43 protein-coding genes, 1 tRNA gene and 5 pseudogenes are annotated in these 57,671 nt (G+C 37.0%); 30 read left to right on the plus strand and 19 right to left on the minus strand.

Annotation, left to right across the window (positions count from 1 at the left end):
- Positions 1-1,020: 1,020 nt before the first annotated feature.
- From ABID39_RS05240 to ABID39_RS05250, 3 genes and pseudogenes are all read right to left on the minus strand, one after another.
- Positions 1,021-1,414: pseudogene (locus ABID39_RS05240) on the minus strand (hypothetical protein).
- Positions 1,415-1,977: 563 nt separating this feature from the next.
- The gene (locus tag ABID39_RS05245) at positions 1,978-2,841 is read right to left on the minus strand and encodes a prephenate dehydratase (RefSeq protein WP_354186738.1); all 864 of its coding nucleotides are present in this window, start codon (positions 2,839-2,841) and stop codon (positions 1,978-1,980) included.
- The gene (locus ABID39_RS05250; protein WP_354186740.1) at positions 2,838-3,569 is read right to left on the minus strand and encodes a 3-deoxy-manno-octulosonate cytidylyltransferase; all 732 of its coding nucleotides are present in this window, start codon (positions 3,567-3,569) and stop codon (positions 2,838-2,840) included. Before ABID39_RS05250 ends, ABID39_RS05245 begins: the two co-directional genes overlap by 4 nt.
- A 107-nt stretch (positions 3,570-3,676) precedes the next feature.
- Here ABID39_RS05250 and ABID39_RS05255 point away from each other — a divergent pair, with 107 nt between their 5' ends.
- A complete protein-coding gene (locus ABID39_RS05255; protein WP_354186815.1) occupies positions 3,677-4,228 on the plus strand; it encodes a c-type cytochrome in 552 nt (183 codons plus the stop codon).
- A gap of 840 nt (positions 4,229-5,068) precedes the next feature.
- Here the strand turns inward: ABID39_RS05255 and ABID39_RS05260 are convergent.
- Complete coding sequence (locus ABID39_RS05260) at positions 5,069-5,857, minus strand: molybdopterin-synthase adenylyltransferase MoeB (RefSeq protein WP_354186742.1); 789 nt, start codon at positions 5,855-5,857, stop codon at positions 5,069-5,071.
- A gap of 87 nt (positions 5,858-5,944) precedes the next feature.
- Between ABID39_RS05260 and gshB the strand changes: the two genes are divergently transcribed.
- The 18 genes and pseudogenes from gshB to ABID39_RS05350 all read left to right on the plus strand — a co-directional run bounded on the left by gshB (position 5,945) and on the right by ABID39_RS05350 (position 28,665).
- A complete protein-coding gene (gene gshB, locus ABID39_RS05265; RefSeq protein WP_354186744.1) occupies positions 5,945-6,883 on the plus strand; it encodes a glutathione synthase in 939 nt (312 codons plus the stop codon).
- A gap of 149 nt (positions 6,884-7,032) precedes the next feature.
- Positions 7,033-8,079 (plus strand): substrate-binding domain-containing protein, encoded by a 1,047-nt coding sequence (locus ABID39_RS05270; protein ID WP_354186746.1) that lies wholly within the window; start codon positions 7,033-7,035, stop codon positions 8,077-8,079.
- 81 nt (positions 8,080-8,160) lie between these two features.
- Complete coding sequence (gene pstC, locus ABID39_RS05275; protein ID WP_354186748.1) at positions 8,161-9,621, plus strand: phosphate ABC transporter permease subunit PstC; 1,461 nt, start codon at positions 8,161-8,163, stop codon at positions 9,619-9,621.
- A complete protein-coding gene (gene pstA / locus ABID39_RS05280) occupies positions 9,618-10,910 on the plus strand; it encodes a phosphate ABC transporter permease PstA (RefSeq protein WP_354186750.1) in 1,293 nt (430 codons plus the stop codon). Before pstC ends, pstA begins: the two co-directional genes overlap by 4 nt.
- 59 nt (positions 10,911-10,969) lie before the next feature.
- Positions 10,970-11,728: a phosphate ABC transporter ATP-binding protein PstB gene (gene pstB / locus ABID39_RS05285; protein WP_354186752.1), complete on the plus strand. Its 759-nt coding sequence runs from the start codon at positions 10,970-10,972 to the stop codon at positions 11,726-11,728.
- A gap of 21 nt (positions 11,729-11,749) precedes the next feature.
- Complete coding sequence (gene phoU / locus ABID39_RS05290) at positions 11,750-12,472, plus strand: phosphate signaling complex protein PhoU (protein WP_354186754.1); 723 nt, start codon at positions 11,750-11,752, stop codon at positions 12,470-12,472.
- A 577-nt stretch (positions 12,473-13,049) separates the two neighbouring features.
- Complete coding sequence (locus ABID39_RS05295; RefSeq protein ID WP_354186757.1) at positions 13,050-13,910, plus strand: cell wall hydrolase; 861 nt, start codon at positions 13,050-13,052, stop codon at positions 13,908-13,910.
- A 29-nt stretch (positions 13,911-13,939) separates the two neighbouring features.
- Positions 13,940-15,187 (plus strand): aminopeptidase, encoded by a 1,248-nt coding sequence (locus ABID39_RS05300; protein WP_354186759.1) that lies wholly within the window; start codon positions 13,940-13,942, stop codon positions 15,185-15,187.
- Positions 15,188-15,255: 68 nt separating this feature from the next.
- Positions 15,256-16,131 (plus strand): bifunctional DNA-formamidopyrimidine glycosylase/DNA-(apurinic or apyrimidinic site) lyase, encoded by an 876-nt coding sequence (gene mutM, locus ABID39_RS05305; RefSeq protein WP_354186761.1) that lies wholly within the window; start codon positions 15,256-15,258, stop codon positions 16,129-16,131.
- Positions 16,132-16,206: 75 nt separating this feature from the next.
- Positions 16,207-17,604: a M20/M25/M40 family metallo-hydrolase gene (locus ABID39_RS05310; protein WP_354186763.1), complete on the plus strand. Its 1,398-nt coding sequence runs from the start codon at positions 16,207-16,209 to the stop codon at positions 17,602-17,604.
- Positions 17,597-18,217, plus strand: coding sequence for a ribonuclease D (locus ABID39_RS05315; protein WP_354186765.1), 621 nt, complete (start codon positions 17,597-17,599; stop codon positions 18,215-18,217). Before ABID39_RS05310 ends, ABID39_RS05315 begins: the two co-directional genes overlap by 8 nt.
- Before the next feature lie 1,112 nt (positions 18,218-19,329).
- Positions 19,330-19,650 carry a hypothetical protein gene (locus ABID39_RS05320; RefSeq protein ID WP_354186767.1) on the plus strand — a complete coding sequence of 107 codons (321 nt, stop codon included), beginning with the start codon at positions 19,330-19,332 and terminating at the stop codon, positions 19,648-19,650.
- A gap of 338 nt (positions 19,651-19,988) precedes the next feature.
- A complete protein-coding gene (locus tag ABID39_RS05325; protein WP_354186769.1) occupies positions 19,989-20,822 on the plus strand; it encodes an outer membrane protein in 834 nt (277 codons plus the stop codon).
- 306 nt (positions 20,823-21,128) lie between these two features.
- Positions 21,129-21,962, plus strand: a complete 834-nt coding sequence (locus tag ABID39_RS05330) for an outer membrane protein (RefSeq protein ID WP_354186771.1) — start codon at positions 21,129-21,131, stop codon at positions 21,960-21,962.
- 176 nt (positions 21,963-22,138) lie between these two features.
- Positions 22,139-23,158 (plus strand): outer membrane beta-barrel protein, encoded by a 1,020-nt coding sequence (locus ABID39_RS05335; protein WP_354186773.1) that lies wholly within the window; start codon positions 22,139-22,141, stop codon positions 23,156-23,158.
- A 191-nt stretch (positions 23,159-23,349) separates the two neighbouring features.
- Positions 23,350-24,795, plus strand: coding sequence for an outer membrane protein (locus ABID39_RS05340; protein WP_354186775.1), 1,446 nt, complete (start codon positions 23,350-23,352; stop codon positions 24,793-24,795).
- Positions 24,796-25,046: 251 nt separating this feature from the next.
- Positions 25,047-27,962 (plus strand): isoleucine--tRNA ligase, encoded by a 2,916-nt coding sequence (gene ileS, locus ABID39_RS05345; RefSeq protein WP_354186777.1) that lies wholly within the window; start codon positions 25,047-25,049, stop codon positions 27,960-27,962.
- Between the two features lie 193 nt (positions 27,963-28,155).
- A pseudogene (locus ABID39_RS05350) lies at positions 28,156-28,665 on the plus strand (hypothetical protein).
- Between the two features lie 116 nt (positions 28,666-28,781).
- Here ABID39_RS05350 and ABID39_RS05355 read toward each other — a convergent pair.
- Entirely contained in the window at positions 28,782-29,228 is a 447-nt protein-coding gene (locus tag ABID39_RS05355; RefSeq protein WP_354186781.1) for a nucleoside deaminase, read from the minus strand.
- A 275-nt stretch (positions 29,229-29,503) separates the two neighbouring features.
- Here ABID39_RS05355 and ABID39_RS05360 point away from each other — a divergent pair, with 275 nt between their 5' ends.
- On the plus strand, positions 29,504-30,931 hold the full coding sequence (locus ABID39_RS05360) for a pseudouridine synthase (RefSeq protein WP_354186783.1): 1,428 nt from the start codon (positions 29,504-29,506) through the stop codon (positions 30,929-30,931).
- Positions 30,912-31,469: a 16S rRNA (guanine(966)-N(2))-methyltransferase RsmD gene (gene rsmD, locus ABID39_RS05365; RefSeq protein WP_354186817.1), complete on the plus strand. Its 558-nt coding sequence runs from the start codon at positions 30,912-30,914 to the stop codon at positions 31,467-31,469. The genes ABID39_RS05360 and rsmD overlap by 20 nt, the downstream gene beginning before the upstream one ends.
- 988 nt (positions 31,470-32,457) lie before the next feature.
- Here rsmD and lldD read toward each other — a convergent pair.
- Positions 32,458-33,609, minus strand: coding sequence for an FMN-dependent L-lactate dehydrogenase LldD (gene lldD, locus ABID39_RS05370; RefSeq protein WP_354186785.1), 1,152 nt, complete (start codon positions 33,607-33,609; stop codon positions 32,458-32,460).
- A 1,313-nt stretch (positions 33,610-34,922) separates the two neighbouring features.
- Positions 34,923-36,011 carry a 2'-deoxycytidine 5'-triphosphate deaminase gene (locus ABID39_RS05375; protein WP_354186819.1) on the minus strand — a complete coding sequence of 363 codons (1,089 nt, stop codon included), beginning with the start codon at positions 36,009-36,011 and terminating at the stop codon, positions 34,923-34,925.
- A 311-nt stretch (positions 36,012-36,322) separates the two neighbouring features.
- On the opposite strand from ABID39_RS05375, the gene mutL reads away from it, so the two are divergent.
- Entirely contained in the window at positions 36,323-38,161 is a 1,839-nt protein-coding gene (gene mutL / locus ABID39_RS05380; protein ID WP_354186821.1) for a DNA mismatch repair endonuclease MutL, read from the plus strand.
- 117 nt (positions 38,162-38,278) lie between these two features.
- Entirely contained in the window at positions 38,279-38,506 is a 228-nt protein-coding gene (locus tag ABID39_RS05385; RefSeq protein WP_354186787.1) for a DUF2093 domain-containing protein, read from the plus strand.
- A gap of 37 nt (positions 38,507-38,543) precedes the next feature.
- On the opposite strand, the gene lpxK is transcribed toward ABID39_RS05385, so the two are convergent.
- The 6 genes and pseudogenes from lpxK to ABID39_RS07925 form a co-directional block, all read right to left on the minus strand.
- Positions 38,544-39,563 (minus strand): tetraacyldisaccharide 4'-kinase, encoded by a 1,020-nt coding sequence (lpxK, locus tag ABID39_RS05390; protein WP_354186789.1) that lies wholly within the window; start codon positions 39,561-39,563, stop codon positions 38,544-38,546.
- Positions 39,553-40,875: a lipid IV(A) 3-deoxy-D-manno-octulosonic acid transferase gene (waaA, locus tag ABID39_RS05395; protein ID WP_354186823.1), complete on the minus strand. Its 1,323-nt coding sequence runs from the start codon at positions 40,873-40,875 to the stop codon at positions 39,553-39,555. The genes lpxK and waaA overlap by 11 nt, the downstream gene beginning before the upstream one ends.
- Before the next feature lie 954 nt (positions 40,876-41,829).
- Complete coding sequence (locus ABID39_RS05400; protein ID WP_354186791.1) at positions 41,830-42,072, minus strand: DUF4170 domain-containing protein; 243 nt, start codon at positions 42,070-42,072, stop codon at positions 41,830-41,832.
- 44 nt (positions 42,073-42,116) lie between these two features.
- Positions 42,117-42,920: a 3'(2'),5'-bisphosphate nucleotidase CysQ gene (locus ABID39_RS05405; RefSeq protein ID WP_354186793.1), complete on the minus strand. Its 804-nt coding sequence runs from the start codon at positions 42,918-42,920 to the stop codon at positions 42,117-42,119.
- Positions 42,907-44,238, minus strand: a complete 1,332-nt coding sequence (locus tag ABID39_RS05410; RefSeq protein ID WP_354186795.1) for a TldD/PmbA family protein — start codon at positions 44,236-44,238, stop codon at positions 42,907-42,909. The genes ABID39_RS05405 and ABID39_RS05410 overlap by 14 nt, the downstream gene beginning before the upstream one ends.
- Positions 44,239-45,374: 1,136 nt before the next feature.
- Positions 45,375-45,445: pseudogene (locus ABID39_RS07925) on the minus strand (DUF4102 domain-containing protein); the annotation flags it as partial.
- Between the two features lie 149 nt (positions 45,446-45,594).
- Here ABID39_RS07925 and ABID39_RS05415 point away from each other — a divergent pair.
- Positions 45,595-45,729 carry a hypothetical protein gene (locus ABID39_RS05415; RefSeq protein ID WP_354186797.1) on the plus strand — a complete coding sequence of 45 codons (135 nt, stop codon included), beginning with the start codon at positions 45,595-45,597 and terminating at the stop codon, positions 45,727-45,729.
- A gap of 745 nt (positions 45,730-46,474) precedes the next feature.
- Positions 46,475-47,444: pseudogene (locus ABID39_RS05425) on the plus strand (late control protein); the annotation flags it as partial.
- 732 nt (positions 47,445-48,176) lie between these two features.
- Here ABID39_RS05425 and ABID39_RS05430 read toward each other — a convergent pair.
- Positions 48,177-48,250 (minus strand) — tRNA-Met (locus ABID39_RS05430).
- A gap of 172 nt (positions 48,251-48,422) precedes the next feature.
- On the opposite strand from ABID39_RS05430, the gene ABID39_RS05435 reads away from it, so the two are divergent.
- Together ABID39_RS05435 and ABID39_RS05440 are read left to right on the plus strand one after the other, a co-directional pair.
- Positions 48,423-49,379, plus strand: coding sequence for a Gfo/Idh/MocA family protein (locus ABID39_RS05435; protein ID WP_354186799.1), 957 nt, complete (start codon positions 48,423-48,425; stop codon positions 49,377-49,379).
- A gap of 46 nt (positions 49,380-49,425) precedes the next feature.
- On the plus strand, positions 49,426-50,544 hold the full coding sequence (locus tag ABID39_RS05440; protein ID WP_354186801.1) for a DegT/DnrJ/EryC1/StrS family aminotransferase: 1,119 nt from the start codon (positions 49,426-49,428) through the stop codon (positions 50,542-50,544).
- 233 nt (positions 50,545-50,777) lie between these two features.
- Here the strand turns inward: ABID39_RS05440 and ABID39_RS05445 are convergent, their stop codons facing one another.
- Both ABID39_RS05445 and ABID39_RS05450 read right to left on the minus strand, forming a co-directional pair.
- Complete coding sequence (locus ABID39_RS05445) at positions 50,778-51,431, minus strand: hypothetical protein (protein ID WP_354186803.1); 654 nt, start codon at positions 51,429-51,431, stop codon at positions 50,778-50,780.
- A gap of 26 nt (positions 51,432-51,457) precedes the next feature.
- Positions 51,458-52,054, minus strand: a complete 597-nt coding sequence (locus ABID39_RS05450; protein WP_354186805.1) for a DUF1134 domain-containing protein — start codon at positions 52,052-52,054, stop codon at positions 51,458-51,460.
- A gap of 216 nt (positions 52,055-52,270) precedes the next feature.
- On the opposite strand from ABID39_RS05450, the gene chpT reads away from it, so the two are divergent.
- Positions 52,271-52,909 carry a histidine phosphotransferase ChpT gene (gene chpT / locus ABID39_RS05455; protein WP_354186807.1) on the plus strand — a complete coding sequence of 213 codons (639 nt, stop codon included), beginning with the start codon at positions 52,271-52,273 and terminating at the stop codon, positions 52,907-52,909.
- 215 nt (positions 52,910-53,124) lie between these two features.
- Here the strand turns inward: chpT and ctrA are convergent, their stop codons facing one another.
- Positions 53,125-53,826, minus strand: a complete 702-nt coding sequence (ctrA, locus tag ABID39_RS05460; RefSeq protein WP_354186809.1) for a response regulator transcription factor CtrA — start codon at positions 53,824-53,826, stop codon at positions 53,125-53,127.
- Positions 53,827-54,384: 558 nt separating this feature from the next.
- On the opposite strand from ctrA, the gene ABID39_RS05465 reads away from it, so the two are divergent.
- Positions 54,385-54,771 carry a flagellar export protein FliJ gene (locus ABID39_RS05465; protein WP_354186811.1) on the plus strand — a complete coding sequence of 129 codons (387 nt, stop codon included), beginning with the start codon at positions 54,385-54,387 and terminating at the stop codon, positions 54,769-54,771.
- A 134-nt stretch (positions 54,772-54,905) separates the two neighbouring features.
- On the opposite strand, the gene sciP is transcribed toward ABID39_RS05465, so the two are convergent.
- Complete coding sequence (gene sciP, locus ABID39_RS05470; protein ID WP_004863244.1) at positions 54,906-55,181, minus strand: CtrA inhibitor SciP; 276 nt, start codon at positions 55,179-55,181, stop codon at positions 54,906-54,908.
- Between the two features lie 376 nt (positions 55,182-55,557).
- On the opposite strand from sciP, the gene mnmA reads away from it, so the two are divergent.
- A complete protein-coding gene (mnmA, locus tag ABID39_RS05475) occupies positions 55,558-56,781 on the plus strand; it encodes a tRNA 2-thiouridine(34) synthase MnmA (protein WP_354186813.1) in 1,224 nt (407 codons plus the stop codon).
- 58 nt (positions 56,782-56,839) lie between these two features.
- On the opposite strand, the pseudogene ABID39_RS05480 reads toward mnmA, so the two are convergent.
- A pseudogene (locus tag ABID39_RS05480) lies at positions 56,840-57,445 on the minus strand (TrmH family RNA methyltransferase); the annotation flags it as partial.
- Between the last annotated feature and the right edge of the window lie 226 nt (positions 57,446-57,671).

Raw genomic sequence — 57,671 nt, forward strand, 5'->3', positions numbered from 1 at the left:
TTACGTATAAAAATGTGGATTCCTAAGTGGATTCATATAAAATTTTATCCAATAAATAATTGATATTATTATATTTTTATGCAATGCGCGGTGGAGAAGGAAGGTACGTCTAAATACATCAGTATATGGTTCCTTCAAGACATTTATCTCAACGGTGGTTTGCTTTTGCCATTCCGCATAGAGTTTTATCTACGTTCTCTCCAGTAGGCAACATAATGCCGATTTCTGAAAAACGAGGTACATTTTTCTCAGGCATATCGCCCCCAGATCAGAGTGCAAAAAGTGCATCACCTGAAGAAGCAAACGCAACATAGCGTGGCGAGATGAATACAGGCTCTTTCTTGAAGATGAATTTGTAAAAAGCGGTAGAACGCTCTACGTTTGATACGTATATCAACTGTAGGTTTGGGGTAACAGGATAAGTAGGGATATTACTCACAAATTCTCTATGATTTAGTAGCGATTTTCTGACATAATATCCTATATAGAGAATATTTTAATAAGAATTTGTGATGCTTCCGTTCGCGATATGCTTTATTTATATCTTTTAAAAAGAGGATAGAGATTTATTAATTTTTATAAGGACAGTTTTCCCTATTCATTGAGTATAAACAAAGTGTTTATTTTTTCGATATGAATTATGAGAGGTAAGAAGGTGTTAATAAGCTAAGGTTTCTTAAGAAATTTTAGAATAGGAAATTCACTTTACTAAAGTGCACAATAAATGACAAGGTATTTATAATAGTGAAACAGAGGGGGAAAACATACAGGTTATATAATTCGTTACAATTGGTAATTTATTGTAATCGAAAAAGTGGGCAAAATGTTTTTGCTCAATAGCACACTGTAATCCACAATCTATTGCTTTTTTTCAAATAATTTGTTTTTTGCTAGACAAGCACAAGAATTAAAATCCTCTAAAAATCAGGTGTTGATAATTAATGAACTGTGATTGCGAAAAAGGTTCACTAGAACATTTTTGGGTAAATTTATTTCAGTGAGGTACTGTTGACAGTATGGTTAGTCATAATCACCTGCATCGCAATCTACTCCAATCACTCGTTTATTGGTAATATTTGTAAGGATATAATTTCCTGATGTAGGGAAGCTTATCTCGAGAGATTTTATTTTTTTTATCGTGGGTTATTTTATTTTTATTGTCAGCAACAATTCTTAAGTTATTCAAGTCAGAAGAGGACAAGTACGATAAAGTAAATGTTACTTTTGGGGGATTAAATGCTTTGCAAGAATATTCAGCACCTCTATATATTTCACTCATCGCATAGTGTGCACCAATCGCAACACTTTCACCTCGTGCAAAATCCCATTTTCTTTCACCAAACCCAGCGAACGCAACAGTGGAGAAAATGAAAATATTGGCAAGCAACAATCCTTTAGTACAGATTTTTCTCATCATTTGTTTAAAAATACAATTAATCATAAGTTAGTTCTCGTAAATATGCTAAAGTTAAAATTTAGATATCAAAGCAAGGTTAAACGACATTTTAAACAAAGTTAAATGACATTTAAACATTGTATAAATTATAATGAAAAACATTATTGTTTGATGTACATTGGTAGAAAGTTAAATTATTTTATAGCTTTATTTAGGAAATTTATAGTCATCTCTTTAAAATAAATTGCTATAAAAGATTAAATATAAAATACAGTATGTTTTTTTACAAAAAGTATCCGCTTGTAAGAGAGAAAGCGGATAGCCAAAGGAAATTGTGTATCGGTACTTATACATTATCTGCTCTAAGTGTACGCGCATTATTTATGTAAGAATATGATTTAAATACATTAAATATTCTATAAAGGAGCGTTTTTACCCATTATGAAGTTAGTTCAGCAAAAAAGAGGATAATTCTTCTAGAGCAAGTTGTACCATGATGTCTTTAGGGTACTTTTCGGTGTCAATGAGAAATTGTGCAATTTAGAAAAATTGTGCAATTTACGTGTCCTTTATATTTTCAGTTATGTTTGTAATATTCTATCACTTTTAGCAGGATAAATGCCAATAATGCGCAATTCAGCAGAAAAGAAAGAGAGTTCTTCTAGGGCAAGCTGCATCATAGGATCTTCAGGATGTCCTTCTAGATCAACGAAAAATTGCGTTGCATTGAAATTTCCACCAATTTGGTAGCTTTCTAATTTTGTCATATTAATACCGTTTGTGGCAAATCCTCCAAGAGCTTTATAAAGTGCAGCTGGCACATTGCGCACTCGAAAAAGAAGGCTAGTGATTATTTTTTCACCGTTTTTGGGTTTAGACACATGTTGTTGTGTTCGTGAAAGAATAACAAAACGAGTAATATTATGGGGACTATCTTCAACGTTTTGTTCAAGAATATCAAGTCCATAGATTTCTGCTGCAATCAGAGGTGCTAAGGCTGCTTGTGAACGATTCGCATTTTCTTTAATAAATTTTGCAGCTCCAGCTGTATCAGCAAAGGTGACAGGCATCCAGCCATTATTACGTACAATGTTACGGCATTGTGCAAGAGCATGGGTATGGCTATGGACGGTTCTAATTTCTTCATGTGTAACGCCAGGTAAAACCATGAGTTGAAAATGGATAGGCAAAAAATATTGACCAATAATATAGAGAGATGAGTGCGGTAAAAGGTGATGAATATCCGCAACGCGACCAGCAAGAGTATTTTCGATAGGAATCATAGCAAGATCGGTTTGCCCACTTTCCACTAAATTGAGTGCCTCTTCAAAAGTAGCAGAGGGGACAGCAACCATATCGGGAAACATATGAGAACAAGCAATATGGGAATTTGCACCATATTCTCCTTGGAAGGAGATTTTATTGGTTTGTTTGAGTGTTTTCATGCTAAAATTTTACGTACTTTTTCAAGGTCACATTGTGTATCAACTCCTAAGGGAATTGTATCAACAATTTCTACATCGATACGCATATTATTTTCTAATGCGCGTAATTGTTCAAGTTTTTCACGTTTTTCGAGTGGAGAGGATTTAAACATTACAAATTTTTCAAGTGCTTCACGTTGATAGGCATATATTCCAATATGATGATAAAGAGGACCATCTCCATAAGGTGCTGTTGCGCGGGTAAAATAAAGAGCACGCAGACGTTTTGGGGAAAGTGGTGTACCAATAATTTTGACAACATTCGGATTTCTTTTTTCGTCTTCCTCAGCGATTTTTGCGCCCAAGGTTGCAATATCAGTTAAACTATTTTCTAGAGGGGATAATGTGCTGATGATTTCACGAGGGGTGACTGTTGGCAGATCACCTTGTACATTCAAAACAGCATTATAATGTTGTTTAGGGTCAGTACGGGTTAAAGCTTCATAAATGCGATCAGATCCAGATTGATGGTCATGGCGCGTTATAATACATTCATGCCCGTAATCTGTAACGACTTTGGCGATATCCGGATGATCTGTTGCAACAATGGTACGTCCTAATGCAGATTTTTTTGCTTGTTCAGCAACATGGACAATCATTGGTTTTCCAGCGATTTCTGCGAGAGCTTTTCGTGGGAGACGGGTTGAGCCTATGCGGGCAGGGATAAAAATAATTGGTTCAATAGCCATTATAAATTTCCGAATGCTATATGTATGATGCATTTATGCTGTTGTATGTTATAGCGAAAAAGCTTACAATAAAAGGAGTAATAAAAACATGAATGTTTAAGTTTTTTATGAATCGCTCTACGGTTATTTATTTTATTTGTGCCTGTTTATTTGCGCTGATTATTTTGGTGGGAATTTCCACATTGAGTGATAGAGTTTATGATAATTCGTTATCTATTCAACCTTCTAAAATTGTAAAAAATGATGTACTTGAGGAAAAGCAACAAATATCTGCTTCTTCTTTGTCGTTGAGCAGTCGCCTTCAACAAGGCGATCTTGAAAATGGACGTAAAATTTTTCGTCAATGTGCTATATGCCATACCTCTGGACACAATCAGTCAGGACGTGTTGGTCCAATGCTTTGGGATATAGTGAACCGCCCTTTGGCAGCGGTACCAGGTTTTGCTTATTCACGAGTATTGCGTGCAAATTCTGATCAGAAATGGGATTTTATCACTTTAGATCGTTATTTGCAGTCACCACGTAATACATTTCCAGGAACAATTATGTCTTTTCGTGGGATAACAAATGATCAAGATCGTGCTGATCTTTTACTTTATTTACGCAGCTTATCTGATCAACCTGTTCCTTTATTAACAGATAGCAAGGAAGATGAGTAGGGCTGAAATATATCAAGAGTGCTTTATTGGAAAAAGAAGTGCGATTGGTTGTTATTGCTGTTACGCTATCGTTGCTTCCGTTTATTGGTAAGGCTGTGCGAGATGCTTTTGATTTGCGGAAGAGATTACAACGATAAATTTGCGGTACATGATTTTTTTGTAGCATTGTGCCAAGGGAAAGAAAAATATATCCCTGAATAAATTTCTTTTGAAATTAAAGAAGGAGAGACAGTTATGTTGGTGGGAAAACCTAGATAAAAAGATGGTAACAATGTTGTCTATTTTGTAATTTTGCCTTTTTTAAAAATGCTTGATCAATGAGGTGAAATTCTTTTTAACAATGAGAATTTATTGAAGAAAAGGAAGACTTGCGTAAAATTTGCAGTAAAAATAGAGCTATTTTTTCAAGCGCCGATGATCGCTCTTAATGCTTTGCACTATGAGTAAGATTATTACGGAAGGATTATCGATTCATGGACTGTCTCTCTTCTATTCTGAACGGAATAGTCATATAGTTCAAGCTTTGCATGAAATTGATACCAATTCTTCTGCGTATCGTTGTTATCTATATGAGGAAAAGAGAGCATTGCACTTGCACGTGCAATCATTCTCAAACTGCACTTTATTATGCTTGATGAACTAACGTCTTTTTTGATATAACTATACACCTGCAGATCATTAATTTTTTGCGGCATTTCAAAGAAAGATATCATTTTTTTATCTGTTTATAAGTCATGATTTAAGAGTTTTCAAAGTGCTTGTCCATGAAGTAATTGTTATGCACAATAGGAAAATGGTTGAATATGGTTTTGCTGCTCGTATTTTTTGTCTCCAAAATTCTTACACACCAATCCAGATGTTTTTTGCATTTGCACTAGAATTTGATCTTTTATAGGTCACAACATTAAATTGGGCAAATAAGCCGTCATACAGGAGAATTTTTCCCACTAATGGTTCACCAATGTTTGTGATAAGCTTAACGGCTTCCATTGCTTGGAGTGTCCCAATGACTCCAGGTAAAATGCCGATGATCCCATTCTCTGCACAGGTTGGGAGAGTGCCAGGAGCAGGTGGATTGGGAAAGATATCACGGTAATGAGGATTATTGTCTTTATAAGGCATAAGCACTGTGAGTGAGCCGTTAAAACGTTCTACAGCACCACTTATTAAAGGCTTTTTGCATTGGGCAGCATGATCAGCAAGCAGGTAGCGTGTGGCAAAATTATCACTTCCGTCAACAATGATGTGGTAGGCATTTAGCAGTTTATCCACATTACCTTTATCCAATCGTATATTATGTTTTTCAACCATAATATGGGGATTAATTGCTTTTATAGAAACTTGGGCACTATCAGTTTTGGGTTGATTAATTGTATTGGTTTTGTGAATAACTTGGCGTTGTAAATTAGAAAGTGCAACGATGTCGTCATCAACAATTCCAAGAGTACCAACGCCTGCAGCAGCTAAATAGGTGAGGATAGGGGAGCCAAGTCCACCGGCTCCAACAACAAGAACGCGTGCAGTTTTGAGTTTTTGTTGTCCTGCCCCACCAATTTCAGGCATAATAATGTGGCGTGCATAGCGTTCGATTTCTTCATTACTTAATTTTTCGTCCGCTTTTTGTATCATGGGTTTTCTCTTGTCATAGTTTTTTTATAGTTTACTAAGTTTACGGCACATAGACTAGTCTGCTTTCAGCATAGGGAAGTTTTATTTATGAAAATTGCTATTCAGATGGATCATATTTCAACAGTTCGGATTCAAGGAGATACGACATTTGCACTTGCGTTAGCGGCGCAAGAACGAGGACATTCTCTTTTTCATTATACACCAGACCGTTTATCTATGCGCGATGGTTTTGTCATTGCAAAACTAGATCCATTAACGGTACATGATAAAGAGGGGAGACATTATGAATTAGGAAAGCCTTTTCGCACGCAATTGACGGATATGGATGTGGTTCTTTTACGTCAAGATCCTCCCTTTGATCTCAATTATATTACTACAACACATTTGTTAGAGCGTATTCATCCTAAGACGCTTGTTGTGAATGATCCTGCATGGGTGCGTAATAGTCCAGAAAAAATTTTTGTGACGGAATTTTCACATTTGATGCCAGAGACATTAATTACAAAAGATATTGAAGAGGTAATGGATTTTAGAGCGGAATTTGGTGACATTATTATAAAACCACTTTATGGCAATGGGGGAACTGGTGTTTTTCATTTGAAACAGGATGATCGCAATTTAGCATCGCTGTTGGAAATGTTTGTGGAAATGTACCGTGAACCTTTTATCATTCAGCGTTATTTGAATGAAGTGCGAAAAGGAGATAAAAGGATTATTTTGCTTGATGGTGCGCCTGTTGGAGCGATAAATCGGGTTTCAGCAGAAACGGAAGTTCGCTCTAATATGCATGTGGGAGGGCGTGCGGAAAATATTGATTTAACAAAACGTGATTATGAAATTTGCACGTGCATTGGTCCAGCTTTAAAGGAACGTGGCCTTCTTCTTGTGGGAATTGATGTGATTGGAGATTATATAACGGAAATCAATGTGACATCTCCTACTGGAATTCGTGAAATTAAACGTTTTGGTGGTAGGGATATTGCTCATCTTTTCTGGGATATTGTTGAACGCAAACGTTCAAACTAAATCTTGTAAATAAAGAGCCGCAACATAGTTTTGTGAAAAAAGTGATTAATACTACTTTTATATATGTCATGTTGTAAATGTGAATGACAATTCAGATGATTATATGATATGAAATAAAGTTCTTGGCTCAGATTCTTAGGAGGTTATGGATGAGCAGAGTCTTGTCGTTTGGAATAGGCGTGATTTGTGCTGTATTGTTGACTGTTAATGTTGGTAATGCACGCGATCGAATTCAGATTTCTGGTTCCTCTACAGTTTTACCTTACCAAAAGATTGTTGCTGAGATATTTGGAGAAATTTATCCTAATTTTAAGGTTCCTGTTATCGAATCGGGTGGGACAGGAGCTGGTATTAAAGAATTTTGTCGTGGTATTGGGAAGAATACAATCGATATCGTGAATGCTTCACGGGTAATGAAGCCTAGTGAATTACAATCTTGTTTTGATGCTGGTGTAAAAGATGTTGAGGAAATACGTATTGGATATGATGGCATTGTTTTGGCAACAAATATAAATGGACCTCATTGGAAACTACGGCCAGTAGATGTTTATAAAGCACTTGCTGCTCAGGTTATAAAAGATGGAAAATTACAGCCTAATGATGTTTTGAAATGGAATACAGTGAATAATTCTCTTCCTGATTGGACAATAGCTGCTTATATTCCTGGGGAGAAACATGGAACTCGTGAAGTTTTTGAAGAAAAATTGCTAGCTGCGGGCTGTAAAGAGAGTGGAGCAGTTGAGGTGATGAAAGCTTTGGGGATGAGTAATAAGGCGATATACACTGCTTGTATTGCTGTGCGTAAAGATGGTAAAGTCATTGATATTGATGGTGATTATTCTGAAACATTTGCACGTCTAGCTTCTCATAAAACAGGGGTGGGTGTTTTTGGTTTGTCTTTTTATCAAAATAATGCAGATAAATTAAAGGTTGTAAATATTAATGGTATTATGCCAACTGTTGAGACAATTTCTAGTGGTGAATATCCAGTTTCTCGTCCGCTTTTTTTCTACGTGAAAAAAGCACATTTAGGAATTGTTCCAGGTTTGCGGGAGTATATAGATTTTTTTATTTCTGATCAAATGATTGGTCCAGATAGCCCGTTGGATGAATATGGTCTGGTTGTTGCTTCTGAGGAAGAGCGCCAGGCACAGCGTTCTGCTTTTTCAGCTGGAAGAGTGATGATTTTGAAATAAAGTGATGACTTTGAAATAATTGGCTGGATTTTCAGTGGAGGAGTTTTGTGTGCTACTTTTTTGTAAAAAGTGAAAGATAATATGCGCATTTCCTTTGTTATTTTGCTATTACTACTTTTTGGTTTTATTGGTTTTTGTATTTCTTATGCGCGCGCGCGTTACCTAGAGTTTTCACAATATAAAATGCACTCTCGTGCATATTACTACGGCTGGTGGACATTTTTAATGGCTGTTATTCCAGCTGTTATTTTTTTAATTGTCTGGGAGAATGGTAGTGCAATTTATTTAGAATATAGTGCTTCTCAAGAGGTTGGTGCATATAGTGCGCCTATGACAGAGCTTGTAAATCATGATCTCATTTTGGAGGCTGTTCGAAGTTTAGTTGAAATGATGCATCGTTTTAAGGAAGATTTTTCTCCCTCCTCATATGAAGAAGTGCGTGCTCAGTTATTTGCAAAAGGGTTTATTTTTCCGCATGAAACATCTAATGAAGTGTTAAGGATAGCGCAGTCATGGATTCATTCTTCTGAAAAGTTGCAGTTTATTGGCCATAGTTTTCTTTTTGTTATTGCATTTTGTGGTTTCATCTGTGGAGTTATGCAAGTTTCTCCTCGTCATCGTGCACGCAATAAGGTTGAGTGTTTTATTGTGAGTGGGTTGGCTTGTGCATCTGTCGTTGCGATTTTGACGACAATTGCCATTGCATTATCCATGTTTTTTCAAACGATAAGCTTTTTTCAATCTGTACCCTTTTCCAACTTCTTTTTTGGAACGGTTTGGGATCCGCGTTTTTCAGCAAGTGGTTCGGGTAATGAAGTGGGGCAGTTTGGTTTAATACCGCTTCTTGCAGGTACACTTTATATTGCGTTTATAGCGATGCTTTTTGCTGTTCCTATAGGATTGTTTTCAGCTATTTATATGGCTGAATATGCTTCTACGCGGTTACGATCAATTGTTAAGCCATTGTTGGAAGTACTGGCTGGGATTCCAACCATTGTGTATGGTTTTTTTGCTTTGAAGGTTGTTGGACCATTTTTGCAAGATCTCTCTGTGTCTCTTTCTGGTGGTGCTGGTTTTATTATGTCTCAAAGTGTTTTAACGGCTGGAATTGTGATGGGAATTATGTTGATTCCTTTTGTTTCTTCTTTGTCTGATGATGTTATCACAGCTGTTCCACGTTTTTTACGTGAAGGGTCTTATGGTTTAGGTGCAACGCAATCTGAAACGATTAAAAAAGTGGTTATACCAGCAGCTCTTCCAGGGATTATGGGAGCAATTTTATTGACGGCATCACGTGCAATTGGAGAGACGATGATTGTAGTTTTGGCGGCAGGTGTTGCAGCAAACTTAACGCTTAATCCATTTGAAGCAATGACTACGATGACGGTTAAGATTGTTAATCAGTTGACAGGTGATTTTGAATTTAATTCTCCCCAAACGCTTGTCGCTTTTGCTCTGGGGATGACGCTCTTTATCATGACACTTTTGATGAATATCCTCGCTCTTTATATTGTGCGTAAATATCGGGAACAGTATGAATGAATGAAGTTTTCTTTTTATCTCATCGCAATGTTGGCATTAAACGTCGATATTGGGCTGAACGTCGTTTCCGAGCTTATGGTTTGATTGCTATTTTTATTGGTTTATTTTTTTTATTTGCACTTTTATGGTCTATTATTAGTCAAGGGTATACAGCTTTTTTTCAAAGTGAAATGGCATTATCGATTTATTTGGATGAAAAAATCATTGATCCAAGTGGTCAGCGTAAAATAAATCCACAAATACTCATCACTGCTAATTATCCCCTTCTTGTGCGAAATGCTTTAGCAAAAAAACTTGATATAGACCAAAATGATAGGGCATCACTGCGGGATATTAACCGTATGTTTTCAAACGGTGTACGTGTTCAATTACGTAAAATGGTGACAAAGAATCCGAAGCTGATTGGAACAATACAAAAAATCAAGGTTTTGGTGTCAGCGGATATTGATTCTGCTTATAAGGGACAGATTGATTTGCATGTAGCGGAAAAGAATCGCAAAGTTTCGGATCGTCAGGTAAAATGGATGAAACGTTTAGCGCATGATGGTACGCTTTATAAAACATTTAATTTTGGTTTCTTTACATTTGGTGCTTCAAGCCGTGCTGAGACTGCAGGATTAGGTGTAGCAATCATTGGATCTCTTTATATGATGTCCATAGTTTTGGCGCTTTCACTCCCAATAGGGATAGCAACAGCTGTTTATTTGGAAGAATATGCACGCAAAAATAAATTTACAGATTTTATTGAGGTGAATATCAATAATCTTGCAGCTGTTCCTTCAATTGTTTTTGGTCTTTTAGGATTGGCTGTTTTTATTAATTTTTTTGGATTACCACGTTCAGCTTCTTTTGTTGGTGGGCTTGTTTTGGCTCTTATGACACTCCCAACAATTATTATTGCAACACGTTCAGCTTTACGCGCTGTTCCTCTCTCTATTCGCGCGGCAGCTTTAGGTTTGGGAGCATCAAAAACACAAGTGGTTTTTCACCATGTTATTCCTTTAGCAGCACCTGGTATTTTGACAGGCACGATTATTGGTATAGCTCAGGCTTTAGGTGAAACAGCCCCTTTGCTTTTGATTGGAATGGTTGCCTTTGTTGTGAATATTCCTGCTACACCTATGGAGCCTGCAACGGCTTTACCTGTTCAAATTTTCATGTGGGCAGGTGAAGTAGAACGCGCCTTTGTTGAAAAGACATCAGGCGCTATTATGGTATTAATGATTTTTCTTGCAATCATGAATATTTCTGCTGTTTTTTTACGTCGACGATTTGAAAGGCGCCAATAGCTTCGATAAAGCAGTCACTTGGATAAGGTTTGTATTTTAAAGTAAGGTGAATTTTTGTAATGAAAATGAAAATGCGTGGTCAGGATGTGAGGGTCTCTTATGGGGGAAAAGAAGCACTTCATGGGGTTACTCTTGATATTCCTGAACATCAAGTTACTGCTTTAATAGGTCCTTCAGGTTGTGGAAAATCAACTTTTTTGCGCTGTTTTAATCGTATGAATGATACGATTGAAGGTGCTAAAATAACGGGTCTTATTACTTTAGATGGAGAGGATATTTATGACTCGCGGATTGATGTTGTAGAATTGCGCGCTCGTGTTGGAATGGTTTTTCAAAAGCCTAGTCCTTTTCCAAAGTCCATATTTGAGAATGTTGCCTATGGTCCACGTATTCATGGTTTAGTAAAATCGCGTGCCGAATTGCATGATGTGGTTGAAAAGAGTTTGAGGCAAGCAGGTTTATTTGAAGAAGTAAAAAATCGTCTTCATGAGGCAGGTACAAGTTTATCGGGAGGACAGCAACAGCGTTTGTGTATCGCACGTGCTATTGCAGTAAGTCCTGAAGTTATTTTGATGGACGAACCTTGTTCGGCTCTTGATCCTATTGCAACTGCACGGATTGAAGAGCTTATAGATGCGTTACGACAAAATTATACAATTGTTATTGTGACACATTCTATGCAACAAGCAGCGCGTGTTTCTCAATATACTGCCATGTTTCATTTAGGGCATTTGGTAGAAGTTGGTGCAACTGAAATGATCTTCACCTCACCAAAAGAGCAACGTACGCAAGATTATATTACTGGGCGTTTTGGATAGGTGCACGAAGGAGTATAAGAGATGTCTATGAAACATACTGTTCGCTCTTATGATGCAGAACTAAAATATTTAGAAGCAAGAATTACAGAAATGGGACATCATGCGGAAAAAATGATTGAACGCTCTGTTGAATCGATTGTGTGTAATGATCCTCAACTTGCGACGATAGTTATTGGTGATGATTTGTTTTTGGATGAAGCAGAGCGCGACATTGATGAGAAAGCGATTGCCATTATTTGCAAACGTCAACCAATGGCTGTTGATCTGCGTGAAATTATTGGTGCTATTCGTATTTCTTCTGATCTTGAGCGGATTGGAGATATGGCAAAAAATATTGCCAAGCGGACGGTAGCTCTTTCAGAGACACGCCAACCTGCTGCTTTTTACCATGGGCTTGAAACAATTACAGCTTTAGCACTCAGTCAGTTGAGGGAAGTATTAAGTGCTTACACGAGCCGTTTATTGGAGCGTGTTGATGCCGTACGAGAACGTGATGGTAAAATTGATTCTTTGTATACTTCTCTTTTTCGCGAGCTTTTAACTTATATGATGGAAGATATGCGCAATATTACGGCTTGTACCCACTTACTGTTTTGTTTAAAAAATATTGAACGGATTGGTGACCATGTTACCAATATTGCGGAAATGTTGCATTATATCATAACAGGTTATCACATGTCTTTCGATCGTCCTCGTGATGATCTTACCTATAAAGTTGGAGTAGGTGAAAAGAAAATAGATTAGAATTTTACTTTGGTTATATAAAATGCATTTATTATTAAAGATAAAAATCATAGGGTACTGTTTTACATGATAGCTGTAGAAGAGAGATGATGGATGCGTTCATGGATCAGTGTTGATAAGCAATAAAGGGGTTTTTACAGATAATATTACTATTTTTTGACTTTAAGTGAGATATATTTGGATAGTATTCTCCATTTATACTTTAGCTTTGGTTATTTTTAAAAATTTGTAATAAAGAGAATATTCATTTGAAGCTTCAATACGGATGCAGACAGTTTTAGTATCTTAAACTTTTTATATGTAGAACTGCTAGAGAATTTTCAGAAGCGTGGTATTTTATTGTGATTGAAGTGTGAGGAATGGTATCGTCTTACATCATTTTCCCATTCGTAATGACAATATTAAATCGTAAATTAATAGTTTTTTATTTTTTATTTCGCATAAGTTTTTTTTAAATTATTAATTGTATTAAAACTTTACTAAGTAGTAACAATTAACCGTATACTTTCTTTGGATATATATTGAGAACTCATTAAAATTTCGAGTATTTCAATAACATAGGAATGTGTTGTATAAGATGAAAAAAAAATGTTGGACTATTTTTATTAGCTGTTGTTTAGCGCCGTTGGTTGCTGTTGGGTGTTCTTCGCATCATTTGGGTACTGGGAAATTGAGTACTGGGAAGAATGATAATAAGAAGGTAGAAACAGTAACTTATCCATTGACAGAGCGCCAATGCCTTGTGCGTGTAATGTATTTTGAATCAAATCGTACAAGCTTTGAAGGAATGGTTGCTGTTGGAACGGTTGTTATGAATCGTGTTAATTCAACCGCTTATCCTAAAACGATTTGTGGTGTTGTTGGCCAATATAAGCAATTTGCTCCTGGCGTTTTAACACGTCCTATGACAGAGCCGGCATCTGTGGCGCTTGCTAGAAAGGCAGCTGATGCTGTTTTACGGGGAAAACGAGATAAGAAACTTAAATATGCTAAATTTTTTCATACTGCAGGTTTGTCTTTTCCTTATAAAAATATGCATTATGTTCGTGTTGCAGGGGGGAATGCCTTTTATGAAAAGCGCTCTCGAGATGGATTGCTTCAAGTTCCGACAAATGATCGTCCTTATGATGTTTCTTATGCTTTTGCCCAAGAACGTTCAGGCAATGCATCGAGTTTTATGAATGCAAGCTTAACAAGCCAAGAAATCAAAGCAGAAGAAGAACAAAATACATCTTCTTCTATAAAGGTAGCGCAGTCGAGCAAGGGTCATACTACGCCTTTTGCTGTGGTACAGCTTGATAAAGTCCCCATTCCTCTGCATGCACCTCATCGTATAGAGGAAAAAACAGACAAAGCAATTATGGCTTATTCTGTGCCATCATCAGAACAGTTAAATGCGATTGTTGCAATGTTAGAAAAACGACACAGAGTTTTGTAATTTCTTCATAATCAAAAAAGGATTTGGTAATGAACTTTGATATGCATGAGGTGATTTCGCCTGAAATGTTGAATCGTCTTGCAGAGGTTACGGTTAAAGTCGGGCTAAATTTACAAAAAGGTCAGGATCTTGTTGTGACTGCTCCAGTTTCAGCATTACCTTTTGTTCGGCGTATTGCATACCATGCCTATAAGGTTGGTGCTGGTGTCATTACCCCACTTTTTAGTGATGATGTGTTATCGCTGACCCGTTTTGAAAATGCGCATTCTGCTAGTTTTAATTGTGCGCCTTCTTGGTTGTATGAAGGGATGGCGAATGCTTTTGAAAATGGAGCTGCGCGTTTAGCGATTGTTGGTGACAATCCTTTGCTGCTTTCCAATCAAGATTTTGATAAAGTGTCGCGTTTAAATAAGGCAACTTCAATGGCTTATCAGCCAGCACTTAAAAAAATATCAAATTTTGCTATAAACTGGTCAATTGTTGCTTATCCAACAGCAGGATGGGCTGAGGCGATGTTTCCTTCTTTACCGCTTAATGAGGCGATTAAGAAATTATCTGATGCAATTTTTTCTGCTTCACGTGTTACAGAAGGAGATCCTGTGCATGCGTGGTCTATGCATAATGCGGCTTTAAAGCAACGATCATCTTGGCTTAATGAGCAGCGTTTTTCTGCTTTACATTTTACAGGACCAGGGACTGATTTAATGGTTGGTTTAGCAGATGATCATGAGTGGCATGGTGGTGCATCAACGGCTAAAAATGGCGTTATCTGTAATCCTAATATTCCAACAGAAGAAGTATTTACTACTCCTCATGCTCATAAGGTTGAAGGTTTTGTTCGTTCTACGAAGCCACTTTCCTATCAAGGAGCACTCATTGATAATATCGAGGTTCGTTTTGAAGCAGGGCGTATTGTTGATTCTCGAGCCTCAGCTGGCCAAGAAGTTTTACAACAGATTTTGAAAAGTGATGAAGGAGCGAGTCGGTTAGGTGAAGTTGCTCTTGTTCCTCATTCTTCTCCCATTTCTAAGAGCGATCTCCTTTTTTATAATACATTATTCGATGAAAATGCGGCCTGTCATATTGCTTTAGGGCAGTGTTATTCTAAGTGCTTTTTAAATGGAGAATCTTTGACAGCAGAGGAAATTGCAGTACGTGGGGGTAATAAAAGTATGATTCATATTGACTGGATGATTGGATCGGGTGAAATCGACATAGATGGCATTATGTCGGATGGTATGAAAGTTCCGGTATTTTGTAAGGGTGAGTGGGCTTAATATTATTATTTTTTCAATTATGTTGTTGGAACGCATAATTATAACGCACATAATGATTAAAAAGATAAATGCCTGAACTTCCTGAAGTAGAAACTGTTCGCCGTGGGTTGGAGCCAGTTGTAACTGGTGCAAAGATTATATCTGTTACGCTTAATCGTAGAGATTTACGATTTCCTTTTCCTGAGTTGTTTTGTGAGCGCCTTATGGGGAAGACGATCGTGGAGCTTGGTCGGCGTGCAAAATATTTATTGTTTCATCTTTCGCAGAATGAAACGATTTTAAGCCATTTAGGAATGTCAGGATCATGGCGCATAGAGGGTAATTCTGTCAGAAAAATATCTTCTCTTACAGGAAAATTTGCTAAGCACGATCACTTTGTCATGGATATTCAAGCACAGGATGGCAAGATTTATCATCTTATTTATAATGATGTTCGTCGTTTTGGATTTATGCTTTTAGTCGATACAGGCAGGCTTTATGAGCATCCGCTTTTGAAAAAACTAGGGCTCGAGCCTATGAGTAATGCGTTTTCTGGTCGTTATTTACAAGAGGCTTTCGTTAATAAAAAAATATCCCTTAAAGGTGTTTTACTTGATCAGTCTATTGTTGCAGGGCTTGGGAATATTTATGTTTGCGAAGCGCTGTGGCGTAGTTGTTTGTCTCCACAGCGTGGTGCATTTACATTAGCATTGAAAACTGTACATGCACGCAAGTGTGCAGATTCTTTAGCGCAGAATGTACGTGATGTTATTGCGGAAGCAATTTTGTCTGGTGGATCTTCTTTGCGTGATTATGTGCATGTAGATGGTTCACTTGGTTATTTTCAACATGCTTTTTCTGTTTATGGACGAGAAGGCGAGGAATGTTTGCAATGTAGAACGCCTATTGTACGTATTTTACAGTCTGGGCGATCAAGTTTTTACTGTCCACAGTGTCAAAAATGAATAAGGTATCTTGCAAAATCTTGTAAGAAGCTTAAAGTCATTTCTATACTGAGGCAAGGATTGAGAGGTTTTTTTGTGCTGAATAAAGTATTGACATGTCTTGATGAGAATATAGAAGAGAGTCTTGAACGCCTTTTTTGTCTTTTACGTTTTCAATCGATTTCTACAGATTCGGCTTATAAGGATGCATGTCGTCAAACAGCTGATTGGTTAGTAGAGGATTTAAAAAGCATAGGTTTTGAAGCTTCACGTCGAGATACACCTGGTCATCCAATGGTTGTTGGGCATCATCCAGGGCCTTCGGATGATTGTCCGCATGTATTATTTTACGGACATTATGATGTTCAACCTGTTGATCCGTTGAGCTTATGGGAGCATGATCCATTTACTCCTTCTTTAAAAGAGAAAAATGGAGAAAAGATAATTTGTGCTCGTGGAGCTTCCGATGACAAAGGTCAGCTCATGACATTTGTTGAAGCGTGTCGTGCATTTAAGAAAGAAACGGGGCAGCTTCCTGTTAAAGTTACAGTTTTATTTGAGGGTGAAGAGGAAAGTGGCTCTTCGTCTCTCGTTCCTTTTTTAAAAGAAAATAGGGATGAGCTTAAGGCTGATTGTGCGTTGGTTTGTGATACAGCAATGTGGAATGCAGATACGCCATCTGTTTGTATTGCTCTTCGGGGAATTCTAGGAGAAGAAGTTACGATTACAGCAGCCGATCGTGATTTGCATTCTGGTGCTTTTGGAGGGGTAGCTGCTAATCCTATTCATATTTTAACGAAAATATTAGCAGGGCTTCATGATGACAATGGTCGTGTAACGCTTCCAGGTTTTTATGATGGGGTTGAAGAAACACCTTCACAGATTTTGCAGTCTTGGAATGCGCTGAATTGTACTGCTGAAAATTTTCTTGGTCCTATAGGACTTTCGATTCCTGTTGGTGAAAGAGGACGGAGCATTTTAGAACTTGTATGGGCGCGTCCTACTGCAGAAGTTAATGGGATTAGTGGTGGTTATGCAGGAGAAGGAATAAAGACGGTTATTGCTTCTCAAGCGAATGCGAAAGTATCTTTTCGTTTAGTGCATAAGCAAGATCCAGAGAAGATACGTCAAGCTTTCCGTCATTATGTGTGCAGTCTACTTCCTGCTGATTGTACTGTTGAATTTAAAGAGCATGGTGGTTCTTCTGCAATTCAAATTCCTTATGATTCACCTTTTATCAAGGCAGCAAAAGAAGCTTTATCGCAAGAATGGAGCAATCCTGCTATACTTGATGCTGTGGGGGGATCAATTCCGGTTGTTGGAGATTTTCAGTCAATTCTTGATATGGAGTCTGTTCTGGTTGGATTTGCATTATATGATGATCGTATTCATTCTCCTAATGAAAAGTATAATTTAAAGTCGTTTCATAAGGGGCAGCGGTCTTGGGCGCGTATTCTTGCAGCTTTTTCAAATAATAGGAGGGTAAATGACTGAGATTCGTGTTCATCGAGGTGATTTGCCAAACCTAGACAATTATCAAGTTGATGCTGTTGCTGTTGATACTGAAACTTTAGGATTACAACCGTATCGTGATCGTTTATGTGTTGTTCAGCTTTCTTCTGGAGATGGCACTGCTGACGTTATACAGATTGCTAAAGGGCAAAAGAGTGCGCCGAATTTGGTTAAATTGCTTGAGGATAAGGCTATCACCAAAATATTTCATTTTGGGCGTTTTGATCTTTCTATCTTAGCACATACATTTGGTGTTATGCCAGAAGTTGTTTTTTGTACAAAAATTGCTTCGAAACTTACGCGTACCTATACGGACCGTCATGGATTAAAGGAAGTTTGCGGTGAATTGCTGAATGTGAATATTTCTAAGCAGCAGCAATCTTCGGATTGGGCTGCTGAAACTTTATCACGTGCGCAAATCGAATATGCTGCTTCAGATGTTTTATATTTACATCGTTTAAAAGATATATTTGAAGAACGCCTAAAACGTGAAGAACGGGAGAATGTTGCAAAGGCATGTTTTCAATTTTTACCTATGAGGGCAAAGCTTGATCTTTTAGGATGGTCTGAGGTTGATATTTTTGCACATAGCTGAGTTTAGAAACTTTTTTAAACCAGAGCAGAAAGAATTATCGATAATGCCGTAAACATTGCTCTTTGAGATGATGTTTTACGGCATTATCAATAGCTTAAAACACGATGTTATTTCTATTTTTGTATCAACCAGTAAAAATATAAATTAAGCTGAAAATTCAGAACTTGTCTGTTAGGTCTACGACATGAGTTATTGTTAGCAAATACTTTATCAAGAGCAATCAATTTAATGATAGATGAGTGTAGGTAGTATCCCTTAATTATTGGAAGAGATAAATTATTGTGAAGAAATGAGATAGCACTTTTTTACCAGTTTCCAATGTTGCAAGAGTTATTGCATTAAAGCGGTGAAGTATTTATCCTTTCTTTAAAAGAGATTTTTATCTATACACTTATCACATTTCTGACATGCAATGATATTATTTTACTATGAAAATGATTTGAAAGAAGAGCAATTTACGGTATTAGTGGTCCTACTTCAACAAGAAGAAAGATGAATTATCTTTGTAAACCAAGCTATTATTTTATAGCAGGAAGTGAAAGTTAAGGACGCAACAGAGCAATATACTCCCATAATATGGATGCTCACATTTTTTATTTTTCTTATCTATTTTGATGAATAACGTTATGGATCGTAATTCTTAGTGTTATGAGTTCTGTTTAATTTGAGGCTTTTGCAGTACAATCTCCGTTATAAATATGTACTTTTTATGTTTGTAATTGTCTTTATTTTAAGTTTTCTTAAAAGGGACAGGTAGTAGCAGAAGAATAAATAATTTTATTAGAAGGTTTGCTATACGAGCACTGTCGAAATAGTATAGGGCAAGGGAGAACTTAGTATTCTGATGAGAAATATCTTTGTTAAAAAAGTGCTTTGGTGAATATTTATGCGGCTAGTTTTTTATGTGTATTGTATGGTTGTTTATTATAAAACCAGTGATGTCTGGGTTTGTACAACTTAAATTTTTTTTTATTTTAAAATTAAAGAACTACAAAGCTCCATTTCGGTAGCAGTCTCATTTTTATCTATTAAGTGTATTGTTTCTCTATGGAAATTGGAAACTAGAGCACTATTATAAAATCCATTATGGATATTTATATGGAGATAAATTTATGAACATAAAATATTTTATTGCAACTTTCGCTACTTTTGCTTCAATTTCTGCAGCACAAGGAGCGAGCTTTGTCGTTGTCCAAAAGTTAGCAGAGAGAACACCTTCAGCTATCTCTTCTGAAGACTTTTCTTTTGGTAATCGGGTTTGCAATGTTTTATCTGAAGTTTTTCAAAAAGAATCTTCTTGTATTGATAATTGTTACAGATCAACAGCTGTTGAGTTAGTAGCAGCGCCATCTTCGCATAGAAAAAGAGGTCCGAGATCTCGAAACAACGGAAGGCGACCAAATCTGTTTGGGAGGAGTCCAATGAGTTTTTAGTTAGTGCGACAGTGATGTTAAGAGATATGTTTTATTTTCGGTAAGAAGTAAATCTTAAAGGAGGGGAGGTATTTTAAAAATAGAATCTTGGTGTTGTTTATTCACAATTTTTTTGTAGAGGTGGTTTTGTCATGAGAGAAAGAAATTTGAAAGGTCAAGTTATTGATCGGGTAGTGTGATGGTTAAATCTAGGGATATTTTTCTAAAAATTGGGTGAGGTGCGTTTTGCAAGAGGTGAAGATGCATGTATTTTTTATGAGTGTGTCATTTTTACTACAGATATCTAGAGTTGGGGCTCTATATAGAGTGGCGAGTTTAATATTCAGCGGAGAGAAAATATGAAAATAAAATGGTTAATAACAGCTTCTGCTTTTGCTTTTGTTTCAGCTTCAGCAGCGCATGCAGCAGATGTTATTGTTCCCCCAAATCCTGCACCTGTTGCACCGGCTATTGTTGCCCCTACTTTTTCTTGGACAGGTTTTTACTTTGGTGGTCAGGTTGGTGGTTTTTCGAGCAAAACAAAGATGAATATTCTTTCTAAGGGAAAAACCATTCCGGTGAATAACGATTTTTTGCCGAAGCTTTCAGGTTTTATAGGAGGAATCTATGGGGGATCAAATATTGATCTTGGCAATGGTCTTATTCTTGGTGTTGATACAGATGTTATTTGGCATAATAAAGAAAATACGAAGACAGGAAAATCATATTTTATTCCTGAAAATCATTTAAATTATATTGCAAAAATACTGCAAGATGCTGGTATTAATTTTGATAAAGACGCAATAAGACATGGTGACAAACGTACGAGCAGTTTTACTTTTAAAGAGAAGTGGGCTGGGGCTACGCGTGTGCGTATTGGTTTTGCGGCTGAACGCATTATGCCTTATATTGCTGGTGGTGTTGCCTATACAAAGCTTCAAGATATCACTTCAGTATCAATAACAGAGGGAAAGACAAATAAGGTCATAGTCTCTGGAAACTTATCTGATGAAACAAAATCATTTATTGGTTACACTCTTGGCGCTGGTGTTGATTTGGCAATGACCAATAATGTTATTGTCCGTGCAGACTACCGTTATTCAGATTTTGGTAAAAAGAAATTTTCAAACGATAAATATGAAACTTCTTACAAAACCAATGATTTCCGTGTTGGTGTAGCTTACAAATTTTAATTTATTATAAGGTAAATTACGAAGAAGTGCGTTTTTTGGCGATATCTATGGTTAATTTTCTGTGTATGAGGAATGTTATCACGCATTGATTTTGATCAAAAGAAATTTACAAATGCTAAGCAGTAATTTATTTAGAAAATCAATTATTGATGTATTTATTTGACTGAAAGCTTCTTGTTCAAAGTAACATAATTCAAGAGGTCTCATCTCTGAATGGGGCCTCTATTTTTATAACTGTATTATTTTTCTACATATTTTTTTGTGTAATGTTTAATATCAAGCGATAATTAATAAGGAGCAAAATATATGAATATAAAATCTTTAATGACGGCTTCTGTTATCGCTTTGATTTTAGTTTCTGCAACACACGCTGCTGGTGTTGTTATTCCTCATGAAGTAACACCACCGGTTATTAATGCTCCATCATTTTCTTGGTCAGGTTTCTATCTTGGTGGTCAGATCGGTGGTTTTTCAAGTAAATTTGAGACAGTTGTGTCAGAGACAAAAGAGAAATATAGTGAAAGGCTTCTACCTCAGCCTTCAGGTTTTATGAGTGGCATTTTTGCAGGTTTCAATGTTGGTCTTGGAAATGGTCTGATTCTAGGTGTTGAAACCGATGCAAATTGGGTCGGTCTAGAACAAACAAAACCATTCTTTTTTTTGAACAGTAATAGTACTGATAAACATGGCACTGCTAACACGGATAACTCTCAGGGTAAGGACATTGCGAATCTTATTGAAATTTCTACACCAGTATTAGAGGATAACACGATTAGTGGTAGTATCACTTTGAAAGAAAAATGGTCTGGTGCTACGCGAGTACGTATGGGGTTTGCTATTGCTGATCGCATTATGCCTTATGTTGCTGGCGGTGTTGCCTATGCGCAGGTAAAAGATAGCTATTCAGTTAATTTTGCAAAAGAAGGGGATCTTGGAACTGCTGTTAAAATGTTTGATGACACAAAGACATTTGTTGGTTTTACCATTGATGGTGGTATTGACCTTTCTGTGATTGATAATGTTCTCTTGCGTGTGGAATACCGTTACTCAGATTTTGGTAAAAAAGCATTTGTAAAAGGTGAAGACAAATTTAGTTACAAAACCAATGATTTCCGTGTTGGTGTAGCCTACAAATTCTAATTGAGTTTAGTACAAGGTTAACTTCAATGAGTGCAGAACTCAATTATTAATAAATTAAGTTTCTAAGAGGCTCCGTCTTTGACGGAGCCTTTATTTTTAAGAGTGTGATATTTTTACTACAGATTTATTTTACATAAATGTTTAATGTCACACGATAATTAAAAGGAGCAAAATATATGAATATAAAATCTTTAATGACGACTTCTGTTATCGCTTTGATTTCAGCTTCTGCAGCACATGCTGCTGATGTTGTTGTTCATCATGAAGTAACACCACCGGTTATTAGTGCCCCATCATTTTCTTGGTCAGGTTTTTACCTTGGTGGTCAGATTGGTGGTTTTTCAAGTAAAACTGAAGCAGTTGTGTCAGAGACAAAAGAGAAATATAGTGAAAAGTTTCTACCTCAGCCTTCAGGTTTTATGGGTGGAGTTTTTGCGGGTTCCAATATTGATCTTGGAAATGGTCTGATTCTAGGTGTTGAAACCGATGCAGTTTGGGCTGATCGAGGAGAAACAAAACAGGTTTCTTTTGTAAGCAATCCAGAGAAGCCAGAAGGTGAAAAACCTGGAAATCCAGAGGGAGAAAAACCTGGAAATCCAGAGGGAGAAAAACCTGGAAATCCAGAGGGAGAAAAACCTGAAAACCCAGAAGGTGAAAAACCTGGAAATCCAGAAGGTGGAAAACCTGGAAAACCTGGAAAACCTGGAGGTTCTGAAGGTGAAAAACCTGGAAAACCTGGAGGTTCTGAAGGCGGAGAACCTAGTAAAGCTAGAAAAGCCGCAGATGACAAACCTGAAGGTGAGAAACCTAGTGCTCCAGAGAAGATTACTGGTAGTATCACTTTAAAAGAAAAATGGTCTGGTGCTACACGAGTACGTGTTGGTTTTGCTGCTGCTGAACGCATTATGCCTTATGTTGCTGGTGGTGTTGCCTATGCGCAGGTGCAAGCTAGCGGTTCAGTGGATGTGGCGAATAATGCTGCAAAAAGCGATGAAGCTTCTGAAAAATTTGATAGAACAAAGACATTTGTTGGTTTTACCATTGGTGGTGGTGTTGATTTTTCTATGGCTGATAATGTTCTCTTGCGTGCAGAATACCGTTACTCAGATTTCGGTAAAAAAGCATTTGAAAAAGATGGAGATAAACTTAGCTATAAAACCAATGATTTCCGTGTTGGTGTAGCTTACAAATTCTAATTAAGTGTTCCAGTTTAGTGCAGAATTGACTTCAATTGAGCGCGAAATTGAACTATTAATTAGAAATTAATTTTTAAAGAGGCCCTGTCTTTGATGGGGCCTTTATTTTTTGTGGATGTGATATTTTTGCTACAGATCTTTTAAAGTGGATGCACTATAAACAATTCGTTTTGGATATTTGGAGATTTTTTATGAATACGAAACGGTTAATAACGGCATCTATTTTTGCTTTAATTTCAGCTTCTGCGGCTCATGCTGCGGATGTCATGGTTCCTCATAAACCAATGCCAGAGGCTTCGTCAGCTTTTGTGGCGCCTGCTTTTACATGGACAGGCTTTTACTTTGGTGCTCAAGCTGGTAGTTTTTCAAGTAAAACCGATATGAATATTATTGGTGAACAAAAAACGATACCACTGAGCAAGGATTTATCACCTAATCTTTCAGGGGTTGAAGGTGGTTTCTACGCAGGTTCCAATATTGATCTTGGCGATAACTTCGTTTTTGGTATCGATACAGATTTAATGTGGTCTGGAAAAAAACACACAAAGACCATAACTATAGGCGCATCTGAAACTTCTGCAGTAGATAGCGCAGTGGTAAGATCTCGTAGATCTGCAGCAGTAACGCCATCAACAGGGACACAAAAAGATACAACATTATTAAATGGATCAGCAGCAAAGCCAGCAGCTACAAAACCAGCGCCCGCAAAACCAGCGCCCGCAAAACCAGCAGATACAAATCCAGCGCCCGTACAGACAGCCGCTGCAAAACCAGCGCCTGCACAGCCAGTGCTAGAAAAGCCAGCATCTGAAAAACCTGCAGCATCTGCACCTGCAAAATCGGAGGCAACAAATACATCAGCATCAAGGAATTCAGGAACTACATCAGCGAGAATGCCGCTGACACTTGCAAGGTCGGCCTCATCAGAAGAGTCAGATTCATCAAAATCAGCTTCATCCGTTGGCAATGGGGCTGTACAGGGTAATCCTAGTGGATCTAGTAGCGGTGCACAGAGTCCTCATTCGCACCATGTTCATCATGGTTCTGGACAAAATGCTGGTCATCCTGCTGGGCACGGCGTTGGTGCTCATCCGCATGCTGCTAGCAATCCACATGGTGGCAGTGCTCGCCCGCATGGTGCATTGGGTATGCCTGAACGTGGTGCGTCAAGTGCGCAAGCTGCGAATAAGGATGGCACTAGTGTCTATGGTATAGAAGAAATGAAGAAGGTAGCTTCTGAATTTGGTCTCGAACAAGAGGATGAAGTTGAAACTTTAAGCCATACTTTAAAGCAAAATTGGGCTGGTGCTACACGGGTACGTATTGGTTTTGTTGCTGATCGCTTTATGCCTTATGTTGCTGGTGGTATTGCTTATACGCAGCTTCAAGACACTGTATCGTTATCATTTAAGAATGAAAGCGGAAGAGAGATTTCTTCTAAAAACTTAACCGATGAAACAAAGACAATGATTGGTTATACCCTTGGTGGTGGAATTGACTTTGCGATGTTAGACAATCTCATTGTGCGTGCTGAATATCGTTACTCTGATTTCGGTAAAAAGAAATTTGCAAAGGAAAAACTTGAAATAAGTTACAAAACAAATGATTTCCGTGTTGGTGTAGCTTACAAATTCTAATTGAGGATAATATTAAATTGTTAAGAGACTCCACCACTGGTGGAGTCTCTATTTTTAGAAGAATCATTTTTTGGTTTCCTTTCTTGATAGTTTCATGATAAAGCCCATGGAATGTGATGATATATCTTCTTGATCGCTGCTTAATACGAATGATGAGTTTGGCTTTCCCTATAAATCAAAAAACCAGAATTGCAGGGTTCAGGGGAGTTATGCAAAAATGAAATCGTAAAAGTGGACAGGAATATTTCACAATGACTGTGAAAAATGAAACAATAGATTATTCAAAAACTCTTTATCTACCACAAACAAATTTTCCTATGCGTGCAGGGCTGCCGCAGAAAGAGCTTGAACTGATGGCGCGGTGGGAAGAGATGGGGCTTTATGCAAAATTGCGTCAGCAAGCTAAGGAGCGTCCACTTTACATTCTTCATGATGGCCCACCTTATGCAAATGGGAATATTCATATTGGTCATGCCTTGAACAAAGTTCTCAAGGATGTGATTGTCCGTTCATTTCAAATGCGTGGTTTTAATGCAAATTATGTTCCTGGTTGGGATTGCCATGGGCTTCCGATTGAATGGAAGATTGAAGAAAAATACCGTGCACGGGGAAAAAATAAAGACGATGTTCCTTTTAATGAATTTCGTCAAGAATGTCGTGAATTTGCACAACATTGGATAAGTGTTCAAAGTGAAGAGTTTAAACGTCTAGGTATCGTGGGAGATTTTAACAGTCCCTATACCACAATGGCGTTTCATGCAGAAGCACGTATTGCCAGCGAGTTGATGAAATTTGTTATGTCAGATCAGGTTTATCGTGGTTCAAAACCTGTTATGTGGTCTGTTGTTGAGCGTACGGCTTTAGCTGAGGCAGAGATCGAATATCATGATCATGAATCAGAGGTCATATGGGTTAAATTTCCGATTCTTAAAACAGATTCTCATGATTTACATGATGCCTTTGTTGTAATTTGGACAACGACTCCATGGACAATTCCTGGTAACCGTGCAGTTAGTTATTCTTCGCAGATTGCTTACAGTGTTTACGAAATTGAAAGTGCAGAAAATGATTTTGGTCCTCAAGCTGGAGAGAAGCTTCTTTTTGCTGATGCACTAGCCATGAGTTGTGCAGAAAAAGCAAAACTTATTTTGAAGCGTTTGCGTGCTGTTTCTGTTGACGAGCTTAAAACGCTCGTTCTTGCTCATCCACTGAAAGGTTTGGCTGGGGGGTATAATTATAAAATTGCATTGCTTGATGGTTTGCACGTAACAGATAGTGCTGGTACAGGTTTTGTTCATACAGCGCCAAGCCATGGGCGTGAGGATTTTGAAATTTGGAATGCTTATAAACCTCTACTAGAACAGGCGGGTATTGATTCTTCTATACCATTTCCTGTTGATGATGCTGGTTTTTATACGAAGGAGGTTCCTGGTTTTGGTCCAGATCGTGAAGGGGGACCTGCACGTGTTATTGATGATAATGGAAAAATGGGTGATGCCAATAGAGAGGTTATAAACGCTTTAATGAAGGCAGATCGGTTGTTCGCACGTGGTCGTTTAAAGCATTCTTATCCTCATAGTTGGCGTTCAAAAAAACCAGTTATTTTCCGTAATACACCACAATGGTTTATTTCAATGGATAAAGATTTTGGAGATGGTTCAACTTTACGGAGTCGTGCTTTAAAATCTATTTCAATGACGCGTTTTGTTCCTTCTTCTGGTCAAAATCGTTTAGCTTCTATGATAACAGATCGTCCTGATTGGGTTCTTTCTCGCCAGAGATCTTGGGGGGTTCCTATTTGTATTTTTGCTGATGAAGATGGCGTTATTCTTAAAGATGAGCGAGTCAATGAGCGTATTTTGCAGGCTTTTGAAACAGAGGGGGCTGATGCGTGGTTTGCTGAAGGGGCACGTGAGCGTTTTTTAGGTGAACGTGCACATGAACCTTGGGTTCAGGTTCGTGATATTCTTGATGTTTGGTTTGATTCTGGAGCGAGCCATAGTTTTGTATTAGAAGATCGAGATGATTTGAAATGGCCTGCTGACGTTTATTTTGAAGGTTCTGATCAGCATCGCGGGTGGTTTCAAGCTTCTCTTTTAGAAAGTTGCGGTACGCGTGCTTGTTCTCCTTATAAGACAGTGATCACACATGGTTTTACTTTGGATGAGAACGGCAAGAAAATGTCTAAATCCTTGGGCAATACGGTTGTTCCACAAGAGATCATTAAAACATCTGGTGCTGATATTTTTCGTCTCTGGGTTATGACAACGGATTATTGGGAAGATCAGCGTTTGGGCAAAAAAATTCTTCAAACAAGTGTAGATTCCTATCGTAAACTACGGAATGCAATTCGTTGGATGCTTGGAACTTTGGTGTATGATGAAGGAGAAGAAATATCTTATTGCACATTACCGGATCTTGAAAAATTTATATTGCATCGGCTTTTTGAACTCGATCAATTAATTAATCGAGCATATGATGAGTTTGATTTTAAGAAAATTATGCGTGCATTATTAGATTTTTCGATCACTGAATTGTCAGCGTTTTATTTTGATATCCGTAAAGATTCTCTTTATTGTGATGCACCTTCATCAAAAAAGCGTAAAGCTTCCTTGCAAGTCGTCCGTGAAATTTTTGAACGAATGGTAACATGGCTTGCTCCTATGTTGCCTTTTACAATGGAAGAAGCTTGGTTGGAGCGTTATCCAGAAAGCCATTCAGTCCATTTAGAACAGTTTCGCCCTGTGCGGGAAGAATGGCAAAACGAATCTTTGGCTGAATGTTGGAAGAAAATTCGGCAGGTGCGTAAAGTTGTGACAGGTGCTTTAGAATTAGAACGAGCGGAAAAACGTATTGGATCGTCTCTAGAAGCAGCACCTATTGTTTTTATTTCTAATCCGGCTTTACTGGAGGCATTAGAAAATTTAGACATGGCAGAAATTTGTATTACCAGTGCCCTAACAATCAGACAAGATGAATCACCCGCAGATGCTTTTACTCTAAGTGATGTGGAAGGCGTTGGTGTTTATCCAGGGAAGGCTTTAGGTAAAAAATGTGCTCGATCATGGCGTTATACACAAGATGTTGGGAGTGATCCAACTTATCCTGATGTTTCTGCTCGCGATGCAGCTGCTTTACGAGAATTACAGAAACTCGGAAAAATTTAAAATGAGTGAAAACAATGCAGGATTGTAAATAGCATTGTTATCATTTGAATTCTTTCATTGATACGTATGTTTTTTTATGATACTGAAAAAAACCTTTGTTTTATCTATAGGGAAAATTTGGTTATGGGGTTGGGCCTCACACTAAAGCGCTGGAGTGTCAATCACCCATATGCTGAGGGGAGTGTGATAAGCAGTGAAAAAACGTGAAGTGAAAATATTATTAATCAGCATTTTAGGTTTGTGCGTTGTTTTAACAGGGTGTAATTTATCTGCTCCCACCTATGGTACAGGGAAGGTGGTTTCTTTGCAATTTTTTGAAGATATTGCTAACATTGGCTCATTAAAGACAAAAAATAATAACAGCCAGCTTGTTATGAAACCTCGTCCGGAACTTGTAGAGGTGAAACCTAGTTCGCACCTCGTTTTACCAATACCTCAGCAAGAGATGATACAGGATAATTCTTTTGGTAAAAAGACAACACGAAAGCAATATCCTAGTAATGTCCATACTGATATTTCTAGTTCGCCCAGAAATAAAAGTGTTTTGCAGTTGAATGAGAAGCAAAGACAAGAATATTTACGTCGTCAGAGAGCACAAGTTGGAAGTGCGAAATATCGTTGATATCTCACTGAGCCGCCTTTAAGTTATCGTCAATCAGCAAAAATTGTACTGGTTGGTCAACAGGGTAAAGCGAAGCATTAAGAGAGCGTGATAATGCCTCTAAAGGAGGTTGGATAAAAAGAGCTGGTGGTTTTTTAAAGAAATATGGTACTATGTTAAAGTGAAGGGGGCGTTATGAATAAGAATAGAGGTGGTTTTTAACGTCGCTTTTGTGCAAAAAAATCTTTAAGAAGTTGTGCAGCTTCTTTTTCCTTGAAACCAGAGTAAACCTCAGGTTTGTGGTGGCATGTTGGTTGCCGATAAAGGCGTGGGCCGTGTTCAATGGCACCTCCTTTTGGATCATTTGTGGCATAGTAAAGGCGCTTTATGCGTGCGAATGAAATGGCAGCAGCACACATAGCACAAGGTTCAAGCGTTACATAAAGGTCGCAATCGGTAAGCCTTTCGCTTTGAAATATCTCGCAGGCTCTGCGGATGACACGCATTTCTGCATGTCCTGTAGGGTCATATGCGGCTTTTGTGTAGTTGCCAGCGCGTGCAATGATTGTTTTACCTCGTGTGATAACGGCGCCTACCGGTATTTCATCTTTTTCGTTTGCCCATTGTGCTTCTTCAAGGGCTATTTCCATAGGAGTCAAAATCATAGAATTTTTTCCACTAAAGTGTAGGAAGTTTAAAAGGCTTCTCTATAGAAAGAAATACGATAAATGAATAGGCTTACAATGATGGAGTATTGTTTTTTAATGTTTAAAATCGATTTGTAAATAAACCAGTATATTATTATTGCTAAAAGATAGAAAATGATAATTACTGCTAAAGGATAGAAAATGATTGTGTTACTCCCCTTTTTCAAGATAAGCGGGATAGTATGGGTAAATGATTTGCTGAACATAGTAGAAGAGATTGGTGTAAAGAGCAAATGAATGAAAACAGTGAAAGTGAGCGGATTGCCAAGAGACTAGCACGTGCTGGTGTTGCTTCGCGTCGTGATGCAGAAATGATGATTTTTGCAGGTCGTATTGTTGTTAATGGTAAAGTTGTGACAACGCCTGCTTTTAATGTTACTCGCTCTGATGTTATTAAAGTTGATGGTAAAACTTTGTCTCCTACGGAACGAACGCGATTATGGCTTTATCACAAGCCTGCAGGGCTTGTTACCACTAACCGTGATCCTGAAGGTAGACCAACGGTATTTAGTAATTTGCCGAAAGAAATGCCTCGTGTTCTTTCTGTGGGTAGACTTGACATAAACACGGAAGGGCTTTTACTGTTAACCAATGATGGTGGTTTAGCACGTGTATTAGAGCTTCCATTAACGGGATGGGTGCGTAAATATAGGGTTCGTGCTCATGGACGTGTAAAACAAGACGCGCTTGATAATCTTAAAAATGGCATAGCAATTGATGGTATTTTCTATGGTTCTATTGAAGCATCAATTGAACGTGAACAGGGGGCGAATATGTGGCTTTCTGTTGCTTTACGTGAAGGAAAAAATCGTGAAATAAAGAAAGTTTTGGGCGCATTAGGATTATCAATTAATCGTTTAATTCGTGTATCTTATGGTCCATTTCAACTCTCTGATTTAGAAGAAGGGGAGGTTCGTGAGATAAAAGGTCGGATGTTACGTGAGCAATTGGGTGAGCGTTTAATTATGCAAGCTAATGCAGATTTTGATTCTCCTATCCTTAAGCCTTTTTTAAATTCTAAGGTTATTGCGAAAAAACAAGATGATAAAGATTCTACTGTCGCAAATGATGGTTGGATTTTTTCAAGCGGAGGGAGTAAGCAGCACAAACAGAAAGGTGGTTCTGCTAAGCGTTTTCCAGCACAATTTGATACTAAATCTGATGAAAAATTTATGCACAAGGATCAAAATGAGAACGGAAAAGCAGAGCGTTCTTTGCCTCGTTCTCGCCGTTCTAATGTTTGGATGGCACCTGGTGCACGTCCGCAAAGTGCACGTAAGAATTCTTTCCACAGTAAGAATATTCCTCATGATCATAAGAGTGATTTAGCACATAATAAAAAGAGTGATTTAGCACATAAAAAGTCTATCCATAAAGATAAGAGAAAGCCATCAGAAGTTCCGTTGCGGGAAATCAGAGAGGTTGGTTTTGATCAAAAACGTGACCAAACATTTTCTGGTGAGGTACATATTTCTGGAAGGAAGGATCGTTTTTTCAAGAAAGGAGGAAAAGTTATGAAAGGCGATTATGATGAGCGTTCTTTTGAGAGTAAGCAAAGAGCGAAATCATTTAATGGTACTATGAAAAAATCTAAAGCGTATAGTGATGATACAAAAAAATCGAAGCGATTTGGAGGTTCTCGTGCGGATCATCGGCGGTAAATTTGCTGGGCGGGGTTTATTTACGCCTGTTGATCAGTCGATTCGTCCCACAAGTGATCGTGTACGCGAAAGCCTTTTTAATATTCTTACTAGTCGAGAACAACAATTTTGGGACAACAAACGTATTCTTGATCTTTTTGCTGGAACTGGTGCTTTAGGCATAGAGGCTTTATCTCGTGGTGCAAAGGCTGCTGTTTTTGTTGAAAATTCAGTTGAAGGACGTGGACTACTTCAAAAAAATATCGAAGCTTTTGATTTGCAGTCAATTGGGCGTATTTTGCGTCGTGATGCAACCAAGCTCGGCAATATTGGTACAATGATTCCATTTGATGTTATTTTTGCGGATCCTCCTTATGGGCATTGTTTGGGAGAACATGCTTTTGTAGAGGCTCTGAGAGGAGGGTGGGCAAAAGCTGATGCACTTTTTGTGCTTGAAGAAAAGAAAGAGGTAGTTATTCATTTACCTGATATATTTTACCTTGATGATGAACGTTTTTATGGCGAAACGGTAATACGTCTCTATAAGCTACGATTATAGCTTTAAGCTGGAAAAACTCGTTTTTATTCGATTAAGGGAAAGAAATTATTCTAGTTTTTATTCTTAATAGAGCAGTCATTTTGATTAAAAAACAGTCCTCTTTTAAACAATAAAAATTATAGAAAGTATTTTTGTATAATAAATATGCAACTTCTTATTCTCATGCATAATGCATTTGAAGATATATCAAATGGTTTAGATATTGCTTAATGCGCATTGCGATACTTTAACTTTAAAGAGAATATTTTTGAGATTATGAGTTTCAAGTATAAGAAGAAAAATGATAAGCAAGTTAGTGTAGAAAATATTATTGCTCTTTCAACGTCGTTTCTATTAAAAGGAGCTCTCTTTTGTCACTCTAAAGCTTGTTTTGAACGGTTATCGTAAAGAGTATAACATAAATACTTGCTGCACACCACCAGCCCTACTTGTGCAAAGTACAAAGTGATGTCATCATTCTATTTTTTACCTTCCAATGTTTTAGATAGCTTCCTGTATTGAGGACAATTTATAACTTTCTGCTTTTTAGAGTTGTTTTATTCTTAGATCGCTTTCATTTGTGAGAACAAGAAAATGGTCTTTGTTTTTTTGTGATAAAAAAGATTTGAAATAAAATAACCTTACTATATTCGAGTTTCTCATTTAACATATAAAATAATAATTTATCTTTATAAAACAATGTATTATACAAAATTTATCTTTAGCAACACTAGGTAGGGCAGCTTGTAGTGGAGGCAAAGTGAATATTTTAGAAAGTTATAAATCCAATTGAGAAAGTTTAACGAAAGCTATTTTAGCAATGAGATAATATATAAACACATAAAATTGAATCTAAAAATGTCTGTTAATTCAAAGCATTATAAATCCCAGCTAAAAAGCAGCATAAATTATTGAGGATGGAGAAAAACACGAGACATATAGAAATCTACTAAACTACACTTTTATAGCTTTCAACCTATGAGTTTGTCGTAATACAAAATATATTTCTTCATTGAATAAGAGCATCTGTAGTTGCTAAACTCTTACGTGTGATTTCTTTCATTGTGCGTACACCAGTTAATATCATGGCAACTCGCATTTCATTTGCAAAGAGATCGAGGAGATGCGCAACACCTTTCTCACCTGCTGCAGCAAGCGCATAAACAAAAGCACGACCAATCATAACGGCATCGGCACCTTGTGCTATCATGCGTACAACATCAAGCCCAGAACGAACACCGGAATCTGCTAAAATAGTTAAATCGCCTTTTACGGCTTCTGCAATTTTTGGCAATGCTTGTGCAGTTGACAGCACACCATCAAGTTGACGTCCCCCATGGTTGGAAACAACAATACCATCTGCGCCAAATTTTACGGCTTCTCGTGCATCTTCTGGGTCGAGAATACCTTTCAAAATCATTTTTCCCTTCCAAAAATCTCGAATCCATTGCAGATCTTGCCAACCAATTGATGGATCAAAATTTGCACCAAGCCAACCAACATAATCATCTAATGCAATTTTCTTTTTCAGATAGGCAGAAACATTTCCAAGATCATGTGGACGTCCCATAAGACCAACATTCCAAGCCCAATATGGATGGGTAAAAGCTTGTAAAATACGGCGTAATTTAGCATAAGGCCCAGACATTCCTGAATGTGCATCACGATAACGTGCACCAGGAACTGGCATATCAACTGTGAAAACTAAAGTACGCACACCAGATGTCCAAGAGCGCTCTAATGCATCACGCATGAAACCGCGATCTTTGAGAACATAAAGTTGAAACCAAAATGCATTTCCAACTGCTTTGTGCACTTCTGCAATAGAGCAAACTGAAACGGAGGATAGGGTAAAAGGAATACCTTTTGCAACAGCTGCTCGCGCAGCTTTTACTTCACCACGATGGGCATACATGCCTGTTAATCCAACAGGTGCGAGTACAATTGGTAAATCAAGTGTCTGATCAAAAAGTTTGGTTGAAAGATCAACTTCACCAATCTGCCTTAGAACCCTTTGACGTAGTGCAAGCTCTTGAAGATCTGTACAATTACGTCTCATTGTTTCCTCAGCATAGGCTCCTCCGTCGATATAGTGAAAAAGAAAAGGAGGAAGTCGACGGCTTGCTGCTTTGCGGTAATCAAATGTCGAGGAAATAATCATAATGGTACCATATTCTTAAATAAAAAGCGAAAATACTCTAAAATCAATCCCCGCGCGGCCTCTTTATTTAGACGTTTCTAAAAGACCTTCTATCCAGTAAATGTAGACAATTAAGATTGCAACTCAAAAAAAACACATTAATAGAAATAATATCTTTATTGTTATTTTTTCAGATTAAAAATCTAATGTCGCTGAGTTTTGATCAATAATCCACGAGCAAATGGGTTATGAATATGGAATCAAAAATCAAGAATTTAAGAGTGATAATTTTTTATAACTCGTGATTTCGGAAGATATTATTTTAGCTATATATCCCAATTTTAAAGCAATATCTCCTCTACGAACTGTCAAGATATCTCACATTACAATCCACAAAAGTCATACAGTTCGTTATTGAGTCTACCCCTATAAAGATGAAAGGATCATTCATAGAACAAAATTAGCTTTTCACATGATCTCGCACATGTCTTTGGAAATATTTTCTCTTGCATGTTTCCTATCATTAAAATGTATCACAATACATACTCTTTGACCTCATATGAAGAATTTAAGCGAATTTTAAATATGAGTATTTAGGAGCGGGAATATTTCATTTTGGATGAAGTAATTTTCTTATCATAAATAATTTAATTATATAGAACAGGTGTATAGCTTATATAAAATTGTCAAAAGGACATTTGCATTAAGAATGAGATATATTTTAAAAATATGATTAAAATCTCAATTCTTAAAAGCTAGAATAAGTTTAACAAAACTCATATTTCAATAAACGATCATTAATATTGATACCATTTTCAGTTATATGAATCACCTTACCAAAAACAATTATAATGATTTTAAACAAAGGGAGAGGACCACCAAGCCAATCTAGGGTTTATTTTCAATAAATATCTTAACGATAGGTGGTGCGTCTAGAAGATAAATTTTCATAAGCTCTTTCTTTCGTAACTTTTTCTGAAAGTAATTTATCTTCTAAATTTCTATTGGTACAGAATATGAATAATTAATTCTAACTCCCTGTAAAAATACAAATAAATTAAAACATGCAAGAGCAAGAAAATATAAACAAATATTACATAGAAAAAACTTTATCATGGAAATTTTACTTTTATATTTTTTTTCTGCAATGATATTTTGATACAAAATAAAAGATATGGTATTTTCATTTAAATTTTATAGAGCGAGTAGTAATGGATTTTGCATCTTCAGTTTGAGAAATGAATAAATTGATAGTGCAGGATGCGCATGAAAAACCGAAGAATTTCTTCCACTTGGATATTTTTCTCACACATGTTAGAGGTTATTGTTTGCCATCATTTAAAATGCTTAGAAAGTTTTAATTCTTGTGCTTGATAATGTGATCCAGAATCATGCCCATAAAGCGCTAATGGCCGATGAAGCATATGTTCATACATTAAACGGCCAATAATTTGACCATGTTCCAAAATAAACGGAACTTCATGGCTACGGACTTCCAAAACTGCTTTTGCTCCTTTTCCACTTGACTCTATATGCCCAAATCCTGGATCAAAAAAACCTGCATAATGCACCCTAAACTCTCCAACTAAAGGATCAAAAGGGGTCATTTCAGCTGCATAAAGCGGGGGAACATGAACAGTTTCTCGCGAAACTAAAATATAAAACTCATCAGGCTCAAGAATCAGTTCTCTTTGACCACAGTTAAAAAGAGGTTCCCAAAAATCTAAAACATGAGCAACTGCACGCTTATCAATATCAATGACACTTGCATAACGTTTACCACGATAGCCTACAAGCCCATTTTCATCTCCTTTCAAATTAACGGAAAGACCAATACCACCTGCGCTAATGTTAGGCTGATCATCTGATATCAGTGTTTCATTCATATGCAAAGCATACAGCTCAGTTTCATTTAAATAACTGTATCCCTTGCGAAACCGAAGCTGAGATAAACGTGAACCTGTGCGCACCAAAATCGGAAACGTCCGTGGGCTAATTTCAAGATAAAGTGGACCATGATAACCAGCACAAATCTTATCAAACTCCTGAGCATTATCAGTAATCACACGTGTAAAAATATCCAATCGTCCGGTAGAACTTTTAGGATTAGAGACTGCGGATAAAATTTCTGGTAAAGCTAAATTTTCCAAGAGAGGAACGATATAAACACAACCTGTTTCCAAGACAGCTCCGTCTCGTAAATTAAATTCATGTAACTTCAACCGTTCGAGTTTATCTAAAATTTTTACATCTGTCCCTGGCATAAAGGAAGCACGGATACGATAAGCTTTCTCTCCCAAACGAAGATCAAGACTTGCGGGTTGTATTTGGTTTGTATCAAATGGCCAAAAAGCTTTAAGAACGCCATTATTAATTAAAGCTTGTATATCACTATCTGCCAAAATACCGCTTACACGCGCCATTTTTTTGCCTTCCATTTCCATTTCGTTTCTTTTTTTGCTCAGATAATGAATTGATGCAAGTTATTTTAAAGAAATAAAAATAATTCTTTTCTGATTTTATCAATTAGTGAGCTGCTACAATTTATATGAGTTATATGAAAATTCTGCAAACAATGAATAAAGCACTTGGTACAAACATTCTCTGAAAGTAAATAGTCTTTAATTTTGAAAGAACATTTCCTCTGCAGTTATCATTCTTGAATATCGAGCAAATAATGCTATCATGAATGAGAGTTTTTATATAATCTGCAAAAAAGCTGTTAGAATTTATGATGATTATACGCCATCTCAGCGAAAATATTATTAATCAAATTGCTGCTGGTGAAGTGATTGAACGGCCAGCAAATGTTGTCAAAGAACTTATTGAAAATGCCATTGATGCTGGAGCAACCCGAATTGAGATTGTTACAGCAAACGGTGGAAAAAACTTTATAAAAGTAAGTGATAATGGCTGTGGTATTCCTGCAGATCAGTTAGCCTTAGCAGTTTCTCGCCATTGTACTTCGAAAATTACCGATGATGTACACAATATTTGCTTCCTTGGTTTCCGAGGAGAAGCTTTACCCTCTATTGGCTCTGTTGCTAAGCTCAAATTAACTTCACGAACACAAAATGCGGAGAATGCTGCTGAAATTATCGTTACAGCAGGAAAAATTGTTGGTCCCAAACCAGCTGCTGCAAATCCTGGGACGATTGTTGAAGTTCGTGACCTTTTTTTTGTTACTCCAGCACGGCTAAAATTTATGAAAACTGACCGCGCTGAAATGAATGCCATAACTGATATGGTTAAACGAATTGCAATTGCATTTCCGCATATCCGTTTTTCTCTTTCAGGACCAGATAGAACATCTATGGAATTCTCTGCTACGGAAAATAACATTCAAGGGCAATTACAACGTATTACTCAAGTTATGGGTAAAGAATTTGCTCCTAACAGTATTGCACTTAATGCTGAGCGCGAATCAGTTCGTTTGACTGGATTTGCTTGTTTGCCATCCTTCAACCGCAGCAATAGCCTTCACCAATTTGCTTATGTTAATGGGCGCCCAGTGCGTGATAAGTTTCTCTGGGGAGCAATTCGAGCAGCCTATGCCGATGTTATGACGCGGGATCGTTATCCTGTGTCTATTCTTTTTATTGATTTGCCTCCTTCTGATGTAGATGTGAATGTCCACCCAGCTAAAGCAGATATACGTTTTCGTGATTCAGGATTAATTCGCGGCTTAATCGTTGGAGCCATTCGTGAAGCATTGCACAAAATGGGAATTCGTTCTACCTCAACGCGTTCTGAAGCAATGTTGTCTGCATTTCAAATACAGCAGCCTTTAAATAGTTTTAAAAACACGCATCCGTTTTCTTCTTACACTCCACAGTTTCACCATTCTGTATCCACATCAATGTTTCATAAACCGTTAGATACTGCCAGTTCTTTTGGTTTAAAAGAAAATGCACTTCCTCTCATGGAGGGCTTAGACACCCCAAGCGGTGATGCTTACATTTCAAACACGCCATCTTCATCAGACGAGTTATCTTATCCATTAGGAGCTGCTAGAGCGCAAATTCATAAAAACTACATTATTGCACAAACCCAAGATAGTTTGATTATCGTTGATCAGCATGCTGCTCATGAACGATTAGTTTATGAGGCTCTCAAGAATGCACTTTATTCTAAACCACTTCCTTCACAATTGTTGCTTATCCCTGAAATTGTAGAACTTTCTGAAGAAGATACAACTTGCCTTTTAACACATAAGGATGCTTTGCAGAAATTTGGTTTGGGAATAGAACCATTTGGACCTGGCGCAATTGTTGTGCGCGAAACCCCATCTATGTTAGGAGAGATAAATGTACAAGCTCTCATTAAAGATCTTGCAGATGAGGCTGCTGAATATGATACGACAGATAATTTAAAGGCAATGCTTGATTATGTTGCAGCGACTATGGCTTGTCATGGCTCCATACGATCGGGACGTCTTTTACGCCCTGAAGAAATGAATGCATTGTTACGGCAGATGGAAGCAACACCTAACACAGGAACGTGTAATCATGGCCGTCCTACTTATATTGAACTCAAATTGGTTGATATAGAGAAGCTTTTTGGTAGAAAGTAAATTGGCTACGTATTTTTTGTGCAAGAAAGAGATATTTTTTTTATTCTCTACTTTATAAGGTATCCTATGGCACTTTATTTGATAATCTCTCATCAAAACAGAAAGGGAGTATAAAACATGTTTTCTGGTGATGAACGTGAAGCAAAAATTCATTATTCCAATAATGGATATAAAGTCATAGAATATGGAACTTATACTCTTTGTGCTGTCAGTGGGCAAAAAATTCCAATAGATGATTTAAAATACTGGAATCATCATCGCCAAGAAGCATATGCGAGTTGTGAAATATCCTATCATCGCGAACTTGAGTGCAATCCTTATCTGAGCCGGTTGTTAAAAACATAGAAAAAGTGATGAGTTAAAAGTTATTCATTTATTTTTTTTAAAGAAGAGGCTTGCGTTCTTTAAAACGGGTCATGACCTCATCTAGAAGTATACGGCAAAAATCTTTTTGAGAAAAATCGACTTTAACGTCAAATACAATAAGATTTTTTAAATCTTTTTGCACACTGCTTTTTTGTATACGTACATAATCCTTAGCGGTTGTAGCCAGCCATAAGTTTTGCATTTTAGCTTTTTGTACAAGATTTTTTAAATCTGTATCAGAAAAAAAATAGTGGTCAGGATAAGAGTAAGTTTGCTCGACATGACCAGAAAGTTCTTTGATAGATTTAAAAAATTTATTTGGGTTTCCAATACCTGCAAATGCCAAAAATGATTTTCCTGCAACTTTATCAGACGCGAATGGTTGAAGGTGCGCTTGATGCAAAGTTTTTCCGGCACGTGTGACAAGAAAATGAATTTTATCATGTGCATCTGAATGACCAATCAACAAAACACTATCTGTGAAAGAAAGCTGTGTTTTTAACGGTACACGCAAAGGTCCCGCTGGGAAAACAGCTCTATTACCAAAACCACGCATCGCATCAACAACAAGCAATGCATAATCCATATAAAGACGACGGCTTTGAAATCCATCATCCATCAAAATAAGATTACATCCTTCTTGCTTGAGTTGTTGTGCTGCTGCATAACGATCAACTGATATTGCAACAAAAGCATGTCGTGCCAGAAGAAGCGCTTCATCTCCAATGTAGCGCACATTGTCATGTTTTTCATTTACAAGATGCACTCCTTTAACCGATCCACCATAACCGCGCGAGACAATGCCAGGAACAAAACCAAGCTCTTTAGCGACTTGAGCAAAAGCAATGACAACAGGTGTTTTACCAGCACCACCACATGTAAAATTTCCAATGCACAAAACCGGAAGGTCAATAATAGGGGGCTGTTTTACCATACGGCGATGTGAAAAATAACCATATCCCCAAGCAGCTGGAGTTAACAAAATACGTAAAAAACTTTTATTTCTCCACCAAAAATGCGGCGTGTTAATGTGCATATCCATCTCGATATTGGCTTAAACCTGTTTCTATGATAAGAGGTTGCAGAAATGGATCAAGAACCTTTAATGTACGTTCGAGTGCACCTGCCATACCCGTTGCAGTTTCATAGGCTCTATTAACCATTTCTTGTCGCAATATTTCATTCGTTAAGAGCTTGTACACTTGAATAGCGAGTTGTTTCGTGTTTTGAATCATACAGGCCGCATCATCTGTTAAGAATTGTTCAAACATTCCTTGAAAATTTGAAACATGGGGTCCCGTTAAAATAGCTGAGCCAAGCAAAGCCAATTCCAATGGATTGTGTCCACCTTTTCCACATAATGATTTTCCGATGAAAGAAACTTTCGATAAACGAAGAAAAAGCCCCATTTCTCCAATCGTATCACCCCACAAAATATCCGTATTTGCATTTGGAACAGCATTGCTACTTCTACGGATAAAACGCAAATTTTGATTGTTGCATTTTTTGATAAGATCTTCTAAACGTTCAGGGTGACGAGGCACAATAATTGTTAATAAATTTGGCAAATAATTTTTAAGAATTTTGTGAACCTCAAAAACAATTTCCTCTTCTCCTTCATGAGTTGAAATAGCTGCCCAAACGGGGCGATTGCCAATGGCATTGCTGTAATATGCAAACAATTCTCGATTTTCACTTGGTAAAACATCAGCCTTAAGATTACCAGAAAACGCAACAGATTTTACTCCAAGTGCTTGATAATAAGTGACATCTCTTTCGTTTTGACCAATAGCCAAGTCAATATGTTGAAAAATATGTTTGGCAAGAACGTGCCATCTTTGCCATGCTTTAAAAGAACGCTCAGACATATGGGCATTAACCAAAATCTGCGGAATACGCATTTTAGCAAGTTCTTTAATACGTAAAGGCCAAATTTCTGATTCACAAGTCAGTACTAAATTAGGTTTCCAATAACTTACAAAATGTCGCACTGCCAAATCTAAATCCAATGGGGCATATTGATGAATTAATTGATTCCCAAAGTGTTTTTTTACAAGGGAAGAAGAAGTTACAGTACATGTTGTTAATAATATATTGATTTTCAATGATAAAATGTAATTTATTAAAGGAACAAGAGCAAGCGTTTCTCCAACACTTGCAGCATGTATCCAAATAAGAGGGCTTTGGGGCCGTACTATATGGCTTTTACCTAAACGCTCTTTTTGGCGTCCTCGTTCTTCTTTTCCACGGAGAGTACGAACAAACAAATAAAAAGGTATAATAGGACGTAAGCAAAAACCAATCGTTCGATAAATTAAAAAAGCTGAGCGTGCTTTTAGTTCCATGATTAAAACCACCTTATCCACCTGCTTTTAAGATGTTTATAGCTTGTTTCTTAAACGATACCTTACCTCTGTTCATTGCGTTCATTTTTTCATGAATAGCAAAATAATCTTTCGTATTCTATGCAATAAAAGCGTGTTACTTACGAGAAGATTGTAGGGAAGCACAATCGTAGTTTATCTCATGTTTCAACTCTTTTCCATGAGAATGTATGTACACAAAGTACGATAGGATAGGTAAATAATTTATCTCATAAAACAATTTTTTCTTATTCTACGCGCTTTAATATCTAAAATTATAATATTTTTTGTTAGATTCAAGAGCATTGTGAGTATTACAAGCTCTTATATGGATCGTTATACAGATAAGATATTTTCTTGTTCCTTTAAATGATACATCAACTTAAACGCTCACTTTTTACAAATTATGCATTTATTTTGCATGAGAAAAAGGAAAAAACATAACAGCAATTTTTCACTTTGAGAACAAAGAAAAGACTTTAGTCTTATCTATTACAATCTTTATAAGAATAATTTATCATTTCACATGTTTGGTAATAATTTCAGGATATGGTAAAGTGCTCTCATTTCAAGCTCTTTCATTCTTTTATATTAAATCAGAAAAACATCTGATTACACGTTATAAGAAGGATTGGCATGTGAATAAAATCGTTTAAAAAAGAAATAAAATGCCTCTCATGAACCATCTTAAGGTGATAGAAAGAGAGATATAAACACACTGCATTTTTTAAACATTATTGAGGCTTTTTAATTATTATTATTTTCAATAAATAAAACGCAAACAATCCATTTCAACAACAATAAGCTTTAGAAATCATATTTTGTTAGGAACATTGATTGTCTTAATTTTTTACTACTTTTAAAATACTAAATTCAAAAAAATTGGATACTGTTCCATTTTCCTCATTCAAGAGGCAATGATCAAATATCCAAATTTTATTATGTATCGCTTATGTCAGTATCAAGAAATTGTTGCAAGTCTATGAGGTAATAACGTTGTAATGCATTATCTACACTACTTTGTGCTTTTGCTTGCCATGCTTCTTTAGCCGATTGGTAATCTGGAAAAATACCAACAACATCTAAAGCATTAATATTTTTAAATTGATTACTTTTAAGATTTTTTAACTCCCCACCAAAGACAAGATGCAAACATTGTTTTTTTTCGTTGGTTTCAATCATATGTATCTCCATAATTAAGAAATTTGAGTATATTTATTATGCGATTAAACTAACTTCGTTTGACGAACAATATCTATCATGTTTTGACAGCAATTATTTTTTCCAGCAATTAACAACCCATATTGATAAGATTCAATCCCGTAAGATATCAAAGAGGCATCAAGTGGTAAAAGATATCCTCCACATTCCTGTAAAATGAGATCAGCAGCAGCAATATCCCACGCATGAGAATTTGGGCGAACCAATACGATATCAATTTCACCTTGAGAAACAAGAACAATACGATAGGCAAGAGATGGAATGTAGGGGTAAAAATTGACTTGATTGCGAAAATCATCCGGCAGTTTTTGAGCGAGGGATTTATCAATTGAAACTTTGTATTTTCTATTAATTTGAGAGGGCAAAAGGGGCATTTTTATACCATTTAATGTTGCTCCTCCATTAGTAACGGCTGCATAGATCTCTCTTTGAGCGGGACATTGCACAACACCCACAATCGGGCGTCCATTTTCGATAATAGCAACTGAAATACACCAATAGGTACTACCAGAAAGAAAACCACGCGTTCCATCAATAGGATCAACTACAAAGTAGCGTTCATAGATTCCTTGCTCTCGATCATCCTTTGTTTCTTCTGAAATCCATCCATAATTTGGGCGAGCTCTCATAAGCCTTTCCTTCAAAAAGCGATCAACGGCAAAATCTGCTTCACTGACTGGTGAGTTACCTTCTTTGAACCAAACGTCCAATGCACATCCAAAATACTTCATGGCTAAATCTCCTGCTCCTCGACAAACATCAAGCAAAAGGTTTAAGTCAGAAGAATGATGCGTGCTATTTTCCTGCAAGTGTCATTCCTTCAATTAATAATGTTGGAGCTGCTGTACTATAACGCCGATCAATATTATTTGCAGGTGTTAAATGCGCCAACATATGGAGCAAATCAGAGCCCAATGTTACTTCGCTTACTGGATAAGTAATTTCGCCATTTTCAATCCAAAAACCAGAAGCACCACGACTATACTGTCCCGTAACAAAATCGATACCATGTCCGAATAATTCTGTGACGTAAAATCCACTTTGCAAATCTTTTATCATATCGTGAGGCGATACGAAACCCGGTTCAATAGCAAAATTAGTGCTAGATGGCTGAACAAGTGATGCTGAACGCACCCCGTGACCATTGGTTTTAAGTCCCAATTCACGTGCTGAAGATGATGAAAGAAGCCAGTTTTTTAAAATACCATTTTCAATGATATGCAATGTTTGCCCTTCTACTCCTTCTCCATCAAAAGGACGAGAAGCATTCCCACGCAATCGTAAAGGTTGATCGGTCACATTAACATCCTGTTTCATTACCGCTTTTCCTAAGAGACTTTGTAAAAGACTTGTTTTGCGAGTCACAGATGCTCCATTCACCATACATGCGATATGCCCAGCAATACCGCGAGCTGTACGCGGATCAAAGACAACATCAACACTTCCTGTAGCAGCACGAATTGCCCCTAAACGTCGAACGGCTCTAACACCTGCATTTTTCCCTACAGTTTCTGCTGATTCTAGATCAGAAAAATGTAATGCAGTTGTATAATCATAATCCCGCTCCATTGCTGTTCCTTCACCAGCTAGGGCACTACAAGAACGTGAAAAATAACTGGAGCGATAGGCTCCACAAAAACCATCACTGGTTACAAGAACAAATTCACTATGACCATAAGCTGTTGCTGCTCCTCCAGAATTGCTAACGCCTTTAACATCAAGGGCTGCAGCTTCTATTTTTAAAGCATCTTCTGTTAAGAAATGATTGTGTGGAATAAAATCATCAAAAAGATCAAGATCTTTAGGATGCTTAACTAAAGATTCTTTATCTGCCAAACCTTCAAATAAACTGTCAGGAGAGGTTTTTGCCATCGCAATAGCACGTTCCGCAAGTTCTTGCGGATAAGCTGCTAAATTAGCAGAAACACTTGCTACTTTTTTACCAACAAAAACTCTTAACGTAAAGTCATTACTTTCTGAAGCTTCTGTCGATTCCACTTTTCCAAAACGAACTGATACATTCGTGGAGTGTGAATGAATAATAACAGCATCGGCAGCATCTGCTCCAGAACGTTTTGCCGATTCAATTAATGAAGCGGCTTTATCAATCTGGTTTTTATCGGTCATTATAGACTCCTTTAATATTCATCATTCATATGAACAAGCACTTTGATAAATTGGTAATGTCGCTCTTGTATGTTCATCGATAAAAAAATATGCGTCATTTATGCATTTTTTTCCTCAATGAACTAAGCAATTTCCTTTTTATCTTCTTTTCAAAAAGGTGCAATATATTATCAATTTTTTAGCACAAACCATTACAATTCAATGTGTGTTTTTGTACAAATAAAATCCGCATTCATGACCAAATCAAACAGGAGCTTTTATGGGAATACTTGTCTTTGACTCAAATTTTCAAACACTCTCATAACAAGCATTTTAGTAATTGGAAGATGTCTTACATAATAAGCTCTCAATTATGAAGGACTAAAATCTATCTTCATATCGTCTTTCCTATGACATTCTTTGCTTTTCATAAAATCATAAGAAGAGCCTTTCTATAATAACTTCTAAGTTTATAAGCTTTTTTCTCATGAATGTGATGATCTTTTGAATAAAACAAACCGTAGACGGTGTAAAAAATAGCTTCTTTTTCTATAATTTCACTGAGATAAACACCTACAATTTTTTTGAACTGAGCATGCATGTGAGCATGTATGATATTGTCGCGGGTACTTGTTTTTATATCTATTCAAAACAAGTTATAATCATAACACTCTATCAAACAGAGCCAATGAAATTTCGTGGAGATTAGCTTGGGAGAGAGCCATTGAGAGGAAAAAAATGAGGCGTAGAGAGCAGTTAGTTTCTTGCAGATCCAGTAAACAATCTTGGAAGAAATAGCTTACACTTTACATTACAAGAGTGTAATCTTTTTCAGGTAAAAAGCAATATTTGAAAAAAACGATCGTACAAAAGTTTTGTTCTTTGAGGTAATATTAATGAGGCAATATTAATATTGTTTTTATAAATTGTTTATAGTGTTCTATTGCCTTTAAAAACGATTTTATAAGAGTATTTCAAAGAAAATTTCTGCTCGTAATTTATGAGGGAGAAAATGCTTTTTTGACTGATAGTGTCAGACTTATAGTTTTGGTTGGTTTTATGCATTTTATTGCCAATGACAATTGTAAAACAATGGGCAATGTATGAAGCAAGAGTTTCACGAAAATAAGGAAGCATCTCACGCTTATGAAGTAACAAGCCCCATCATTATATTTTCCAGCTCCCAATGTTGCGACAGCCCGTGTATTAAGAGGTTCATAAGGGCCATTTTTAGTCCTTTCTTATACAAATTTTATTCACACGCTCATCCCGCTTGTAATGTGCAAGCGAATGATTTTGTTTGATCCAATATAAACAGGTTTGGAATGAGAGAATCTTACGTTATTCGAAACTCTCATTCAACATACAAAACAGTGAATGATTATTATAAATCAATATGTTGTACGATTGATTGATCGATCTTTGTCAAGACAAAGAAGGCAAGCAAGCACTTGCGTGTTACAAAATTTGCCAAAGGCACTGCATGTTAAGGCGCGTGATGGAAAGGAATAGAATAAAAATTCCAAAACCATTTCAAAAGCCTTCTCTGTCAATAAGGGAGTTATGCGATTGATTATGAACATGAGGAGTAACATCCTCGTGCGAGAAATGGTTTAGAAGCACCGACGGAATAGCTGGATTTAATAACTCGCACAGCGTGATGGTGCAATTTGGTGGCGTGTGAAATAGACTACTTTTCTTCTCAAAAAATTCTGTTACCTCTCTATGGCAATGATACCAAAACCATTCATAGGGTTTGGTTTTAAGAAGAACTTAGTGATTGTGTGGCAATCGATGCTCTCACAAGAACCATTCGAAGAGCTAAAACCGTTCAGATAATCTATTAGATCAACGATTATACCTATAGTGCTTCTCATGCTTGGAACCTGTGCTGATCATCAGTATCAGTCAAAATCATCACTTTATCAGCCGCTCTGGGCAATTACAGCGTATTAGCTATTCTATCAGTCTTTTACCCTTTTTTGAAGGGCAAAAACCTAAGGATATTTTCAATGAAGATACCAGAAAAACACCTTATTGTAGAGCTAGAGGATATGAGATCTGAATCTCGTTTGTTATCAACACGGAATGGTTGTTTTAGGAGACTGTGTGTAAGTTAGATTATTTAAAATCCATTTTGAAAGCAAACCCAGATATTGCCGAATATGGTGCTTTTTTTCTCAAGATTTAAGAGTCACTTTGCTTAAATTGAGAGCTCTTGATCAAAAAAGTATGACAAAGTGGTTATGGGATTAATGTGGGTACCTCCCTTTATATAGTCAAAGTGGAGGATAAATCTGTTCATGAGGTTTTCTATCTGTATCTTTTAAGTACAGCTATTATTGATCATGCAGGCAATGAAGCCAATAGTTTTTGAGACAGAGCTTGATGATAGCAGAAATAATTTATACATTCCGCAAGGTAACAGTGATTTGCAAGTCATTTTTGGCTATAAGAACAGCATCACTGCTTCAATAAGTTTTTTATTGTTGAATCAGTTGTGAGTTTAGTCCGCAGTGATGGGGAGATATTACGTTTTTGCGGCAAAAGCACTTCGATGCGCCAAAAAATCAAAGAATAAAGCAGCGAACATTTTGGACATCAATTGGTGAGGCACATTGTTGAGATACTTGTCAAGCGCCATAGTTATCAAGAAAAAATCAGCCAAGAACTTTCTAAACAAACTTTTCTTTATAGTTGTGTGCACCGATCAATAGACTATTGATTTTTTAATCCGCTGCGCTGATCGGATACGGGCACGTTTTTTGATCAAGGATAAGAAGTTTTTGTTTTTGTGATAAGACAGTTTATTAGTGCTTAATGTCTTTAAAGACGACCGTTTCAGCTTGGACTTTACACTGGGGTTGTAGACCCAATATAGTGCAGTAAAAGCTCGTTATTTTGATTGCTCCCAAGGGCAACAGCCAGCAGTCAAGCTATTAACAAGCTTCACACGGGATTTACGCTGTTGCTACCCATGCAGAGAGGAAGCGTTAGCAGCATCGGAATCAGACAGGTTTTGTTGTGGCATGGGCAGTAATTTTTTATCCCTAGAGGGGTGCCTAGAGATTATGGCGGATCAACCTTTTCTGTTGCAAGGTTTTCGGATAGAAATCAATGGGGCATGGAAATCTGCTATCCGTTATCCATCGTTATGAAAAGCAAAGCGTATAACCACAGAAATCACACTAGAAGCACCAAGCGAGGAAAAAGAAATACAGGACAATCTTTATAGATCTATTGAAATTCTCAATCTCGAGTTGTCAGGAGGTTCAATGTTTACTAATGCAAGATTCAAAGACTCTTACAGATTTAGAGCGTGCGTTTCGTTTTTTATATCTGCAGTGGTTGAGTTTTGTAGAGACAGCTAGTCAGACGTATCTTTGGGGTTGATGTAAGCCGTAGTGAGCGGTTTAATCCTTTCAAACTCGAAGATTTATTAAAGTTTACTATTTAGCAGGAATTACCCTTAAAAACTTAAACTTGTATGACTTTATCAAGAGCTGTGGTCGCTTCAATGTCTTATTTTGATCTTACTCTATTGGGGCGTTGAGGATTATTACGGCAAGGATTTATTTAATCGGGAGGATTATTCAGACAATGGTTATGTTTCTAGCAAATTAAAAAGGAAAGTTCCTTCTTTTTCCTAATGAAGTGCTAGAGATTCGATAAACTTTTTATTGGTTTCGACTAAAAGAGGTCAGCACCTCTTTATACATGTGATTCAAACAATGCGATTTGTGCTCAAGAATTGCTCATTTCAAATTACGATTTTTAGAAAAAAGCAAACAGTGAAAAAGGATCTTTAAATGATTTATGAAAGGTCTTTGAAGATTCTTTGAGGTTCCTTTGCAACCTCTTCAAAATTCTGTGAAAAAATAAATTAATACAAAACCTAGTGACAAACTACACCAGTAATAAACTATAAACCTATAGGAATACTGTGAAAAATAAAACGGTAGCGGAGGAGGGATTTGAACCCCCGACACAAGGATTATGATTCCTCTGCTCTAACCTACTGAGCTACTCCGCCAAAATAAAAAATATTGCTATTGCGATCCATCACATCTTCTGCGGATATAAGAGGTAGAATAGTGAGATGTCAAGTATCGTTTTTAAGCTTTTCTCTTGTCATTCTATTTCATCATCGATATGAACTGAATGGAAGTTTATTTTTTATATGATAAATAGGGTAAGGCATAAAAATGGTGCCACGTGTAGCGGTTTTAGGGTGTGGTCATTGGGGTGGAAATCATATTCGAACACTCCAGGGGCTTGGGGCTTTAGCAGCGGTTTCTGATATGAATGTTGAACGTGCTGAAAGCTTTGCTTGTATGTATGGTGTTGAGGCAGTTGCGCCTGAAGATCTTTTTACGCGTAAAAATATTGATGCGCTGGTTCTGGCATTGCCTCCACAGTTCCATACGGAAAATGCGCTATGCGCTCTTAAAAATGGTAAGGATGTTTTGGTTGAAAAACCCATCGCTTTGAATGTAGCAGATGCTAAGCACCAAGTCCAAATTGCTAGTGAATATGGGCGAATTTTTATGGTGGGTCATATTTTACGATTTCACCCTATTTTTGAAAAAATATGTGAATTGGTGAAAAAGAACGAACTGGGGGACATACGTTATATTTATTCTCATCGATTAGGTTTTGGAAAGTTTCATACACAAAGCGATGCTCTATGGGATCTTGCTCCGCATGATCTTTCAATGATTTTGGCTTTGACAGGATGTGAACCTTCAGAAGTTCATGGTGAGGGAGCTTCTGTTATTGATCAACGTTCAGATTTTGCTCATATTCATATGACTTTTCCCAATGGTGTACGTAGTCATCTTTTTACTTCGCGTCTTAGTCCTTATCGTGAAAGACGTTTAACGATTATCGGTACAAAGGCTATGCTTGTTTTTGATGATATGGAACCATGGAGCCATAAATTGGCATTGCATCCTTTTGCTGTTAGGAAGGAAAAGCAGGAGTGGGCTTGTAGCGCTGATGCTTTGCATTACATTGATGTTTGTGAAAGTTTGCCACTTACTTGCGAATTGCAACATTTTCTTCATTGTATTGAGACGCGTCAATCACCTCGCACAAATGGCGACGATGCTATTGCCGTTTTACGGATTTTAACTGCTGCTGATGTCAATTGTCATAGATAAAAGAAATAAGTAGCGCTTTTACATTATTGTGATTAATGGAGTTAATATGCAGTTCATCGATCTTGGGGCACAGCGTGCACGCATTGAAGATAAAGTTAATGCTGCAATTGGGCATGTTATCGCTAGCGGTAATTATATTTTGGGAACAAAAGTAACAGAATTTGAAGAACGGTTGGCAGATTATCTTGGTGTGAAACATGTGGTTGCATGTGCCAATGGAACTGATGCATTGAAGATGCCTCTTATGGCTAGAAATATTGGGCCGGGTGATGCTGTTTTTTGTCCTAGCTTCACGTTTTCTGCAACTGCTGAAGTTGTCGCTTTAGTCGGAGCTGTACCTGTTTTTGTTGATGTCCTACCTGATACATTTAATATGGATGTTGAGAGACTTTGTGAAGCAATTGAGATGGTTAAAAACGATGAGTGCCTCAAACCAAAGGCAATTATTGTTGTTGATTTGTTTGGTCTTCCTGCTGATTATAAGAAAATTGCTCAAATAGCGGCAAAGGAAAATCTTTTTGTTATTGAAGATGCTGCTCAATCGATGGGAGGAAAAAGCGGTCATATTATGTGTGGCGCTTTTGGTGATGTGGCCGCGACAAGTTTTTATCCTGCAAAACCATTGGGGTGTTATGGTGATGGTGGCGCTATGATGACCAATGACGATAATTTAGCAGAAATTTTACGTTCTATTCGGTTTCACGGTAAAGGTGAAACGCAATATGACAATGTGCGTATTGGTATGAATTCGCGTCTAGATACTATTCAGGCTGCAGTTTTGCTAGAAAAGTTTACTATTTTTGAAGATGAGATGGAAAAGCGTGTGGCAGTTGCGCAGTATTATTCCAATGGTTTAAGAGATATTGTCACGGTTCCAGAAGTAGGAGAGAATGTTCGTTGTGCCTATGCACAATATACGATTAAGGTAAAAGAGCGTGATAGATTGAAGGATTACTTACAGAAAAATTCTATTCCCACCATGGTTTATTACAAAACTTCATTGCACCAGCAGCCAGCTTATAAAGATTTTCCTTATGTCAAAGATTCTCTTTCTGTTTCTGAATCTCTGAGCGGTTGTGTTTTAAGTTTACCTATGCATCCTTATTTGACGAAAAATGATCAAGATATGATTATTCAGAAAATAAGAGATTTTTATCGTTCTTGAGAGGGTATTATTGTCTTTAAAGCTTTCTTAAGAAGAGGCTTTATTTGAGTCGTCTTTTGAAGATATTTTTAAATTTATCATTGAAAAATAATATATTCTATTAAGGGAGCAGTTTATCTATCAAGAGTGTATTTTATATTTTCTTTTTCAATAAGATGACACATCTTTCTGTTTTACAAACGGTAGATATTTATTGATTTAAATATGTCCTCAAAGCACTTTAAAAAGATAGCTTATGTGAACGGCGTTTTTTTGCTGCAGGTTATTTTTTCGCGGATACGCGATGCCAGATCGTTTTTGTTATTAGAATTTTGGACCAATGTGTTTATGGGTGATGATTCACCTTCTTGAAGGGCTATTTGAGCTGCTAATGTTGCTGCTAATTCTTTCGTTTCTTTACGTATTTCAGCGAGAAGTTGATGATAAGTAGCAGTATCAAGCGAATCTATTGGAATTTCTTGTAAGCGTTGCTTATAGTGGGCGATTTTTTCATGCATAGTTTTGATTTCCATTATGCAACTGTTTGTGGTGATAGCTCTTTGGTTACTTTCTATTATGGGTGCTTCTTTTTCATAAGAAGCATGTTCTGCTGAAAGAGATAGTTTATAAAGCTGTTCTTTTATTTTGCTAAGTTGTATTTTTTGTTGGGCATATTTTTTTTGCAAAGAGTCATATTTCTGTTCATTGCGTGCTAATTCTACAGCATGTTGGGCACAAAGAAAATCATAATTTGCTTGCATTTCAGTGAGTGATAACGGAATTTGTGCAGAAACAAATTTATGCGCAAAGTAAAGAGCCTTACGCCAAATAAGTGGAAAAACAAGTACAAGTAACCAAGAAATGGAGGCAACACCAAGAATAAAAAATAGAAGTGATTGAATCAGCATAAGTCCCCCTTTTTATGAGAATCTGTTCAAAATGGATTCCATGTCGGTTTAGGTGTTAATTTTAAATATCCTATATTAACGCCGAGACGTGCGCCAATTCCTGCTCGTACTGGAATTAATAAGATATTGTTCCGTTTAAGAACATGAAAACCAACACCAGCAATTAAATAGGCTGAACCTGAAATACCACCATAGCGTCCCCACAAATTATTTATATTATTAAGATCATAAACTAAGATCATTAAGCGGGAACCTTGACCGCCAAAATCCCATCCCAGAGAGGGACCTTGCCAAAAAACTTTATGCTGTCCATAGTTTTTGGTAAAAATTTTTCCTTCACCATAGGTTAGTCCAGCAAAAAAAGACCCAGAAGCTTCTTCCCCTAAAATATAGGCAGTGGGATAACCATATTGTGAAAAGATATTTTGAATTGCCACTGCTATACCGCTGGTCGTTTTTCCAAAAAAAACATGACCGGAATCAATAATTTCTTGCAGCGAATAATGGGGTTCGTTTGGTTCTATTGGTTGGGAATGAGCATTTGCAGCGTTTATGGTTACAAATAAAAGGAAGATAAAGGATACAATATCTTTGTACCAGCGTGTTAGAAGAGAGAAAGTCATGGAGTTTTTTCCTTTTATGAGTTCAAAGAAGAAAATAATATTAAGATTTTTATTCTATTCAAATGAAAAATAACATTTAAAGTTATTTAAATTATTGAATTTATTTTTGAAAAAAAATTAGCATGGCGATCAAAATTTTCTATATGTATGAATTGGATGTTAAGAATTTTTCTTTAAAATGAAGTTTATTTTTAAATCTGGGAGTCCTCAGTTATTATGATGCTATCTGTTTCTTTGAAGTCTACTGATCTTGCTGCTTTGCTTTGTAGTCGTATTTGTCATGATTTGATTTCACCTGTTGGTGCTATTCAGAATGCGATGGAGCTCTATGATGAAGGAGGGGCGGATGATGAGGTTTTGCAATTGGTGCGTTGGTCTGTTGCGAGTGCTTCTGCACGTCTACAGTTTGCGCGATTAGCTTTTGGTTTTTCAGGAGCAGGTGGGGGGCAAATAGATACATCTTCTGCTGAACAAGTTGCTCAACAATATATGAAAGAAGAAAAGGCGATTTTAAAATGGGAATCTTCCTCTCTGCTTTTACCCAAAAATGAAGTTAAACTTTTGCTTAATTTGTTACTGGTTGCAAACGCAACGGTTTCTCGTGGTGGAGAAATCATTGTTATGATTTTACAGGAAGAAAATAAACGTTTTTTTCGATTTGAAATTTGTGGTAAAACTTTACGCATTCCTCCTCATTTTATTGCGTTATATAATGGAGAATTTTCTGAAGAGCTTATCGATGCTCACACAATCCAATTTTATTATACAATATTACTTTCTGAAATGACAGACATGAAAATCAATATCGATGAAACGGATGATCGTATTATTTTGGAAAGTGTGAAGAATTTTTGAGTAAGTGAAGTCGTATTGAAAAAAGGCTTAGATTATATTCGTGAACGATAGGATGATATTTGTAAATGAGGGTGTTGGAACTTTTTAAATTTTGAGCACTTTCTTTCTCACTTTCTCTATGCAAGAAATCTTTGGTGCGGCGAGCCTTTTATGACAACAGAGAAAAAATCTCGGCCCGCTACACTCCGAGATTTTACAATAGGCAATTTCATTGTTTAAGCGGTTTTACGTACGTTTTCTTCAACTGGATCACGTAATACATAACCACGTCCCCAAACTGTATCAATGTAGTTTATATGAGAAGATACAGCTTCCAGTTTTTTCCGCAATTTACAGATAAAAACATCTATAATTTTAAGTTCTGGTTCATCCATTCCACCGTAGAGGTGATTGAGAAACATTTCTTTGGTAAGGGTAGTACCTTTGCGCAAAGAGAGAAGCTCTAGCATCTGGTATTCTTTTCCAGTCAAATGGACAGGACGTCCCGCAACTTCGACTGTTTTTGCATCAAGATTCACAGTGAGATCACCGGTGACAATAACAGATTGTGCATGCCCTTTAGAACGACGAACAACTGCATGAATACGTGCAATCAACTCATCTTTATGGAATGGTTTTGTCATATAATCATCTGCACCAAATCCAAAACCACGGACCTTGTCTTCAATAGTGCTCATGCCAGAAAGAATGAGAACGGGGGTTTTTATTTTTGCTAATCTCAAGGTTCGTAAAACATCGTAGCCTGACATATCAGGGAGATTTAGATCAAGCAAGATGATATCATAATCATACAGTTTACCTAAATCGACACCCTCTTCACCAAGATCAGTAATATAAACGTTAAAGTTTGCTGATTTTAGCATTAACTCAATGCTTTGAGTAGTTGCTTTATCATCTTCAATTAATAATACGCGCATTTTAAATCCCTCATTTTGCTCCTTGCGAATCAGAAGAAGCAGCTTTGTTTTATAATAGTTGGTAAACCAGCCATTAATAAAATAATTCATTAAATCAAACATTTACAATAAAAATGTCTATGAATATTTCAGTAGTACGCGCAACAATCACTACTGAACCTCCCCACTATCTATGATAGTGGTTAACAAAATATTTTTATTTTTGGAAGAGATTGACAAAATTATTTTAGAAAAATCGCATATTTTTTACATAATGAAAAAATGAAGCGCTTTTTCCACTAATCTTAAATTTAAAGGAATTTGTAAAAGATTGTTTTAAATCACTTTTTAAAATTTTGGTATTTATTTACGGAGATTTAAATCTCTTTGTCCTATAGTGGATGAGAAAAGTAAAGAAACGGTTATTTTTCTTTAGAGCGGATTAGATTTTCTGATGTTAAGGAAAGCAAAAGATAGAGTTTTGAGTTTTTTTAATTGCTTGTTTTTGTCAAAACAGACTGTAACTAAAATATGTGTAAGAATGCGAAGTTTGGGTTGGCGTGATCAAGGAGTAGTGAGATGAAGCCACGGAATAGTATGGTGCGATTGAAAATGTTTCAAGTGCGTGAGAGGCGTCGTGAAATCGCACAGCTTGATATGATGATCGTAGAATTTGAGCGTATGGTGTTAGAATTGGAAGCACAGATTGTTTATGAAGAACGTAAATCTGGAAACAGTGATGTTCACCATTTTGCTTATTCTGCTTTTGCTCGTGCAGCACGGCAAAGGCGCGATAACTTGATAAATTCAATTCGTGATTTGCAACTTCAAAAAACAAATGCTGAAATTGCTCTTCATGAAGCCAATACAGAATTGCAACGCGTACAGCTTCTTGAAGTGCGGGAAAAGAAGGTAGTCGTGGATGGTGAGAGTATTTTAAATCAATCTAAATCAGTGACTGGATGATAAAATCTATTATTTAAAAGTCAATTCTTTAAGATTCTGGTGTGTTCAAAACATGAAAAAACAGCCGAACTTTTATCAAGTTTGGCTGTTTTTAGAATGTTTTGAAGCTGTTATTGAATTATTATGTAAGGCGATTAATGCCTATAATGTTGGATTCTGGTTGTCCGTAATCCAGCTAAACCGTGTTCATCAATTAAACTTTGCCATGAAAGAAATTCTTCTACGGTCAAAGTATAGCGTTGACACGCTTCATCAAGACTTAACAATCCACCTCTAACAGCCGCAACAACTTCAGCTTTGCGACGAATTACCCAGCGCCTTGTTGTTTTTGGTGGTAGATCGGCGATTGTCAGTGGACTTCCATCTGGCCCAATAACATATTTCATTTGTGTTTTTATCAAATTAGTCATTCTATCCTATACCTTTAGTCAAGAATTTAATCACCTTTGTAAAACATGAAATTTAAAAAAGAGCTAAACACGTGGAAAGAAAAAATTAATAAAGTAAGTCAGTATATAAAGATATGGTACAAAGTGAAATATGTAAAATGGTTTATTATGATGTTTTTGTTGATTTTTTTTGAAAATAGCAAAACGTATTTTCAGAGTGCCTTATTTTCATCATTCTTTTTTGTTTGCAGCCGTTTTTAAGAAAGTAATGCTATTCTTGTGGAAAAGATAAAAAAAACAATGTAAGAGAACGATAAACAGTGCGCATAAGAACATTAACGAGAATGGGTATCCATTAAATAGAAGAATGGATATCTGTTAAATAGAGAATGAATATATGTTTTTAAACAGCCTTGATCTACCAGGAAAACCTGGGAATTCCCGTATTGTTGTAGCGATGTCAGGTGGAGTTGATTCATCGGTTGTTGCAGGCCTTTTAAAAAAGGAAGGATATAATGTCATTGGAATTACGTTGCAGCTTTATGATCATGGTGCAGCAATTCATCGGGTGGGTGCATGTTGTGCTGGGCAGGATATTGAAGATGCACGTCGTGTTGCAGAGACATTAGGAATACCCCATTATGTTCTTGATTATGAAAAGCGATTTCGTGAAGCTGTAATTAATCCTTTTGCAGAAAGTTATGTGCATGGGGAAACGCCAGTACCATGTGTGGCGTGCAATCAGACTGTAAAATTTGCTGATTTATTAGAAACTGCGCGTGAATTAGGAGCAGATGCTTTGGCTACGGGACACTATATTCGCTCACGTCCTCATGGTGCGCATCGGGCACTTTTCCGTCCTCTGGATGCTGATCGCGATCAGAGCTATTTTCTTTTTGCAACGACACAAGAGCAGATTGATTATTTGCGGTTTCCACTTGGTGATCTTCCCAAAGCACGTGTTCGTGAAATAGCAGCAGAAATGGGCTTTGTTGTTGCCAATAAGCATGACAGCCAAGATATCTGTTTTGTTCCACAAGGAAAATATTCTGATGTTATTACAAAACTACGGCCAGAGGCTGCTAATCCTGGGGATATTGTGCATATCGATGGACAGGTTTTAGGGAAACATTCGGGAATTGTTAATTATACTGTTGGTCAACGTCGTGGTATTGGTGTAGCGACCGGTGAAGCGCTTTATGTGGTTTATCTTGATGTGGAAAATGCGCGCGTTATTGTTGGTCCGCGTGAAATGTTGGAAACGCATAAGTTGTTTCTGCGTGATGTGAATTGGCTTGGTGATGAGTTGTTAGAGAGTTTTCCCTTGGAGGGCGTTGAGGTTGCTGTGAAAGTTCGTTCAACACGTCCTCCACATCTGGCTCGTGTGCATTATCAAGAGGGGGAGTTTTTCGTTGATTTGTTAGAGTGTGAAAATAGTGTGGCGCCAGGACAAGCCTGTGTTCTTTATGATGGAAATGGCGATGAAGCACGTGTTTTGGGAGGGGGATTTGTGACTCATTCAGAACGTTCTGCTGGTACTGAAATGATGTTGAAACGTGTTTTGTATAATTTAGAGACAAAAGATTCAGTTCGCTCTGCACTAAAAATAACTGCTTCTTAGTAAATAAAAGGAGCATATTCGTGAGATGTTTTTTTACAATTTAAAATCTGATCATCTTCTAGGAGAGTTTGGCAAAATCAGTAAAATGTGCAAGTGCGATACCGGATGCTGTGGCAACATTGAGGCTATCAAAGCCATGAGCCATGGGAATACGTAATGTCTCTGATTTTTGCAGTACATGAGGTGGCAAGCCATCACCTTCTGTTCCAAAAATAAGCGCTGTCCTTTTGAGTATCTTCGCTTGCTTGAGAGTGTTTGAAGCGGAGGGAGAAAGTGCATAAAGATGAAAGTCTGCATCTTTTAAAGCAGCTAGAATGTCATTTATGTTAATACTTTGCGTGTAGGGAACTTTGAGAACTGCACCAGCAGAAACTCTGATTGATTTACGGTAAAGCGGATCGCATGAGGTTGTGTCAACGATAATACCATGACTGGCAAAAGCAGCTGCATTACGAAAAATGGCTCCCATATTGTCGTGATTAGAGATCCCACATAAAATGAGAATCAAAGCTTTTTCTGGAAGATTTTGTAAAAAATTTTGTAATGGTGGTAGTATTTTACGTTTACCGATACCGAGTATACCACGATGAACATGGAAACCTGCAATATTATCCATAATTTTTTGCGGAACGCAATAAATAAGACATGTTGGTCTTGTTTCCTCATCGGACGCCACATATTACATAAAAAATAGAAAAATCAATATATTATGTAAAATAATTTTATATACACCCCCTTCAGAATCCACACTTTTATGCATGTTTAAATTGACCATTTTTTATAGAAGATTGCCAGGTATGAATAGAGCATAAAAAGCAAATCATGATGCTAATATTATAACGCATGGGTGCATTCAAATGAAATGAAAAGCAGTTATCACTCATAACAGT

It is taken from the genome of Bartonella japonica (assembly GCF_040545385.1).
In the GTDB taxonomy this organism is placed as follows: domain Bacteria; phylum Pseudomonadota; class Alphaproteobacteria; order Rhizobiales; family Rhizobiaceae; genus Bartonella; species Bartonella japonica.

What these genes read in the sequence shown, in the direction of transcription:
- ABID39_RS05245 (WP_354186738.1), bottom strand. Translation starts at nt 2,841, where the DNA reads ATGAAAACACTCAAACAAACCAATAAAATCTCCTTCCAAGGAGAATAT.
- ABID39_RS05250 (WP_354186740.1), bottom strand. Translation starts at nt 3,569, where the DNA reads ATGGCTATTGAACCAATTATTTTTATCCCTGCCCGCATAGGCTCAACC.
- ABID39_RS05255 (WP_354186815.1), top strand. Translation starts at nt 3,677, where the DNA reads ATGAATCGCTCTACGGTTATTTATTTTATTTGTGCCTGTTTATTTGCG.
- ABID39_RS05260 (WP_354186742.1), bottom strand. Translation starts at nt 5,857, where the DNA reads ATGATACAAAAAGCGGACGAAAAATTAAGTAATGAAGAAATCGAACGC.
- gshB (WP_354186744.1), top strand. Translation starts at nt 5,945, where the DNA reads ATGAAAATTGCTATTCAGATGGATCATATTTCAACAGTTCGGATTCAA.
- ABID39_RS05270 (WP_354186746.1), top strand. Translation starts at nt 7,033, where the DNA reads ATGAGCAGAGTCTTGTCGTTTGGAATAGGCGTGATTTGTGCTGTATTG.
- pstC (WP_354186748.1), top strand. Translation starts at nt 8,161, where the DNA reads ATGCGCATTTCCTTTGTTATTTTGCTATTACTACTTTTTGGTTTTATT.
- pstA (WP_354186750.1), top strand. Translation starts at nt 9,618, where the DNA reads ATGAATGAAGTTTTCTTTTTATCTCATCGCAATGTTGGCATTAAACGT.
- pstB (WP_354186752.1), top strand. Translation starts at nt 10,970, where the DNA reads ATGAAAATGAAAATGCGTGGTCAGGATGTGAGGGTCTCTTATGGGGGA.
- phoU (WP_354186754.1), top strand. Translation starts at nt 11,750, where the DNA reads ATGTCTATGAAACATACTGTTCGCTCTTATGATGCAGAACTAAAATAT.
- ABID39_RS05295 (WP_354186757.1), top strand. Translation starts at nt 13,050, where the DNA reads ATGAAAAAAAAATGTTGGACTATTTTTATTAGCTGTTGTTTAGCGCCG.
- ABID39_RS05300 (WP_354186759.1), top strand. Translation starts at nt 13,940, where the DNA reads ATGAACTTTGATATGCATGAGGTGATTTCGCCTGAAATGTTGAATCGT.
- mutM (WP_354186761.1), top strand. Translation starts at nt 15,256, where the DNA reads ATGCCTGAACTTCCTGAAGTAGAAACTGTTCGCCGTGGGTTGGAGCCA.
- ABID39_RS05315 (WP_354186765.1), top strand. Translation starts at nt 17,597, where the DNA reads ATGACTGAGATTCGTGTTCATCGAGGTGATTTGCCAAACCTAGACAAT.
- ABID39_RS05320 (WP_354186767.1), top strand. Translation starts at nt 19,330, where the DNA reads ATGAACATAAAATATTTTATTGCAACTTTCGCTACTTTTGCTTCAATT.
- ABID39_RS05325 (WP_354186769.1), top strand. Translation starts at nt 19,989, where the DNA reads ATGAAAATAAAATGGTTAATAACAGCTTCTGCTTTTGCTTTTGTTTCA.
- ABID39_RS05330 (WP_354186771.1), top strand. Translation starts at nt 21,129, where the DNA reads ATGAATATAAAATCTTTAATGACGGCTTCTGTTATCGCTTTGATTTTA.
- ABID39_RS05335 (WP_354186773.1), top strand. Translation starts at nt 22,139, where the DNA reads ATGAATATAAAATCTTTAATGACGACTTCTGTTATCGCTTTGATTTCA.
- ABID39_RS05340 (WP_354186775.1), top strand. Translation starts at nt 23,350, where the DNA reads ATGAATACGAAACGGTTAATAACGGCATCTATTTTTGCTTTAATTTCA.
- ileS (WP_354186777.1), top strand. Translation starts at nt 25,047, where the DNA reads ATGACTGTGAAAAATGAAACAATAGATTATTCAAAAACTCTTTATCTA.
- ABID39_RS05355 (WP_354186781.1), bottom strand. Translation starts at nt 29,228, where the DNA reads ATGATTTTGACTCCTATGGAAATAGCCCTTGAAGAAGCACAATGGGCA.
- ABID39_RS05360 (WP_354186783.1), top strand. Translation starts at nt 29,504, where the DNA reads ATGAATGAAAACAGTGAAAGTGAGCGGATTGCCAAGAGACTAGCACGT.
- lldD (WP_354186785.1), bottom strand. Translation starts at nt 33,609, where the DNA reads ATGATTATTTCCTCGACATTTGATTACCGCAAAGCAGCAAGCCGTCGA.
- ABID39_RS05375 (WP_354186819.1), bottom strand. Translation starts at nt 36,011, where the DNA reads ATGGCGCGTGTAAGCGGTATTTTGGCAGATAGTGATATACAAGCTTTA.
- mutL (WP_354186821.1), top strand. Translation starts at nt 36,323, where the DNA reads ATGATTATACGCCATCTCAGCGAAAATATTATTAATCAAATTGCTGCT.
- ABID39_RS05385 (WP_354186787.1), top strand. Translation starts at nt 38,279, where the DNA reads ATGTTTTCTGGTGATGAACGTGAAGCAAAAATTCATTATTCCAATAAT.
- lpxK (WP_354186789.1), bottom strand. Translation starts at nt 39,563, where the DNA reads ATGCACATTAACACGCCGCATTTTTGGTGGAGAAATAAAAGTTTTTTA.
- ABID39_RS05400 (WP_354186791.1), bottom strand. Translation starts at nt 42,072, where the DNA reads ATGATTGAAACCAACGAAAAAAAACAATGTTTGCATCTTGTCTTTGGT.
- ABID39_RS05410 (WP_354186795.1), bottom strand. Translation starts at nt 44,238, where the DNA reads ATGACCGATAAAAACCAGATTGATAAAGCCGCTTCATTAATTGAATCG.
- ABID39_RS05415 (WP_354186797.1), top strand. Translation starts at nt 45,595, where the DNA reads ATGATTATTATAAATCAATATGTTGTACGATTGATTGATCGATCTTTG.
- ABID39_RS05435 (WP_354186799.1), top strand. Translation starts at nt 48,423, where the DNA reads ATGGTGCCACGTGTAGCGGTTTTAGGGTGTGGTCATTGGGGTGGAAAT.
- ABID39_RS05440 (WP_354186801.1), top strand. Translation starts at nt 49,426, where the DNA reads ATGCAGTTCATCGATCTTGGGGCACAGCGTGCACGCATTGAAGATAAA.
- ABID39_RS05445 (WP_354186803.1), bottom strand. Translation starts at nt 51,431, where the DNA reads ATGCTGATTCAATCACTTCTATTTTTTATTCTTGGTGTTGCCTCCATT.
- ABID39_RS05450 (WP_354186805.1), bottom strand. Translation starts at nt 52,054, where the DNA reads ATGACTTTCTCTCTTCTAACACGCTGGTACAAAGATATTGTATCCTTT.
- chpT (WP_354186807.1), top strand. Translation starts at nt 52,271, where the DNA reads ATGATGCTATCTGTTTCTTTGAAGTCTACTGATCTTGCTGCTTTGCTT.
- ctrA (WP_354186809.1), bottom strand. Translation starts at nt 53,826, where the DNA reads ATGCGCGTATTATTAATTGAAGATGATAAAGCAACTACTCAAAGCATT.
- ABID39_RS05465 (WP_354186811.1), top strand. Translation starts at nt 54,385, where the DNA reads ATGAAGCCACGGAATAGTATGGTGCGATTGAAAATGTTTCAAGTGCGT.
- sciP (WP_004863244.1), bottom strand. Translation starts at nt 55,181, where the DNA reads ATGACTAATTTGATAAAAACACAAATGAAATATGTTATTGGGCCAGAT.
- mnmA (WP_354186813.1), top strand. Translation starts at nt 55,558, where the DNA reads ATGTTTTTAAACAGCCTTGATCTACCAGGAAAACCTGGGAATTCCCGT.